The following is a 56,998-nucleotide window of genomic DNA, read 5'->3' as shown; positions in this document are numbered from 1 at the left end:
TGGGCTGCCCATAGGCGGCACCATTCCTGAAATCGATGCCAAAATACAGGAGATAATCGGTCTGGATTATGTCGGCTTCCACAATTCAACTTTCGTCCGCCAGGAGGAGATGAAAGAATTAGGGGCAGAGACCGGCTCACAACGTCTGGAGATATTTCAAAAACTTTTTAGGTTGGAAATTTTCGAAAAAGCTCAGAGCTTGGCGACTGAAGAATTGGGTTTAATCGCATTGGACATTAAGGAGAAGGAAGCCGAACTAAAAGTGAGGAAAGATCAACTGACCAAGTTGCCAGAGATGCAGGAAGAGCTTGATTCGATAAATAAGGATATCAAGACGGATGAAGATGGATTGAGGGGTTTGGATGAAATCATCGCCGAAAGAGAGCTTTTGTGCAAGGAGCTGAGGGGGAAGCATGAGAAATTTTTTGAGATCAAAGCCAGGGAATCCGAAGCATCCAACGACATCCTTGAGCTGAATAAGAAGATAAAAAAAGCCTGTGAGGATCACCAGAATACTCGGGAAATCAGAGAAAAGGTACTCAGACTGGATGAAGAGACCAGGGACTATGAGTCGCTGAGAGCGAGTTGGGACACCCTAAGGGAAAGGGAACAAAAGATCAAAAGCCTAGAGGGTCAAAAGAGCATCTATGAGGGACAGAAGCGCCAAGCAGAAGAAGAGCATAAATCCGATATGGCACGCCTCTCATCCCACCTCAGCATACAGGAAGAAAGACTTGGCAAGATAGTAACGGACGTAGATGGCAAGGAGGCTTTTCTTCTTCTAAAAAGGGAAGGAGCTCTGGAAGAGAGGATCGAGCGAATAAAGCTGGAAATGGAGTGGTTAAGAGATAGAGAGAGCCTGATATCGAGCCTGAAGACAGAGCGTGATGAAGCCCATGGAGAGCTGGACGAGGTTTCAGCAAGGACGAAAAGGATCAGCGCAGAATCCTTCGTACTCTCCGAAATCCAAGAGCAAATGGATCGAATAAAGAGCGACAAGGAAAGGAAACAAGAAGAGTGGTCTCTCAAATCCAAGAAGATCGAAAAGGAGATCGAAGAAATTTTGGCTCAGATGAAGAGCCTTGCATTCAGTGAAACCGAGCTGGGGCAGCTCAGCGAGATGAGGCGTGCGTTGGAAGCCAAGAAGCAGAAAAGGGAAATGTTAGAGCAGAAGCGGAGAGAGCTGGACAGAATGGGTGATGTGTCCAAATTGATCGAGAATCTGAAGGCTCAGAAGGCACAAAAGGAGTTGATACAGAGAGAATTGCAGGCTTCATTAAAAGTGCTCTCGGTGGATAAGACCCGTTATGAAAGTATTGAGCTTGAATTGAAGGAGATGGAAAGAAAGAGAAGTGAATTAAAGGGGGATATTCGCGAAAAAAAAGGCAAGGCAGATCAAATAAAAAGGAATGTCGAGGACCTCTTAAGGCTCAGAGAACAGATCAAAGAGCTGGAGGAGAAACTCAGGGATTTGCAAGAGACGTCAGAGGTGCTCACTCTGCTGAAGGATAAGATATTCCACAAGAGAGGGATAGTCATGTATGCCATCAACCAGCTACTGCCTCAACTTGCTAAGGAATCCTCCGCCAACCTCTCAGATTTAACGGATGCCAGATTCAGCAAGGTACAGCTGACGCCCTACGAAGAGAGCAAGGGCTATGGCATTCGCATCGATGTGGAGGGGCCTGATGGCTTGTTCCATGACGTACAGGAGTTCAGCGGCGGTGAGAGAACGCAGATCAACGCCGCCCTAAGATTCGCGATCGCCAAGGAACTTGCAAGCCTTCCCCAGGTTGGAAGGACATTCGGCAGGATGAAGACCCTTTTCATTGATGAAGGGGATCTTGGGTCTCTGGATACAGAGGTCAGCAGGGAGCTCTTTGTCAAAAAACTCTTTGACATGGGCCAGTTCTTCGACAAAATCATTTTGATCACCCATTTGACTGAAGTGGCAGATAAATTCCCAGGCAAGATAAGGGTGTACATGACGCCAGATGAGAGGTCCAGAATAGAGGTGGCAACGTGAATTTCGCCGATGCATTAGAGGACATCAAAAGGTATAGCCACCTAGCACACGAAAAAGACCAAACGACGTTAAAAGATGTGGCGATAGAGGAGTTCAAACTGGCCGATGAGACCAGGGACTTGGTAGCCATCGATGGGTCGCACTCCTTCATTTTGGATCTTGCCGGGATCAAATTAGCTGTGATTAGGGTCTGTGCACTGGAATACACGTTCGTTGTTGGCACAAAAACAGGCTTCAAGCTCAAGAATTCCTCAATCGTTGAGCGACCAATTGTGATCTCAGCGCATGAGGAGTTCGTTGAGGGTCAATCTGAGCTATATAAGAGCATCTTTGAGCATGCAAGGAGGTCGAAATTAAACACCTACTCGTATATGGCCAACGAGCTCAGGAGATTTGAGGAGTATAAACTCCTGAATCAGGTTTCAGGCAATACTTCCGGGGAGCTGTTGGCACTTGACGGCGCATTGACCATACCGCCACCCTTCCTGAGCGAGTTCTCAGATATGATGGAAGACACCATCCAAAGATGTAAAGATCATGAGAACGTACTGATCGGCGTATCCAAAGACTCTGAGACTCATGCATTCGGCTCGCCTTCGACCGACGAGGAGCTGTTGCTCAAGGTCGAAAAGCAAGGTTACCTATATGTCAAGGCGAATCTGGAGGGGACCTATATCCGTTATGGGGACGTTTACTTCGCTAGGTTGCATCCGATGGCTATGAAGTGGTTCAGGATAGATATAGAAACCAAAGAGCGTCCAGAGCGCGTGTTCCCGCTACTGGCACACTATGCGAGGTCGGAGCTCTGCCCGGGCTATATATATCCACTATTAGAGGCGCACCGACTGGCTGTGATGGTAAGAAGGCTCCATGACATATATGAAAAGAGTATCATAGCACTCGCTCCCAAATATGGCATATCCCTTGGAGAAATCCTCAGGGGAAGAACTGACATCGAAGGGTCAAAGATGAGAATGTTTCATGAGTTTCTGGACAGGGTGAGCAGATGAAGATCGGAGAGGTTATATCAGCATCGGTTTCAGGAGGCATCGATACAAAACTGGAGCTCGATAACCCTGAGGATCTGAGGGTAGGGTATCCCATCATCGTGGAAGGAAAAAGATACGACTTCTACTGCCTGATCCAAGATATTCGCAACCCGCCCGTTGGGATCGTCGAGCAAATCGCGGGATCCGAACTTGGGGAGTCGGTAGTTCCTATGATCTCTCCGGGAATCCACGAAGGGTACGGCGGGCAGATGTTCTTCTCAAAAGCTTTGTTAAAGCCCATTCAGCTGATAGATGATAAGGGTGAATTGCATGAGCCAGAGACGATACCCCCTTACCTCTCACAGGTTCGAATGGCCCTCAAGGAGGATGCCCAGAAAATATATCAGTCCACGGAGACTACCATGCCGATTGGCTCTTTGCGCGGCATACCTGATTTCGAAATTCCGCTGGACTTTGCCATCTTGACCGAAAAGCCTTTTGCCATTTTTGGTCGTACCGGCATGGGAAAGACCATCCTGTGCAAGGTCGTGTGCAACTCCATTCTGGCAAAGGATACGGCGAGCATACTTCTGTTTGACATGCACCAAGAGTACGGCATGTACTCCAAAAGTGACAACTCTCCGGGCTTGAAATTCTTTTTCCCCCATAAGGTGGAGATGTTTTCGCTTGATCCTTCAAACACAGAAGCCAGACCATTCGTGATCAGCCCCAGGGAGATAACCCCCTCGGACATCATCGTCGCTTTTCAGGACCTGTCAGACCCCATGGCAGATGCTTTATATTGCCTGGACAGGACAAAAGGGGACAAGGACCTCATAACTGCCATTCTGAATGCTACACCGGATTCAGACGAAAGGATTCATGCGGGCGCACTTCAGGCGCTCAGGAGGAGGATTGCGCGAATGGACAGGTTTGACTTTGTCAGGGATACATCCCACGACATTTTCAGCCACATAATAACACTGATTCAAGCAAAGAGGTCCATCGTACTCGACTTTGGAAAGTACGGCAGGGATATGACCGCATATCTATTCATCGCAAACATACTAGCGAGACGATTGTATGACCTCTATAGTGAAAAAGAGGGGCTGCCAAGACTCGTATTGTTCATAGAGGAGGCACACAAATTTTTAGATCCTCATATAGCTTCATATACCATCCTCAGCACACTTGCCAGAGAGACGAGGAAGTTTAACCTGGTTCTCTCGTTAATCGACCAGCGTCCCTCCCGTATAGACGATGAGGTTCGGAGCCAATTAGCAAACAGATTGATTCTGTCGTTAAAGGAGCCAAACGACATCACCTCTGCGCTGGCTGGAATTCCAGACAGGAGTGCATGGGAGGGCGTGGTTGGCGCTATCCCAGCAAGGACGGTCCTGGCGGTGGGAGATGCCATCAGAGTGCCGACGGTCATCGAGATAATGGAATATAATACAAAGTCGATGAGGCATTTTGAGAATATGAATATGAATAGCAGCGATATCGATGAGATATCCAAAAATGTGGACAGGATATTTGAATGAGTGAGAACCATCCTTGTTTTGATGAAAATGCGCATTTTCATGTGGGGAGAATACACCTGCCGGTTGCACCAAAGTGCAACATCAAATGCAGATATTGCGAAGCCAACATTTGTTCTGATTTGAGAGGCGTGCCAGGTGCAACCCTAAAAATCATGCCACCATCAGAAGTCCTCTCCGCCGTAAAAAATGCCATCAAGGCAGACCCCAGAAACAGGATAGTAGCAGTGGCAGGACCCGGGGACCCGCTGGCAAATGACCAGACCTTTGAGACGCTTGCTCTGGTTAAAAATCATTTTCCCGAATTGAAGACCTGTTTATGCACCAACGGTCTTCTGCTGCCGGAAAAAATGCATCAGCTGTCTGGTCTGGATTACATAACGGTGACGATCAATGCTGCTACTCCTAAAACAGCCAAAAAGATATATAGATACATAACTCTGGATGGCAAAAAAAGTGCTGACTTGGGCGTACTGCTCAGAAACCAGCGATTGGGGGTTCGTCTCGCGAGAGAAATGGGCATCACCGTGAAGATAAACACGGTTTTAATTCCCAAAATAAACGAACATGAGATCGAGGAAATAGCTCGATGGGCGTCACCCTATGCCTACATCATGAACGTCATGCCTCTCATACCACTGGGCGAGTTCAGAAGGCTAAAGAGACCTAGCTGTGCGCAGATGGACAGAGCAAGAGTGGCAGTGAGAAAGCACATGCGACTTTTCACCTGCTGCAAACAATGCAGAGCTGATGCCATAGGAGTTCCGGGAGAAGTTGAATATCATAAAGAGAAATCGGATTTAAAGTTTCATCAGATTGCCGAAAGATTGTAAATCAGTTAGTTCATAGGATTCGAGAAGATATATCAGAAATAGATTTCAGATGTCACTACTTTTATAATATACTAAATTAATGTTGGATATGGACGACTTATATGCAATCGTTCCACCCACTTGAGAATTTAAAATTTCTGAAAAAAATAAGAGATAAGATAATTATGCAAAATAAAGAATATCCTGAGGCATTTAAAAATCATAGGAAACCGTATCCTAAGTTATTTAGTTCATTCGTTGAATACGGCAAATTCTGCAACAGGAAAGTTATAGACATTGGATGCGGTATAGGCAGATATACCAGTTTGTTCGCTGACCAGCGTTGTGCACTATTATGTGGCTTAGATAAATCGTTAGACATGTTAAAAAAAGCAAAAGAAAAGGATTTATCTGGTCACTATATCCTTGGTGATGCTGAATCTTTACCATTTAAAAATAGTTCGTTTGATACGGCTGTAATGAGTCAAGTAATTCAATGGGTTTATGATAAAAAACTGGCACTATCAGAGATACATAGAATATTGAAAAGAAAAGGAGTTTTTCTTTTGAACACTTTATCTCATGAACAATTGAGTAATCTAGTATTGATGAAACATTTTCCCGAGATTTACCAAATTGAAACAGAGAGATTTCCAAATATAGATGCGTTAATAGAATTACTAAATAACACAAATTTTAAAATAAGCACTATTAAAGAAATTCAAGAATTCCGCAAATATGATATAAGTCAATTAGTGAACTTCGCGGCAGATAAAGCAACATCTGCTCTTAGGTTGTACGCAAAAGATGTAGGGGAAGACAATTTCAAAACTAAAATTGAGGAATACAATGAAACACTTAAAGCAACTTTCTTAAATAACCCTATTTTTGAGGATCACAATTATACTTTAATCGTATGTATCAAATAATATTAAGGAACTAACATGAAGTCAAATAATTTAGAAAGAAATAAATTAATTTTAGGGGATGCCGATATAATCTTTATGTATTCCTTTGATTTTGGACATCCTATTGATGCTAAAAAAATTGTTAATAGTCTAGCAGATTTTGGAATTCTTTTAGATCAATTTAAAGATAATGGGTCAAAAAAATATGCTGATAAATGTTCAAAATTTGTCAGAAATATATCTTATTTAGATAAAATGTATATTTCTGAGGAAGATGTACACTTAAATAAATATTCACGCATAATATTTAAAGAACGTAGTTATACAAATGATAGTTTAGACACCGATCTTATTATTTTTAGTACGTTATATGATATAGGTGTTGGTACTCTTACAGTGTGTGTTCCCTTAAAAGGCAATCATTGTATAGAGGAAGTCATAAATGTTGTTAAATTGGGGCTTCCTGCTTTTCCATATTCAATTGTTAAAAAAATACCAATTACTGCTTATAAAAACAGTAAATATAGAGATGATAAACGCATAGATTATATAGGATACCAATATATTCAAAAAATATTGGAAAAAGGAAAAAAGGTAGGCATAAAAGATAAAGAAGAAGAACTTGTTTATGATAAAATCGATTGTTATCCTTATATCACTATTAGAAGCTTTAAAGAAGAGCTATCAATCGATGAATTTGGAAAAAAATATATAAACGAATTGTGGGGCATACTTTCTGGGGATTCAGCCTTTGAGGATCTAAGAAAAGAGACTATAGCCACATACTTAGATAATATTGCTATCTATAACGATAGATTAGCAATGCCGTCTGAGGATGGGACAATATATGTTTTTGGCAATGAAGCAAAAGAGGTCTACAATAAAACGATTACGACATTAAATCCAAATATAAAAAATTTTCAAGATTTTATAGAATATAGGGTGCTAGCATATTATTTGTTTACAGAATTTTATAGATTTGAGGTGTTTTATTTAAAAGTGCTATCTTGGAAACTATCGCTGTTTTTAGATATCAAATTACCGACTTCATCAATGAATGAAATAATTAAATACTATTATTTATTTTCTAAAAATCTGGAGCATTATTATAACTTTGGTGAATATTTGTTATTATACTTGCCTACTTGGAATCGACAAGTTTGGAAGGGATTAAGGGAAAAAGAAGTATCTGACTCTTATAACAATCTACTAGAAGGATTAAAAATAATCGAGACCACTGTGCAATTATCAAATAACAGAAAAAATCAAGCATATGCTATTATAATCTCATTTTTACTTGTGTTATTGAGCCTAATATCAGTGAGTAACTTAACATATGGAATAAAAGTTGTAGTTACAATAGTTGCTGCTATATTAACCTCTTTAATTGTATGGGTATTTATCAATTGGTATTTTAAAAATCAATTAAAAAAACTCATCATAAAGAAATAACTTAATTAAGAAATGAAAAAGTAACCCCCAAAATAAGAAAATGACAATTAGTACAGAGCAGTTGGATGTATTGACTTACCCAAGGTTTAATGAGGATTTGGAGCATAAAGAAATATCTGATTTAAAGTTTCATCAGATTGCCTAATCAGTTTAGGTTCAAGAAGCTTTATGTCGTAATTAATATAAGTAAAAGATAATTAGGTTCAAGATTATGTATTCGTAAGAAACAGATTTTAGATAGCCTTCTAAAATGAGAGGATATACAAAATTAACCTCTGACATAACGTCAATATGTACGGATATGCGAACTTAAGTTTGGATATAAGTAGTTAGGCGAAATAGTACTCAAAATCAATAGAAAGTAAATTCATTGCCGTACGTCAAGATGGTTTAGGGGTGAAGAAATGGCACGTATTGGGTCAATTTACATTGGTGGTAGTGAGGGAAAGCCAGAGAATGGGGAAGTATTTAATAGCGGGATAGCTTTTTTTCTTGAAACGGATAGCAAAATTACTGAGTTATTGACGTGTGATAATGATTGGGAAGTGGAGGTTTGTCAGAGGAATCAGTGCATTATAGCACGTAGTAAACAAATTTTAACTGTTGAACAACTTTTATCAACAGGATTTGAATTATGTCAAAAGTCACTTGATTTACTATCTGTAAAAGGACAAGGCGAAATGAATATTAAGTCTCCCGGAGACAGACATGCTATTCTGTTCAATAGCGACGGGCAAATAATACTCAGGCATGTCTCTACTACAGATATAGGCATGTCGATTAGTAGTGTTTCCGGAGTTATACTCGATAAGGATGGCAACATAATACCAGAACCCGCAAAACCACCTGTTAATTGGATACCAGCTTTTAGGTATTATAGACTTTCTCAGTCTAGCCGAGATTTATATGAGGCTTACAGGAATCTGTTTTTAGGATTGGAATCTATGTTGAGCATTATTTGCCCTAAAGTCAAGGGCAAAGGCGAGCGGGAATGGTTATTGCAGGCATTATATGAAGTCAATAAGAAATCACCGCTTTCACCTCTAGTACCACAAAATTGTAGCGACCCCGTTGCTTATCTTGTTGCGAGTCAATATGATAATATTCGTTGCAAACTCTTTCATGCTAAAACAGAAACCGTTTTACCGTATGAGACTTTTGATCCTACCGTAGTGTCAACTGCTTATAAAACCCTCCTAATGCTCTGGCGTCAGATAGCTATTGAATACTTTGGCATTAAGGGGGGTGGTGGAGGAATGACATACCAAGGGTTTAAACAGACAACTGATACCGTATTTGAGCGACAGTTTATATATTACGCAACGGGCGACCCATCGGTTCCAACAAAAGAAGATGTTACTATAACTCCTTTAGATTTTCCCGTTTTTTCTTTTGATGAAAATAAATACGAGGGTAACATTGAGTCAGGACGTGCTCTAATGACAGGTGCGTTAACTAAAGCCCTTATGCAAATAGATGTTATTCATAGACTTTATTCCAAATTTTCTTTTTCGTATATTAAGGATGGGATATATCCATTAGGGATCAATAGGTTGGAAAACCATGAGATTTTCAGATTAATAAATAAAAGTAGGCCTAAAACTATTTTTTGATTTTACCAATGAGTACTAAATCGCCTAACAGCGGATAAAAAGGAAGCAAATACTTCCCACAAATTACCTTCGACAACTTCTTTTATCTATGATACGTTATATGAGATCGGTCAAATTAGAGATACTATGACTGACACAAGACGCAAATTGGAAGAAGCAAAATACTTTCTTGACCAAATGGGCGATAAAATAGAGAACCCTAGGACATTTGCTTATAACTTAAGTGCTTTTTTATCAGCAACTCGCAGTGTGACTTTTATTATGCAATATGAATTTAAGACTTTCTCAGAATTCGATAAATGGTATAAAAATAAGCAAAAAGAAATGGAAAACGACGACTTTAAGCTCTTTAATGAGTTGCGGGTTAAAACTATTCATCTGAGACCAATATTACCTATTTGTTTAACTGAGTTTTTTGTTAATGGTGTAAGCATAGGCACGAGTACAATATCTCCCACAATTAAAATTAACGGTGTAACGGAAATTATTCGTTCAAAAAATGTCAGCATAATTATTGATAAAGATAATAATGTGGTTCCCAGGCGGCTATCTAAGTCTCCACACGAATCAAAAGTTAATATCCATCGAGAGTATTACATTGAAGAAGCGAAGGAAGATATTCTTAAATTATGTAGTAAGCATTTAGCGAGAGTAGAGAAACTGGTAGAAGAATGTGAAAAGCAATTCCATGTTTAGTATCAACCGACTTCATATAACAGGCGATTATCTGGCTTCAGCTTACTCCTCCGCCCAAATTCCTCGCCTTGCATACCAACGAGACGTTATATCCAATCCTCCAAAGCCCTTTCCTAAAAAACGAAAAAGAAGTTATATCTACTTAGGAGAGTAAGTTGTAACGATGCCCCTTAATCTTGGAATGTTTCCGATAGCCCTGATGCTTTTAGCTTTACCCATCCCTTTAGTATACTGCCTACAATGGAAAAAAGAAAGCCTAAGAAAAGTAGCGCTAATTTCCATTTGTTGCATTCTGATAGTCATTGGTTATAGAATCACTGAGGATTTAGGTAAGGTCATTGAACCTACTCTTGGCTATTTCGTAGGAAAATTGATCCTATTTACCATTCTTCCTCTGATTACAATTCTCTATCTCGAGAGGTGTAAAATCAAAGCAGCATTAGAACAGGTAGGCGTAAAAAAAGAAAAACTTCTAACGAGCATTTTTTGGGGCCTTGGGGTATTAGTGATAACTGTAATACTTGCGTTAATAATATACGAGTGGGGGCAAGTAGAGCCTACCTCGGCATACTGGTATGTAATTATGTTCTTTGAAGCTTTTAATGAAGAGTTTCTTTTTAGAGGCGTTCTTCTTTTATATCTCTGGAAAATCACAGATCTTAAAATAGCCTATGCAACCTCAGTTCTAGCATTTATACTTGCCCATCCACAACATCTCACATCCCTGTCTTTAATTGGTGTTGCTGCACAAGGAATATTGCTGGGGATCGTTACCTATAAGACGAAAAACCTTATTGGGCCATGGATTTCACACGGCTTAAATCGAGCCATACCTTCATTGATAATAACTGCATTAGGGGTATAGAGGGGGTATAAACAAAACATTCATTATTGAGCTTGGAGGACTTCTTCGGAAGCTTTGCTTCCTTGACCTTTGCCTTGCAGTTCATTAGATGTAACAGAGCGTATCCGCAAAACGCTACATAGCCTCTTCTGCGGTCATTGAAACTATCCTGCTGATCTCAGCCTGGAGCTCCGGGGGCAAACCGGGAATATCCGTATCCAGAAATCCCCTTACTATGAGTGAGGTTGCCTCGCTCTCGCTTAGCCCCCTGGTCATCAGATAGTACAACTGCTCATCAGCGATTTTTCCAACCGCTGCCTCATGGGTCATCTCGGTTTCCTTTGACCTGCCATCCAAGCTCGGATGCGCTCTGGCTATCGCGTTATCGCTCAACAGGAGAGCCCTGCATTCCAGGTGACCATGTGTTTTCGGCTTGTTCCCCCTTAATACGCCCCTCATGTCTAGGATCGACTCATCCATAATGACTGCACGGGAGACTATTTCTCCCTTGGTTCCCTCTGCCGAAAATATGATGCTGCTGCCAACATCGATTTTTGAGTTTTTTCTGCTCAAAATCATGTTCCTGAAACTCGCTTTAGCACCTTGGCCCTTCAGTATAACCGTAGGATACATCTGGATGGACCTAACAGGCGTCAGCAGGATATAGTTCATGTTCAGCACCCCATTTTCCTCGACTATCGCCCCCATCCTCGGTCGAACGTGAAAGTTCTGCCCCCAGGAATGTATCATCGATAAAGTCACATCTGCGCCCTCTTTTACGTAGATCTCGGTCGCAGCAATGTGGGCCGCAGTTTCACATCCCGGATGGACCGTGCAACCGGTTATCAGGTGTATCTTAGAGCCGGGTTCGGCGATGATGATGATGTGTGGTGCCTGTACGGCCTTATCAGTGCCCATGAACAAACAAGCCTGGATTGGATAATCGATCTTAGCCCCTTCTTTAGCCCAAACGAATGCCCCACCAACAGAGTTGGCTGCCACATAAGTTGCATATTTATCCAGTCCCATGGGCAGCTCCCTAAACCAATATCGCTCAATCCAAGGATATGTCCTAATGGCATCATCTATGTTAAGGACGATCAATCCGTCTGGTAGGTTCTCTTTTACCCATTCAGTGTACTTCAGGTAGACCACATCGTTGTCGTACTGGAAGTACGTGCCGCTTCTGTGCTCCTCGTCTTCTCTTGTCCCCACAGCTCTGGAAGCGCCCAGCACTGCATCGCTAAGCTCAGATATCCCCCCCACTTTGTCATGTTGAGGGACTTCCGCATCAAAAACAGCCAGATCGATATCTGGACCATACTTGGCAGGCCTTGCATTTTTAAGCAACTCTTGAGCTCTTTTTCGCTTTTCCACGTACCATTTCGGGAACTCTTTCATGGGATCATTCCTCAGGCAGGAGCTTCATATGCTCCTTTTTCGTCGAGGGGGGGCACACATCCACGTATGCACAATAGCCCTTTTCCTCTATCTTGGATAGAATATTCTCCGGATAGTCACTAACGACGATCTTTCCGTCGCACATCACATGAGCTAAATCCGAATCCATGTATTGTAAAATGTGCCTGTGATGGGTGATCAGGAGCAATGAACCCCCGGTCTCTTTTAAGAAACTATCCACTCGCCCCCCGATCAGCTTGAGAGAGTCTATATCAACGCCGCTATCAGGCTCATCCAAGATCATAAGTTTCGGCTTCATCGCAAAGATCTGAACTAGCTCCGATCTTTTTTTCTCACCGCCTGAAAAGCCCACATTCAAATCCCGGTCTCTGAAACTTGGAGGCAACCCCACATTCCTAAGTGCTTCAGTGGCAAATCTTTCTTCCTTTTCCTTACTCGGGTCCCAGGGCTCCTTTCCGCCGCAAAGGCGGATTATATCTCGCAATTTCACGCCACTTATCGCAGGGGGGAACTGGAATGCAAAGCCTATGCCCTCTCTTGCGCGTTGGTCTATGGATAGATTTATTACATCTTTCCCATCGAAAATTATATCGCCCTTGGAGACCTTGTAGGCAGGCATTCCCAATATAGTCATAACCAAGGTAGTCTTGCCAGATGCATTAGGACCCAAAAGAATATGCACCTCGCCCTTGCCAATCTCCAGGTTAACGCCCTTCAGAATCTCCTTGCCGCCAACCTCTACATGAAGATTCTTGATCTCTAACAAAGCCATGTTCTCACTAGCCAACGTTAAAGGCGTTAACAAAACTTAAATGTTGTCGTATTAAATAACGGGCTTTAAAATATGAGGAAAGATATGGGGTTCTAAAGGTGGTGTAGAACCAAATCAAAATAAACTAGAGTCTCAACGACACTTCTCTCCATTTTTTGAGTTCGGGAAACTTCAGTATTCCTGCCTCGGGATCAATGGCATATGCAACCATTTTTCCGATATCCACTCTACGCAGTATCGGTGATAAAAGCTCCTCACTGCAAGCAAGATTGATCTCCGTTCCGCCTGCAAGGGGGGAAAAGGCAGGCATCACGATCAGGTTCTTCCCATCGATCTTGCCTTGGAGAAAGGTTGGCACTCTCACCCTCGCTCCCACGGTATCTCCCAACACCAGCACGGGATGCTCGTGGCCGATAATTATCGTCCTTTCGCTGGAAGGAACGTAATCCTTGTGACCGTGAACGAAGACGATGTCGCCTAGGTGATGCTCTGCGACGACTTCCACCTTGCTAAAGCGTTTTAGGGGGCCAAGCAGGGTATCGTGATTTCCCCTGACTAAAGTGATCTTCTCCACCTTTTGCAGAGCGAATTCGATAAAAGCTGGAACTTCTGCCCATTCCTGGGGGGTTGACCTGGCGAAAACGTGCTTTAGGTCACCGTTTATGATCAGGTGATCGGCTTCGCATGAATCCATTAAGGACTTAAAAGTTCTCTCCACTTCGCTCAGCTGCGTGGTTGGAAGTGTCATGCCGATCTCCTCCGCCAGTGCCTCCTCGTATCCCAGGTGGAGGTCAGCGATGCAAATAGCTCCCTCTCTAGGAAGGTAGAGTGCAGCATATGGCTCGATGATCTGTATTGCTTCTAAAATTCGCATGTCTTGGCTCCAATGTACTCCAAAACCCTTCTGTGAAGCTCTTGCAGGAACTCCTTGCGAGACTCCATGAGAACCACATCTGCTGCTTGCAAGGTTACCAGATTGTGAGCGAAGGGTGTGGGCACCGGCAACCCCTCTATAAAGTCCACTTTTATCTTACCACCTTCCATGCCTCTTAGCACTTCCTTCGCATGCTTTATGTCCATCACTTCTTCCAAAATTTCCCTATAGGTCTCCTCCATGATTGGAAAGTTAGGCATCTTACTGGCTGCACTCAGCACAACGTCTGAGCTTCTCTGCTGCCTCCCCATCTTGATCTCATAACCCTTGTATTGCCTCAGAATCATCAGTCCTCGTGTGGCACACTGGCGAAATCTCCGCTTGAAGAGCTCCGTTCTTCTCAACGTTTTTCTCAGCACTTCCTCCATCTCCTCACTCTTGAGGATTTTTACTATACTCCTTAGCTCGGCTCTTTTGCGCACAGGAAGCTTGAGTATGAAGCCGTTATCGCTGATCGTAACGGCCACATTGGTGTGATATTCTCTGCCGATCTTGTAGGCATAGGCTCTTGATAGCGCATCCAGTGTACGGCGCCCATAAAGGGCATGGAATATTATGTTTTGCCTGCCAAGAGAGTCGAAATACTCTTCAAATAGAATGAGGTCATGGGAGGGTATTTTTCCAGCATATGAATGCTGTTGTCTGAAGTATTCGTATATTTGCTTTGCCCCCCTCCTGTCGAGGTGGTACTCTCCCCCCAACCAGTTTATGATTCTATCCTTCTCCTGTGAAACGATCTTTTTCCCCATTATAGATCTGAATTTACCTATCTCTACGGCGGAATCAAAACTGAGAGGGAGCATCTCCCCTATCCAGGAAGGTATCGTTGGTGCGGCGCCAGAGGCATCCTCCACAGAGGCTCTGATTCCACTAACATGCCTGAAGACCCATGTTCTCCCACCCAAGACGAATATGTCGCCTTTACTGAGCCTTTCTAGGAACATCTCATCGATTTTCCCGATCCATTTCTTGCCCTGGTAGACCTGCACGGAGGATTCGGATGGAATCGTTCCAACATGGGTCATATAGATTCCTCTCACCATACGACCTCGTCTTCCAAAAAGGCCTTCTTCCGGAGAATACCATATCTTCGGATAGACTTTTCGCCCCTCCAGCTCAGATCCAGAAAGATATCTCAAGACTGAGCGAAAAGCCTCTTCGCTCAGATGGTGGTATGGGTGGGCTCTCCTAACGACCTCATAGGCTTCTTCCACCGTCCACCTCTTCACAAGGGACATCCCTACCAACTGCTGAGCCAGCACATCCAGAGCGGTGCCAACTATCTGCACATCATCCAATTTCCTTTCCAAGGCGCATTTCGCCAGCACCGCACCCTCCACCAGATCGTCCCGGTCCAACACTATCAAGCGACCTTTGGCTTTAGCAAGAAATTCATGTCCTGAACGACCTACGCGCTGTATGAGCCTGGTTACGCTTTTCGGCGATCCCACAAGGATGCAGAGGTCTAACGTCCCGATATCTATGCCCAGCTCCAGTGAGGAGGAGCAGGCGACTGCTTTCATTCTCCCTTCTTTCAATCCTTCCTCCACATCAACCCTCGTTTCCCTGGACAAGGAGCCGTGGTGAGCCCCTATTCCTGCATCCTCCCCCAATTCTGCGTAAAGCCTTGACAAGTGATAAGATACTCTTTCAGCTCCGGAACGCGTGTTGGTGAATATGAGCGTGGATCTGTGCTTGTCAACGAGCTCCTTTATGAGCCCATACATTAAAGCTGTGGCCTCAGCGCTGTCCATGAGGGTTAGATCCTTTACGGGTGAGATGACTTTGATCTCAAAGGGCTTCGCATGTGAAACGTCTGCTACCAAACAACTCCTGAGCTTTTCGTTTTCATAGCCGACCAGAAACTTGGCCACTTCCCTTATGGGAGATGTAGTGGCACTCATCCCTATCCTGACAAATTCTTTATCATGCTGGAGACGCTCCAATGTTAAGCTCAGATGTGCCCCCCTCTTCGAATCAGCTACCTCATGCACCTCATCGATGATCACGTATTCCAGATTCGCCAGGTGAAGGGAAAACTTTGGAGCATTTAGGATGATCGCTGCGGTCTCGGGAGTGGTTATCAGGATATGGGGCGGCTTTCGAAGCATCATCTGCTTCTCCCTTGGAGGGGTGTCTCCGGTCCTGGTAGCCACCCTTATGGCGGGCATCTCTGCCCCCATATCTTTTGCGATCTCGGTGATTTCCGCAAGAGGGAGCTCTAAATTGCGGTGGATATCATTGCCCAGCGCTCTTAGCGGAGAGATGTACAGACAATAGATTTTATCCTCTAGCTTTGCATCCCTAGCCAGTTTGCAGAGATAATTGATGATACCTAGGAAACAGGCAAACGTCTTTCCGGTCCCAGTAGGTGCGCACACAAGTATGTTCCTTCTACGCATGATTTCGATGATTGCATATCTCTGCGGGGGTGTGAACGTCTCAAAAGTGCAGCGGAACCACTCTCCTATGTAAGGCTCCAATCTCCCATAGATCTCTTCATCCTCATACTCGTGCGCAGTTCTAATTGCCATGACTACAGCACCAGCTACGTTTTTCCAATTTAATAGAGTAGTTGCTACCTATAGTATTCTTTTGTCATATTACATTTCTTTTAAGATTTTAAAAAAGAGTGGCGGGGTGATTACTGATTTCATTATTTATTACAGTACAGCATTAGAAAACAAAATCATTCAGCAAACAGCCAATTATCAGGAGTTTAGCATTTAAAGAAAAGCCAGTTCTTTTCTTGCCCCTTCAATTGTATAAGGCAGTATCTACCTTCCAATTTGTTTCCATATATATGGACAACGAGTTTATCTTTCTCTCTTTCTTCAATTTCAAATGTTCCTTTATCCCAAATTTCAACAGATCCCGCTCCATAACTTCCTTCAGGAATGATGCCCTCAAAATTTGCATATTCAATAGAATGATCTTCGGTTTGTACTGCTAATCTTTTTACCCCCTTTTCCGTTGGCGGCTTTTTGGGAATAGCCCAGCTTTTCAAAACACCATTGACTTCTAATCGCATATCATAATGAAGATGTGTTGCATCGTGTTTTTGTATAACATAAATGTTATTCCCTTTCATCTCCTTGCCGCCTCATAGTTAAGCCACTTTCCAGTGGAAAAATCTTCGAGGATAAGATCACTAGTGCAGGATATTTCTTTCTCAGCCCTAGCCACCAAAATTCCCCCATTTCCCATTTCTTTGTATCTACGAGATGAAAATATGGTGAGGCACCTACCCCCATATATGGAAATTCCCAATGTGCTATAATCGTGTCCCCTAATGAATACCCTGGCATTTATCCCATCTAGAAATTTGGTTAAATCCTCTTCGTTAAATGGATCGCCCACTCCTCTAAAAGTTGTTGAGATGATGGGATCGCTCCATACAATCGATTCGATAGATGTTAAATCATTTTTTCCTATTTTCCTCAACTGCTCTAAATTTGCTCCTTTCAGAATTCCTCCATGTGCAGCGAAAACATTTTTTGCGAGAACCATCAACGGCATTGATGAAAATGCCTCAACATATTTTTTATGCAATCTATGAGAACCGTATCTTTGGATTATCTCCTGTTCAAATTCATAAGGGAAGCAGGGGATGGCGTAATTGCATTCATGATTTCCTTTTAAAAGAAAGATTTTTTCTGGATAACGGCATTTTAGGAAGAGCAAATAAGTCACATTGTGTATGGATCCCCATTTCATTGGGTCTCGGTCTATATAATCGCCTAAGAAAACTAAATACCTCCCATCAAAAAATCTCTTCACTATAGACTTCGCCGTCTCGAAATCTCCATGGGTGTCTCCTACGAAGGCTAGGTCGCCATCCAATTCCACCAATGCCTTTTCTTTCTCCAAAATTGGGATTGCCTTTTCAAGCATTTGTCTATTTCCCTTTCATCCAAACTCGCTATGGTATTAGGGTCATTTATTACATCATCTATTACATTATCTGCATCAATCATTTTACATCTTCTTGGTCTTTTAGATATTAACCTACAAAGAGCACTAAAACTTTTTCCTAGTTGATTTTAATGGCCGCAATGCAACATCCAACAAAACAGGACTGAAATAACCATTCATCAAAAAAGATTGAAAAAGATCAAAATCGCATAGTCTAATTACACTATACTATAAATGTCTTGATGATGCGATATTGTTATATCGCATTCACCTATCAAAACTAAGCAAATTCAAAAAATTTCGTTGCAAAGCTCATCTTTCCGCGTCTCCATAACTTAGTTCTGAGCTTCATGTTGGTAACATCCCATGTATTACTTTATGTATTTCATTTATATCATATATACTATCACGGAGGGATTATTTAAAATATAAAACTGAAGTGTGGAATGAAGTAAATAACCGTTTGATGAGTGTCAATAAAACCCTGTGCAGACAGCACGCTTGGATTATACCTCAATTTCATTCTTCGAAAGGTTTCACTGAATATCGTGGTAATGGAAAAAGGTCATTTGGACTCCAAGCCACGTATCGAGTGGCTTTTGAGGATGAAACAGGAAGACGATCATCATGACTTCCCCCAAAACAGCAGAATACAATAAAAAGTTGGAAAAGGGGTTAGTTGCAGTTGCACGTTATATTACTTGCTGATAGGATGTCCCATGAAAGATTCGCTATGCATATTATGCAAAGGAAAGGGCTTGTGTGGTAGGCCTTGCCCGATACTCACCAAGTTCAGAGCAATAGAGAGGATATCACCCCTAGGAGACAGCATCTTTGGTGCTTCCCCGCCTTCAGTTTTTGTGGGGCGTGTCGGATATCCAAATATCCAAGCAGGACCGTTGATTCCCCCTTCAATAACCGCCAAGGAGGCACCGATCTACGACGATCCCAGTAAATGGTTAGGCAAAGATATCCAAGACGTAATTGAACTGCGCTCAAATTTGGTCAGATCCAACATCGGCTTAAATGTCAAAGAGCCTTGCATTTCAACCAACAGAATATTAGCCAATATCCAGGAACTTGCGATGGCATCTATGCCAGTCGACACCGAGGTCCACTTCCATAAAGCCCCTAAAAAGGAATTACGCTTTGATGATGTCCTGAGTCCAATGGGCCCTTCCGGCAGGATTAAAACATTGAAAATAACAGAAAACCCATCGGTTCCCAGAAAAATTGACCATCTTGTCTTCGATACTGATGTCTTAGCCAAGGATGCGATAGGAGAATTATACAAGGGCGACATCTCGACCTACCACATAGGCAGACTGCTCTCGGTCGGACTGCTCGGCAGACACGATGATCGCAAACTTGTTCCGACAAGATGGTCGATCACGGCAACAGACGATATCATAGGCAGGGAACTGATCACCCAAGTCAGAACTAACCCGGAACTCGATGAGATAAGGGTTTTTAGTGACCAAAAATTTGGCAATAGATTTGAGATACTCCTGCTGCCCAGAATTTTTTCATTCGAGTTGATAGAGATCTGGTTACCAAAGTCCACTTGGGCAGGCAATACGACATGGATTGGGGAAGACAGAGAGGGATACGAGGGCAGGACAACTTATTCTCACATAGCAGGAGGGTATTATGCTGCAAGGCTTGGGTGCCTTGAGTATCTGGAGAAAATAAAAAAACAGGCACTGATTTTGATAATACGAGAGATTCTCCCGGCCTATTGGGCACCCCTCGGTAGCTGGGTAATCCGAGAGACCGTAAGGAATGCCATGTCACAAAAACCGAAAAGATTTGATTCCGTAGAAGAGGCAATAGGGGACATAGCCACAAGAATACGAACCCCGTTATCGAAATGGAGACCCAGGGCAAAATTCCTGGAGCTATACAAATTCCAGAAGACCCTGGCAGATTTTTTTAAAGAGAAAGCAAAGGATGGTTTGCTATAATATAAACATCTGTAAAAAAAAATGCGCCGGCCGGGATTTGAACCCGAGTTTATGGCTTGGCAAGCCATAGTGATAACCACTACACTACCGGCGCGATCGATGAAGATTAGAAAGAATGGTCGGAAAGGCTTATGTCGGGAGTGGGATTTGAACCCACGACAACTCGGTCTTCAGCCGAGCGCTCTCCCAGGCTGAGCTATCCCAACAAGGGGATTTCGACCTTTCTTTCCCTTGAACACGGGGCTACAACCATCTGTGGATTTCGCATTTACTGCGAAACATTTCAGGGCCAAGCCCTTCGGATGGGCCCGATGCGATTCGAACGCATGACCGCTCGGTTATGAGCCGAGCGCTCTAACCAAACTAAGCTACGGGCCCATGTACCGAGATATATCCGCTCCATTACTTAACTTTTATTGACTAATTGTTACCGCTATCTTATTTATAGATAAGACACGCCGCCAACAGGGCTCGAACCTGTGGCATTCTGGTTTCTGCTTTTTTTTAGGACAGAAACAACCTGATTAACAGCCAGACACTCTACCAACTGAGTTATGGCGGCCTAAGTACATGGAGTGTTAGAGTACAAGAATAGTTGTCGTTTAACTTAAACTTTGTGAGATTCCGTTTAACCTTTGGATCAGTGCTTTCATGTTTGGTCCGAATTCGGCTTTGAACTTCATCATATTGTTAGTGGTTATAGCACCATGAAGTGACGGCTCTACCAGGCCCTCATGCTCGAGTAACCTTAGCGAATAGCGCACCTTGTGCTTTGGGAGGCTGGTTTCCTCCGCAAGTTTTAATATTCCAATCGGCTCTTCCTTTATCACCGCTTTTAGGACGACCAAGTTGCGTTCTAACAACTCCAGTTCATGTTCCAATTTATCTGTCAGCATGGGAACACCCTAATCATATTAATTATATACTTATATCAATAGGTATTATCTATTTATTTGTCATGAATGTCAAGGTCCGATCTTCAAGGATCAAAGGAGACATATATGCCCCCATGTCCAAGAGTTACACCCATAGGGCAATAGCGATTGCAAGCCTTGGAGAGAGATCTACCATCAAGTGTCATCTTCTCTCTGGCGATACGATGGCCACTATACGAGCGTGTGAAGCCCTTGGATCGACCATAGAGGATCGTGAAAATGCCCTAAATATTACGGGAGTGGGCGGTCGACCGAGGACTCCAGATGATGTGATATATGTGGCAAACTCTGGTACATCTCTTCGATTCATGACCGCCATCGCAAGCCTGATAGGGGGATCGGCAGTTTTAACTGGTGACGCCTCTCTGAGGGAGCGTCCCAATGAACCACTACTCAAAGCGATAAACGATCTTGGTGCAAAGGCATTCTCAACCAAAGGTGACGGAAAGGCACCAATAGTCGTGCAAGGCAAGCTCAAGGGCGGGAAGACCATCGTGGATGGATCAATCAGCTCTCAGTTCATTTCTGGACTGTTGATAGCTTGCCCGTTCGCCGAGCATGAAACGGTAATAAAGGTAAACGGTGAGCTGGTATCCAGGCCATATGTTGAGATGACCCTTGAAATACTGGAAAAAGCAGGTGCTCACATCCAAACCGATTTTAAAGAATTTTCGATTCCCTGCGATCAAGCGTTCGATCTCAGATCATATGTCGTTCCTGGAGATTTCTCCTCTGCGTCATACATGCTTGCTGCTGCGGCGATGACAAACTCTAAGGTGAAAGTGAGAAATCTGTTTCCATCGAAACAAGGCGATGTTGCCATCATTCCGATACTGGAAAAAATGGGCGCGAACATATCATGGGATCAGCCCAGGGGCATCGTGACAGTGGACGGAGCCGATTTAGAGGGAATAGAAATTGACACAGGGGAGATACCTGATTTAGTCCCCACCATTGCAGTTCTGGGCGCCGTAGCAGATGGAACGACCACGATCTGCAATGCAAGACATCTTCGATATAAGGAGACGGATCGACTACATGCAATGACCTCTGAGCTAAGAAAGATGAAGGTAAAAATAGAGGAGAGAACTGACGGGATGACTATCAAAGGAAACCGCTTACATGGTGCAGAACTACATGGCTACTGTGACCATCGAATCGTCATGGCACTAACGATAGCGGGATTAGTGGCAGATGGGGAGACCATAATCGATAATGCCGAATGCGTGGAGGTATCCTATCCCGACTTTTTCGACGATCTTTGTGGCATGGGGGCCAACCTTGAGGTGAAGTAGATGGGTGGAAACTCCTTTGGAGACGTTTTTAGGATTACAACCTGGGGTGAAAGTCATGGAAAAGCTGTGGGCGTGGTATTGGATGGTTGCCCTGCCGGGCTGGAGCTATTCGAAGCCGATATTCAAGCTGAGCTTGACAGAAGACGACCCGGCCAGAGCATTGTGGCCTCCACCAGAGAGGAAACTGACAAAATAGAGATCCTTTCGGGTGTGTTCGATGGTAAGACGACTGGAACTCCGATCTCAATGCTCGTTCAAAACGTGGACGTCGATTCCAGCAAATACGAATCGCTGCGATATGTACCAAGACCAGGCCATGCAGATTTCACATATGAAGCGAAGTATGGTATCCGAGATTGGAGGGGGGGTGGAAGGTCCTCTGCTAGGGAGACGGTTGCAAGAGTGGCAGGAGGGGCAATAGCAAAGAAACTGCTCAAGTCGCAAAAAATCGAGATTTTAGGTCATGTGATCCGGATCGGCGGGATTTCCGTTGGCGGGACTACATTAGACCAAATCCGAGAGAACGTAGAGCAAAACATGGTGAGATGCGCAGATATGGAAACTGCGGAACGCATGCTTCAGCACATCCAAAAAGTGCAGGCAAACAAAGATAGCGTTGGAGGTATCGTCGAAATAATAGCATTGAACGTACCAGCAGGCGTAGGCGAGCCCGTGTTCGATAAGTTAGATGCGGATCTGGCAAAGGCACTGATGAGCATCGGAAGTGTAAAAGGCGTTGAGATAGGCGTTGGATTTGGATGTGCAACGATGCGAGGGAGCGAGATGAACGATCCGTTTGTGCTCAGAAAAGGCATCGTGAGGACGGATACAAACAATGCCGGTGGCATCTTGGGTGGGGTATCCAATGGCATGCCCATAGCGTGCAGAATTGCAGTCAAGCCAACACCATCCATAGAGAGAACCCAGAAAACAGTGGACCTGGCTGAGAAAGAAGAGAGGGATATCCAGATCAAGGGAAGGCACGACCCATGCATATGCCCGAGGATCGTTCCTGTAGCAGAGGCGATGGTAGCTCTCGTACTGGCAGATCAAATGATTAGAGGGGGTTTTATCCGTCCAAGCAAATAGAATCTGGATAGCGATAATCGTCACTTTATTGATATCCACAGCATCTTTGGGATGTGTGGACACCGAGCCGAAAGTAACATTAACACCGTCTCCTGCACCCAGGCCCACACAGTCTACTACACCAATACCTACCCCTACACTTAAACCCACACAGTCTACTACACCAATACCCACACCATCTACTACACCAATACCCACACCGTCTACTACGCCAATACCTACCCCTACACTTAAACCCACACCGTCTACTACGCCAACATCGACAACTAAGCTTCCCCTAGCACCCGATTTCGAGCTAATAGATGCAACAAGTGGCGACTTGATCAGACTCAGCGATTATAGGGGCAAGGTGGTCCTTTTGGACTTTTTTGCGACTTGGTGTGGAGCGTGCAAATTCACGATCGACAATGATTTAGTGCAGCTGTATGAGCAATATGAAGATCAGGTCATATTCCTCTCCATCGACGTTAAGGAGCCTAAAATAGCTCCTAAGGAGCTGCAGACTTTCGCAGAAGAACATGAAATGGGATGGCCAATACTGATGGGCTCCTCCTCGACCGTTGACAGGAGTTATAACGTATGGATTCTACCAACCATATGTCTCATCGATGAGGATGGAGCGATCAGATACTTTCATCTGGGATCTCCTGGGGCCAAAATCCTCAAAAGCGAGATAGACAGCTTGTTATACTAACGTCGGATGGTGATCAAATTAATGACTGATCTATCGCCTTTGATTGCATTTTCTGCTGGAGTTGTAAGCATATCTTCACCATGCGTACTTCCACTAATTCCGGCGATAATGGCCTACTCGACTGGAAAAGGGCGATTTAGACCATTGTCGATCGTCTTGGGAGTGTCTCTGTCATTTACCATCATGGGCGTGGCAGCGTCTGCGTTGGGCATGGCATTCATCGGCTATGTTTACTACATGAAAGTCATTGCTGGAATCGTTATCATTTTTCTGGGATTATACATGCTATCTGAAAAGCTGGAACAGAAAGTCTTAGAGCTTAGAAGCAGGATGCCCATAAGATTCAATTATTCTGCACCATCAGGGAGCGGGGGATTTACCCTTGGACTATCGCTAGGCATCGTGTGGATACCCTGTGTAGGGCCGATACTTGGCGCCATACTATCGATGGTCGCAGTGAGTGGCAGCATTCCCTATGGTGCCTTACTGTTATTCATCTATTCACTTGGATTAGGGGCTCCAATGCTAATCATCGCCTATTCTTCGGCATTTTCGTCTAAACGTCTCAGCATATTAGTGCGGTATAACGCCATCTTGAAACGCATCGCTGGGATTGTATTAATTGTAGTGGGGCTGTATATGATGCCCATATAAATAACTGAGCTGTGAATCTGACTCAAAACTCATATAATCGACTTCACTGAATTTAAGAGGACAAGAATCGACAGACGATAAATGCACCAAAAGGTTTAAAAACCGTGGATAGCGTCCCTTCAAACCTCTCAAGATATTTCAGCAAAAAACTGGGCGTATTGGGCGGAGCAAATAGCGTCGTTTTGCATTCCATATTGCCAAAAAATCGCTTGAGCTCCAAGGTACTATAAAATCTGGCATTGTCAAAGATGGTTTTATTAAATAGCGATTTCATTCGCCTTTCAAAAGCCCACAAGCTCCATTTATTCAATACTCCAAGGATGATTCTACCATCTTTTTTTAAAACCCGTTTCATCTCAACAATTGCCTTTTCTGGATCTAGAAATTCAAATGTGGTCACCAATAAGATCATATCGAACTGATCATCGTTGAACGGCAAGCTCTCGGCAGTACCGAGGACAAACGTTATGTCTAATTCTCCTTTCTCTGCCTTCTCTCTCGCAATCTTCAACATGTTCACTGAGGTATCTATGCCCACAACTTTCAAACACATACGTGCAAGCTCTATCGAATAGTTTCCAGTACCACAGCCAACATCTAAAACTATTTCTCCTGGCTTCTGCTCCGCAAGTTCGAATATTAACTCCTTCTCCAACCTGTTGGCATAAGCCCCCAAGGGTGTTTGGTACCAAGCGTCATACTCGCTTGCTATTTCATCAAAGGTCATCTGATTGCCCCTAACTTTGAGGCTATGCTCATCACCTTATCCCGCCTATCGTCTATCTTTAACGTGGTGATAACTCTTTTCGCCCCCATCCTGAAAACAGCCTCATGAGCCTTCTCCACAGCATCGAATAGCTCGGCCAAATTTTTAGCCTCAATGGTAGTGGACATCGCTCCTGCCTCATATTTCACGTCAGCACTTTTCAACGCTTCCAGCGCAGCCTTTACATATTTGCTTATGCCCACTTCTTTGCCTAAAGGGATTATGCTTAACTCTGCTACAACCATATAATGCCCCATCGTTCTACTTATTCCTTAAAGTGTTAGGATCGATATTATGATATCTGCCCCGGCCCATTCGCGCTATCTCTTTCATCAGGTTGCTATCACCGATACATATCGTAGATATTCTCGTAGCCATCGCAATCTCGCGGGTCATTTGTAGCAATTCCTCCTCTGACCCGATATTTGAGCACCCATCAGAAATCAATATTATGTGCTTGTTGTCACCTTTCAAAGCTTTCCTGGAAGCTTTCAAGCCATCCAGCATGTTGGTCTTTCCAAAGGTGCCAATCCTTATTACCTCATCGACCAACGCACCCTCATCGTGTGTTGGTTCAAGAATTAAGTATCCACGATTACCAAACGCCACGATGCCCAATTGGTGCCGACCCCTCGTCTTGATCAGGTTGAGGGCGATCGCCTTAGCAAGTAGCATTTTTCCAGACATCGAATGGCTGTTGTCCATACATAGTATGATGTCCTTTTTATCCTCGGACCTAGGTCTCACTATAAGATGTTTCTTCTCCATATCCGAGGTCTTCTTTTTTAGGGACGCCAATTTCCGCAACGTGTGTCTAACAGATATCTCCCTAAACGGATTGCCCCTGTAGTTGACAGGATAGCCTCTTTCACCCAACAGATCCGACAGCTTGAACCGAGACGGCAAGAAATTCGATAGATTTAGAAAGAACGATTTTTTTATTATAATCTCGTTCTCGGTTTTGGATACCACACCAACGTCGATCAACCATTCTATGAACTGTCTGGTCTGTATGTCCATATCTGAGTTGAAGCTGAACAACAGAATGTTCTCTCTGTCAACTAAATCCAATAGCTCCAGAAGGAGGTTAGAAGCTCTGACGACTCGCGCTTTCTTTTTCGATCCTTGATGCCAAAAATCAAAATCGACCACCTTTGGTATCGCCATGTTTTTTAGGTCCGCAAGAATGACGCTTTTATCAAACTTTGGCTCTCTACCGCTGATAATCTCTGTCACAATCGAGCTGGGGTCCCTTAAGGCCACCATACGATGTGGCAATGCGATCAATGCGCAATCCAGCAGATCTTCTGATGTCACATCGTTCTTTAGCCTTCCTCTAGCATGTAACAGTAGCCTTAAAGAAGTAGTTCCCCGAACACTCGGGCCAGAGATGACGTGCGGATGTTGTCGTATTTTATATATTAGATGCACTATCACATCATCTAAGAACTCTTTCGATTGTGGCGTCAATATCTTCATCCCCATATCTTGATTTCAACGAGTTCTGGAGTGCAACTCGCATATCGCTTCTATCTATGATATCTTTCCCATGAATCATGGCATGTGCTGCGGCCTGCTCCAAAACCGATATAGTCCCGCGGACGCTGAATTGTCCCCCCTCACGAAGATTTTTTGAAATGTTGGTGATTTTGTTGTATGTATCTATATCTATTGAAAAAGGTGGGTTTGCATACTTTTTTAGTATCCTGATTTCATCTTCTATGGAAGGATAATCAATTTTTACGCACTCGAAACGATCTAGGAGATTGGCAGAAAGCCGCTCCGTGCCAGCATATTCCTCTGGATTAGCCGTGGCAATCAATAGTGTATCTACCTCCAACTCAATGTCGAACCCCGCAATCGTCGTCCTGCCTTCCTCAAGGACTTGCAGGAATGTGTTCTGCACTTTCTCTGGCATTCGATTTATTTCGTCGATGAACAGTATCTTTCGGTGTGCCTTCTGAATCTTTCCTGGACGATAAGTTAGGGGATGATCGATTCCATACTTGAATGCGTTGACAGGATCGATATCTCCGACCAAGTCCTCCGGCAATATCTCTGGTGAGCCTTGTATTCGAACGAACCTATCTGTAATCGTCTCGGACTCGATTTCCGCTAGGTTTTTACAATGGTGGCATGAAGGCTTTTCTGGGGAGCAATTGAACTGACATCCCTTTATCACTTGCATCTCAGGCAATAGCCCAGATATGACTTTTGCCAAGGTAGTCTTACCTGTTCCAGGTGGTCCCTCTAGCAAGAGGTGCCTGCCAGCCACAAGAACCGTTAAAATCTGGTCCTTTATTTCCCTTGAAGCATAAAAACCAGCAAGTGGATCCTTCTCAATCACTTTAAATATCGATGTCCTGAGATCATCTCGTAGGCTCATTTATTTTCCTCTAGAGCCTGTTCAATATGCTGCCTTGGCACAGCTCCAACGATTCTTTTGACCAACGTGCCATTCTTAAAAACTAGGAGTGTCGGGATCGACATAATCTCGTATTTCACCGCTACCTCTCGATTTTCATCGACATTTAACTTTCCAAACACGATCTCTCCCACATAGTCTTTAGCTAGAGCATCGATAACAGGGGCTACCATTCTGCAAGGAGCGCACCATGGCGCCCAACAATCTATTACACTCAAAGGGTATTTTTTGATAGTGGATGCGAAGGTTGCATCTGTCATATTTATCGGTGTATTTGGCCAGCTCAGCTCTTCTTGAGTCGACCTTTCATCAATTTGACTCTTTAACTTCTGCATTCTTCGCTGCCTAATCCTTTCTAGTTCATCCATGGCATCACCCTCTAATTTCCTAAATGGCTCAAGTTTCATAAATGTTTATGCTTAGTTTCAAAAAATTCTACCAATACTTTAGTGATTCTGTCATAATTAGTTCTTGCTATTTTCCTTGCTAATTTCACAGACCTATGAAAAGCCAATTTCAGATAATTTTGCCCGATCGCTGGAAAAACGGCTTCGTAGAATCGATTTAGAGCGATTTGAAATGGGCATCAGATGAATAACCTACCTCTTTTGGAGCAAACTTCCTACAAAGTCAATTCTGAGGTTAGTTATTCCAAGAGTGTCGAGGAGATTAATGAAATGGTGGGGGTTTTCTACCGTCTTTTTGTGCCCGAAAAGACGGATAAAAAGGCCAATATCCAATAAACGAGACTCAGAAATTATGCCTATGTAATTGGCATAAATGGCGTCGGCACTAGAAGGAACGTTGTTGTTACTCCACCTACTTCAACCGTAACATCCCTTTCTACTGGAGCTCCTTCGACCTTTTGTCCCTGAACGACTTGTCCCAGCGATTCAGGACTTACAGTGGTTTTAGTCTGATGTTTGAAAGTTATTTCTTCGGATGCACCTGCTGCAAGAGTAACATCTTCTCTGTCTACTTCTTCACCATCAACATGAAGTACCAGTGTTTGGGTGCTTTGACTTGCCCCACCATTTTTCACAGTGACTATGATCTGCATTCTACTGCCTGCTATAACCCTGTCTGGGTCACAGGTTATGTCAGTGACCACAAAGTCGCCTATAGGTGCTGGTGTTGGAGTAGTTGCTGGTGTTGGAGTAGTTGCTGGTGTTGGTCTGGGTGGCAATGTTGGAGCTGGTGTGGGTGCTGCTGGTGCTGGTGTGGGTGCTGGTGTTGGTGCTGGTGTGGGTGCTGGTGTTGGTGCTGGTGTGGGTGCTGGTGTTGGTGCTGGTGTTGGTGCTGGTGTTGGTGCGGGTGTTGGTGTGGGCGTAGGAGTAGGTGTTGGTGTTGTGGTAGGTGTTGGTGTTGGTCTGGGTGGCAGTGTTGGAGTAATTGAGACATTCGTTGAGACATTCGTCGATATGCACCCTGAAAAAGCACACATAATCAAAATTAACGAAAGTAAGAAGAATGTTGCCTTTTTCATTTGAATTGACCCACCCAATACCCTTCAATGGTTTCTATTATCTCAGTTCCTTAAATATATATGCCACACACTACCCACCCGAAAAGAGAAACGCCAGAGAGCGTAAATGTGATGTTAGTTATTCCAAGATGTTAGATGGGATAGACGGTCAAAATGGATTTATGATTTACTTTTATCCTCTTTTTGTTTTTCCTCTTCCTCAAGTTTGAATATTTGATCTCTGATATTTTTTGCAATATCAAATCTTTCTTTAGATTGTCTATTCAAAGCATTGCGGCTAACAAGACCAAACCAAATTAAAACTCCTAAAAGTATCAATCCAAGGACGATATTAGCCATAACATTCTCTCTATAGAGGTTTAAAATCACAACAAAACCCATAACAAATATTGAAACAATTATCATAGAGTCAGTGTTTATCTTAGTCATCAGCTCTTGGTGTTTAAGCTCCAATACCCTTATCCTCTTCTCCTCTTTTTCGTCCATCATACATAACCAATAACAGATTACTATAAAAATATTGAGGGTTTCATAGAAACTCATAGTATTTAGCAGAGCGGATACTTTAGGAGCAAAGCGGTGATCCTATACGCCGAGGCTGGGATTTGAACCCAGGACGATCGGTTAGTATCGACCCGATTGTCGGTCGGGGCGTTATTGCTCCGTCCTTATTTTTTTATACTTTCTGGGTCTCGGATATCTCGATTGCCCTTTTACCTGTTATCTTCACGTTGACCCTGGTTTTCTCATCCCATCCGAACCCCCTCACGATGTCCATGGGCAGAGTAACCATATAGGAAGATCCAACCTTCAGGATTTTTCTGTCCTTCATGTTTTAATAATTATTTAAATAGATATTAAAGTATTTGGGTTTATTCTTTTTTGAAAATTTTTCACAGCATTTCAAACCTATCACATAACTTCCCAACGACTTCGCTAAGCAATCCATAATCTTCATCGTAAAATAGGTGACTTTCACAAGCGCAATCGCTAGAGCCGAATCCTTTTACACAATCAAAATAATCTGCCAGCCTTTTTGCAATATCACATTCCTTTCTTCCACCCACGTAGACCTCTTTTATCCTCGCTATTGTCAAAAAATGATCAATGTGCCAATGAAGTCTCTTCTCTTTTCTGAGATGTCGGCTTATCCTTGACTCCAACCCTCCCAAGGCAGAGCCAACATATGCATAAAAGCCAGTTTTAAATTTTATTTTTCCCATGTGTCCAACTTGAATCTCCGCACCCTTAGGAAGCCCCATTAGTAAAACGTAAGCGCCTTTCATTTTTTCATTCTAAACTTTCTTTGATAATATTTTGAGTAGATTGCTCCTGCAGGATTATGCGCCAAAATCCTATCTTTCACGATAAACGTCGTCACTGGCGCCTCTGAATTTTTGGAAAACAATATGTCATGCCCGAGACACAAACCACATATTATATTTAAATCTGTATCCTTCTCATTAAGCACCATAGCCTGACCTATTGGATTGCACATCGCCTCATATCGGTCATCCTTTATCTTCTCAAGGCCAAAATTCTCCTTGCCTATCCCGCAGACTTTGCAACAAACCGAATAGACCTCAAAGTCTTTTTCTAATAGTTCATGCAATACTCTGGCTTCTGACTCCAATCCTATGCAGAATGCAATTCCAAGTGTTTGATAGCCCATTTCTTTACAAAACGTTATCAATTCTTCTAATCTCGTGAGTTTCATATAATATCTTGCCTCAAGGTTGGCCGCGATTGTCATTATCTCAGATTTCTTATTTTCGACTTCATATTTTCTCACAACTTTTTCTTTAAGCGCAGTACAATCTTTCCCCAAATAGCATTCTTTATCATCACACAGAGCGCATTTCATCCTCACTCACCACCAAATAGCTTTTATTGCCATGCTTTCTCTCCATGACTCGCTTTTCCCGCTCTAAAACTTCGATATATTTGACTACCTCATTTCGGTGTATTCCCAAAAAGCTTGAGATATCCCCTATCGTGCAAGGCCTTCGCTTCAAAAGAGTCACTATCTCGCCCTCTGTTTCCTTGTCATATGCCTTTTGCATCCTTCGATCATGCGATGTAATTATCTCTGCTTTTTCGCCTAGCATTTTACATATTTCCTTCATTTTGACTGGATCTAATGGCAAAGCAAAGGATTCACACGGAGGTCTCACAACCGTATTCAATTGAATTTTGTCTGGGTTTATTTCGCTGATAATATCTGCCATTCGCTTTACATCGCCCAAGTCATCATTGATACCCTGGACCAGCATGACCTCCAGCCAAATCTCGTTTTCGAACTCTTTTCTGAACTTTTTTAATCCCTCAACCATCCTTTCTATTAATAAGCCCTCATGCGGTCTGTTCACCATTTCGAATATATTCTGCTTAACAGCATCCAATGAGGGGATAACTAGATCGGCACCCCTTAAGTCAACCCTCACCCCCGTATCAAAGAGCAATGAGCCATTTGTCAGAACGGCTATGGGAATATCGGTCATTCGCCTGACATCTCTTATCATTTCGCCAATCTTTGAGTTTAAAGTTGGTTCTCCAGATCCGGAAAACGTGATATAATCTATCTCCTCGCCCTTGGTAAGGCGCTCCTCCAACTCTTCCATAATCAACTTTTTAGGGACGTATTCCCTCCGCTCTGTCGTCCTGTTCGTCGTCCTTCCCAACTGACAATAAACGCAGTCAAAGGAGCAAGTCTTATAGGGTACCAAATCCAGTCCTAGAGAGAAGCCCAACCGTCGAGAGGGCACTGGTCCGAAGATGTGACTTTGTGAATTCATGACTTCAGAACTCCATGCTCCATCCAGCGCCATTGGTTTCACACGTGTCTGGAAAAAGTCGCGAAATTTCTGATTTATGCATCGTGCAGTGGCAGGGGTTTATAAAGCCCTTATCTTTCAGCAGATCGTAATCTTCAAAACCATGAAATCCACCCATTATGCCATACACGTGTCCAATTGATGAGGCTCTATCCAGAATCGCAGATATCCCAGGATGAGCACATCCGGTTATTACGATCAGCCCTTCTTTAGTCTCAAGGAGAAGAGATTGCTCCTTTGTGGTGGTCCCAAGCACGCCCGTAGTATAAATGCGCTCACATATCTTTACCGGCCCATCCACTTCAATCAACTTTGCCTTCGATGATATCTCTTCTTTCAAACGCTTTGAAAAAGACGAAGGCGCGTAAACCTCTGTACCAGGATTTAAATTTAACACCCATGTCAATCCACCGATGTGATCCCAATGGTCATGAGACAACACGATGATTTCAATGTCCTTTGGATCGATGCCCAACGCTTTCATATTGTATAGTAGTATAGAGCCATCCCATCCGGTATCAAATAGAACTTTTCGTTCATCCTCGATAAGACAGGAAAAGCCCCAACCAGATTTTAGTCCCTTACATGCTTCATTGTCATATATTACTTTAAGTTTCATTTTAAACACCCATCAAAATTAATATCAATCCAACCACCAAGCCAAATGCAACGTTAAAGACCTTAACATAAATCGTATCTTTGATAGTGTAGGAAAGTAAAGGTAGCAAGCCATGACCGTCTTGGACTATGGAATTGACAAGCAAGACAGAAAAAGGGATTAATCCTTTAGCAAACAATAAAAAGAAAATCAAGTGTGGACCTGAACTTGGAAGTATTCCTATTAGGGCGGCTAAAAGGATTAAAAAGAGCATATTTTTTGGTAGGATTGCCCCCAAATCAAACCTGAGCATGAGAAGCTCGATCGCCAACATGGTGAAAAATAGCCATAAAAATAGCTTTGGCATGTGTTTTTTGAGGATATGATTACATACATGTTCTTCAAGAAAATGTTTGATATCCTGCCTTTCTTCTTCATGAATTTCGATTTCACAGGGTTGGCTCGTCTTCAATTTGATCTTTTTGGCAATGCCATCAGCCAAAAAACCAGCGATTACGCCCAACAGCAAACAAATGGCAAAGATTAATAACGCCGTTCTGGGCATCATTGCCAACATCACAAATGCTTCGTCTCCTGCGGTCGCTACCATCACCGCTACCAAAGCCCCAAAACTAATCATACCATGAACGTACAGAGAAACTATAAAGAAGGTACCAACACAACCAGGCGTTGCACCAAGAAAAGAAGAGCCCACATATTGACTTAAAGGCTTTTTTGTGAGCACCTCTCTGATCTTATCTTTAAACCTCAACTCCAGGTACTCGACCAGTACCATCAATGCGAAAACCATCAAAAGTATTTTTAGGGTTTCTGAAAGTAATTCTTGGATAATGATTTTCACCTCAAAGAGCGCTCTACTTTATTCCACATTTCCTTTATTTCTCTCGAGACCGGTCCATCAGAGAACTCAACTATGGGCTTTCCGGCAACCATGGCCTTCGTTACGATCGGATCGTACAAAATTTTGCCCACCACATTTACATCATTTATTCGACAAAACTCGAGGATTCTGTTGGTATTTTCCTCATTGATATCATATTTGTTAATACATACGAAGGAAGCTATGCCAAAATGGCGAGCGACCCCCAAAATCCGTTCCAAATCATGTAAGCCTGACATCGTCGGCTCGGTGACTATCAGTGCCCTATCAACCCCACTAAGAGATGCTATCACAGGGCAACCTATGCCAGGAGGCCCATCTATCAAGATTAGATCTCCTGCTATTTTTCTTGCCTCATTTCTGACAAGTGAAACTAGTTTTCCGGAAGCTTCTTCAGCGATATTTAACCTAGCATGAACCATTGGGCCGTACTTGGTCTCAGATATGAAAGCATATCCCGAAATCTTTTCCCTAAGTGTTATTGCGTTCTCAGGACACACGTATGCACAAACACCACAACCCTCGCATAAGATGGGGTCTATCATATGCCCATCTATCGCATCAAATCTGCATACCCCCTCGCATAACCCGCAATCTATGCATTTTTCCTCATCTATTACCGCCTCTTTGGAGCCCCTAAACTCCTGTTTGCTCCTTATAAGTGGATGGAGCAGTAGATGAAGATCGGCTGCATCCACATCACAGTCTGCTATAACAGGGTTATGCGCCAAAGCCGCAAAAGAAGCAGTAATGGTTGTTTTGCCAGTACCACCCTTACCACTAATGATCGTTATCTGCCTCATGTGAACACTTCCTTACTTTATTTAGAGCTTATCTGCCCCATGCATACGAACTTGACCGCACCCTTTAAGCTGCGCGTTCCACCACCTTGGCTGATGATTTCCAATGCCTTTTCTGCATCGTGAACTATTGCTCCGGCTATCACGTCGGCACCATATTCAAACAAAAGGGGTGTTAGAGGAGTAGTAGGTCCAATCACGAAAGTGTAGCCATTGCTGATCTCCAGTAACCTTTGTAAAGTTTTATTTACGAATGCGCTCCCTGATATAACAACCAAGTCGCACTTTGGTAGTAATGTTTCTGCAGCCGTATCTGGCAGTGCCCCATGTATGGGTCGTCTCTCAAATACAAAAGCGTCTTTACCAAGTGAATCGATGAAGGGGAAACGACCAACGATCCCTATCTTGTCATAACTTTGAGCGATCGCCAGAATGTGATTGGATACATTCATAACTTTATAGTTCTCTGGATTCAGAAGTGCGTTTATGCTTGCGGTACCAATCGATGCTTCAGTAAGGTTCCACGATTTTGCCAAGGGGAGGGTATTCGTCCCTATGAGATTCCCAACATTCTTTGGAGGTGAGCTGAACTCTGGAAAAGTGTATGCTAAACCCACCCTATCCCTAATCCGGACTGCAGTATATTTCAGTCCCACTCTAATGTCATCCGCTGGTTCTTCTTCTATGGAGCTTAGTATGTCATCCATTAGGTTCATATACCTCCATCCCTCAGCTGCGCATGGACTTGCACCGCATCAAATAGCCCTGAGAATTTGTTTTTCCAGTCGGGCATCTCCAAGACGAATGGCGTACCACGTGAGTAGAGCTCTGCAATTCTTCTATCCATGGGAATTTTTAGTAGGAGAGGTATGCCTTCCTTTTTGCAGTATTCCTGAACTTTTTGGTCCCCAATTCCCTCGCAGTTTATTATGACTCCAAACGGAATTTTCATCTCCCTAATCGTTTCCACAGCCAACCTAAGATCGTGCAAACCAAAGGGTGTTGGCTCGGTTACAAGTATGCAATAATCGCTTCCATGCACAGCCGCTATCATAGGACAAGATGTGCCAGGGGATGCATCGATGATCACAGTCTTATTTCCATCTATCTCTTCTTTGACTTTCCTTATTACCGGGACTGCCATGGGCTCACCAATGTTTAGTTCCCCGTATACGAATTCGATATCTCTGGCAACTCCTTTTTTGACTACACCGATATTTCTACATTCCTCTGCTATTGCATTTTTGGGGCAAACGAGGAGACAACCACCACAACCATGACACAATTCTGGAAATATCAGGATCTGTTTATTAAAAACAGCGATCGCATTGAACTCACAGAACTCAGCACATTTCCCACAGTAGTCACACTTGGTTTCATCGACCTTTGGCACTGGTATGCAAACTGGTATCCGCTTTTTTATTTCTGGTTTTAGAAAGATGTGAGCATTTGGCTCCTCGACATCGCAGTCCAAGAGTTGAACGTTTTCAAGAGACAATGCCATATTAGTGGCTATTGTAGTTTTTCCAGTTCCACCCTTCCCACTTGCAACTGCAATCTTCATTTCAACCCATCACTTAACTTTAAGATTGTATCTCCAATGGCCACTCCGAGGTCTTTTGCTATCACAGGGCATTTTGCCGTGAGAAGAAAAAATATTTTCCCATGACCACTAAGTGCCTCATAGTTTCCCTGCCCTTTGCCAATGACCATATCGCTCTGCGCAAGGATTTTCCAAAACTCTTTGCTCGAATAGTTCATTCCTTTTCCAGGTACACCAACTCCAACTTTAAGAAATTCAATACATTGTATCTCATCAATTCCCACATAAATAGCGTCTTCTTCTGTAGCATCGTTGATTATCGGCTCATCTTTAATCACAAACAAAATTTTATCTAGATCATGCTCCCCTAATATTGTTTCAATTAAGATCTTATCAAATACTATCTCCCCCGCATTATCCGCCAGATAGGCAAGATTTTTGGCAGTTTTCAAGATTAGCATAAACTCCGATAAGTCATAGATTTTAAACTCCTTTTCTAAAACACCTAAAATAGCCTTATCCAGATCAAAATTCGATCCTACACCATAGTCAATTATGTTTCCAGCAATAGCTAATCTTAATGCTGTCAACAAAGGCGTAGGGGATCGATCTACCATCCCTTTTAAATTTGGATACATTTTCAATGCGATGTCGTTGTATTGTCTTTTAACAACGTTATAAGGATCGTCGACTCCACTTTCTTTTCTGACAATTCTGTGAACAACATGCGCTATCTCAAGAGGGCTAGTATCCCAATTTATGCCATCAAGCTCAATAAGCACTTTTTTCAATATTTTCTTCTGCGCTTTTTCATCATTGGTAACGAATCTCGCCGCTTCAAGCGCCTGTCTCATGAGACAAGGGATACAGTCTAAATAAAGTTTCATATGATTTAGTCCTGGGATTTCAGAAGGATCCTTCCATTAACCTTGTTCAATGGTGGTGGCTCTCACACCCAGACCCTGATCCTTCACCTCTAAACGCATGTCTTCCACAAGCATTCGCATCAGTAGCTGGCTGTAGTTTTCCCTCTTGCCACATCTGGACAACGTCTTTCACAGTTCCATAGGCACCTATATAGACCATGATACCGAACTCCTCAAACATTCCAATTGCCCTTCTTCCCAATCCAGAGCATAACATCACATCTACATTCACGGTTGATAGAAGTTCTGGAGCGTATCCCCCACCACCCATATGCATACTTGTATTGGGTAAGATTTCGATCTCATCCGTTTCTGTGTCAACTATGGTGTATGTTGGCACTCTACCGAAATGTTCTCCGACTTGTTCGTTTAAACCTCGATTGCCCATCGTTGGTACGCATACTTTCACATTTTCACCTCCTTCTTACTTTCTTCACTATTTCCGTTCATCATTTCCATTAGAGAGTGCATTATGGTGGCTGCCACTTTGGGCGTCAATCCAACAATAAGACGGTCATCTGTTATACCACCATATTCTCTAGAATCATTGCAACCAAAGGACACGCAAACTTTATTGGTCAAGTAGGGCCTAACGGTACAATTTCCGCAGACCGACATGACGCCAGATAAATCCAATTTTAACTCTTCCCCCGTAACTCTCTGATATGCCTGGACGATCTTCATGAACTCCCGAGGTAGCAAATAAAAGATATAAACATCTGGCATCATTTCGTTGGTGGATAGACTCATAGAGTGGGGTTTCCTTGTCGGTCTTGGAATACTCATCAACGCCTTGATAGCGCGCTCTTCATTTGCAAACATACCCTTTTCCACCAACTCTTTAACACACTCCCCCATTTTGCATTGATTGCATTCCATAAAGCCAAGTATCTCCTTTGCTGCTGGACAGGAAATATGGTCACAGTCAAGGAGCATGCTCTTAGAGGTTTTCATTACCCTGCTAACAGCTTCACAATATTTCAAAGGCTTGCTCGGGATATCTGCACTTTTATTCTTCTCGCTGAAATTGAATTTGACTGCCACTGGCCCAACATTCAAATATCTTCTTGCCAATTCAATGACATTTTCTTCTTCCAATCAATCACTCACCCATAATGAATATTTTATTGAATCCTTTGAGATTCAATTCACCCAATCGAGCCCATTTTGCTACCACATGTTGGACATTTGCATTCGATGTGTTTTCCTGTTTCAACATAATACTCGAAATGTTTCAACCAAGTTGGATGGTGAGCCATTTCGTGAACAAAATCCACAAATTTCGCCAGGCGTTCCATGGTAGTTGTATGAACATTATGCTCAATTCTGCAAGCGTCCTTTTCAGCTATTTCTTCATCTATCCCAAGAATCTCCAAAAATTTCGCAAGCGCCATATGACGCTGTTTTATGGATTTTGCCCATTTCTCCCCCTTTGGCGTTAGTGTAACCCCTTTGTATTTCTTATAGATTAAAAACCCATTTTCAGCGAGTTTTTGTATCATCTCGGTGACACTTGGTGGCTGAACACCAAGAGAGGAGGAGATATCAGTGGTCCTAACATAGCCCCCATCTTTTTTCAGTTCATATATGGTTTCCAGATAGTCCTCAACGCTTTGACTTGCCATTCAGCTACCACCATCCCTTTTGAGATTATTCGATAATCTGCAGTTATCTGCTTTCTCGCTATTTAGCCATCCATGGAACTTGCATTGATGTATATATTCATAAGACCGTTCAAAAACGGCCCCCTCTGCGTCCCATGCCCATCCCACTGCGACCCATGCCCATTCCGAAATGTTCACCGACCGTTGCACCAGAAGTTTCTTTTAGCTGTCCACTCTTGTACATCTCAATAACATCCCTAACTGTGCCAAAAGCCCCGGTTATTATCTTGATTCCCGCTGAAGACAAGGTTTGGAAGGCATTAGGACCGACGTTTCCGGTGATAACCACCTCAACGCCCTTGTTTGCTACTGCCTGCGCTGCCTGGATACCAGCACCACCCATCGTGTCGGCACTCATGTTTGGCACCGCTTCAAAATCCATTGTATCCGAGTCTACGATCAAAAAATACTGACACCTTCCAAATCTAGGATCTAACTGGGCTTCTAAACTTCCAGAGGATGCTGTTACACATATTTTCATTGTTTATCACCTTATTTTTCATTAAACACTAAAGTTATTACCTACATATCACCCCATAAGCAAAAAAGGATGAAAATTCTGAATTTTATTCTAATTTGCCTTTCACAAATTCCTCCACTTTGTCTATTATCAATTCAAAGTGTTTTGTATCATTTGGGTTATTTTCTAAAACGAACGGCACTCCAGAATCGCCTGACTCGCAAATCTTTGGGTCGATTGGTATCCTCCCAAGGAAAGGCACACCCAATTCCAAGGCCGCATTCTCTCCACCACCTACTTTGAACAGATCAATTTGGGTACCACATTCTGGGCAGACCAAACCGGCCATATTTTCAACTATTCCGATCACTGGGACCTTTACCTGCTTTGCGAAATTCACGGCCTTTCTGGAATCCAATAACGATACCTCCTGGGGCGTCGTTACAATTATGGCTCCATCTACATTTGGAATAAGTTGTGCAACGCTTAATGGCTCGTCTCCCGTGCCTGGTGGCAAATCAATCACCAGATAATCCAACTCCCCCCAGGCAATATCCGAAGTGAACTGTTTGATTATATTCATTTTCACCGGACCCCTCCAGATTACTGGTGTGTCTCTATCCGATAGTAAAAATCCTATTGACATTACTTTTAACCCTGGTAACGCCGTGACCGGTAACATGCCTACAGGAGAGGATCTGATGCGTTCATCTTCGATGTCAAGCATCTTTGGAACGTTTGGTCCATGTATATCCACATCCATCAGACCCACCTTATATCCCCTGTTGGCGAGTGATACTGCCAGATTTACTGCAACTGTTGTCTTTCCAACACCGCCCTTTCCACTCATGACCATGAGCTTGTGCTTCACCCGGTTTATTCCAGCTTCTCCGGCTTCTACAAAGTTCGTTTTTATAGTTTCCCTTTTACCATCTTTTGTCTCTTTCTTTTGATCAGCCATAGCCAGTCCTAGCCCCCTGATATAACTGCATCTGCATCTATTACTCCTAGTATTTAAGTTAGGAAGTCACTGCAAAGATCACACTTTTACTTCATAAGCTCTTCAAGACGTTTCTTGATCTGTTCCAACTGTTGCTCTAACATCTTTGCCTGGCCCTCTAGCATTGCAACTTCTTGCTCCTTTGGCATTTGGGGCATCGGCATGCCCGCAGGCATCATCGGTGCTGCAGCAGCTTGGTCCATATAAGACGTGAATTGCGGCATCTGTCCCGTCTCCATTAGATACTGTGCTGCTGGCGGTAACCCCGTAGGACTTCTTCCGATCCATCCCGGGCTAAAGCCAAATCTCATCCATCCTGGCAAACCAGTCATGTAATATATATACCTATGTCTATATCCTGCCATCTATTCTTCCTCCTCTCAGTCATTTTTTATTTACAAATTTACAAAATATAGGAACCGTATGGGACTCCATATCCAGTCCTGTATCCATATGGTCCTGGCGCATAGGGTGTTATCGGCCCATACATGCCAGTCCACCACCATCTGGGCAACCATGGGAACCATCTGCAGAACCCTAAACCAGACCTCATTCCGAAACCTGGTCCCCAGAATCCTCTTCCACGTCCATATCTAGGCATTTTTTATTCATCTCCTTTTTATTTATCTCCTTTTCAACTATTGAGTAGCTACCCCCTTTTATTTCGATAGCTTTTCCATTTATGAGGGCGTCAACAACCTTTTTCCTCCCGGACTTCAAATCCCTCCATAGCGTTTTTCTCGAGGTCCCCATCTCCCGTGCTGCGTCTTCTTGTTCAAGTCCTTCCAAGTCCACAAGTCGCATGGCCTCTATCTCCTCAATTTTTATGTTTACCGTTTCTAGAGGTCGCATCACTGGTCGCCATGGAACACTACTCGGATTAAAGTAATTAGTGACAGGTACCTGTGAAATCCATCTTTGGAACCGAGGTCTACCTCTTCTACACCTAGCCCCGCCTCTTCCCACCATATATGCACATATGCGCTATAATACTATATAAGCTTTTGCTCAAATGCGCCAAAACAAAAATGCCTGGCCATATATAGTTAGTTTAGGGGGAACATGTTAAAATAAAGTAAAGGCGAAAGGCACGGACGAGTAAATAAATTAAAATGGATTAGAGGGATACGTTGCCTTTTCCTTGAGTATTAACCGAATTTATCTTCTAATCGAGCGATAGGGCTTCTGATGGACAAACTTCGACACACAGACCGCATTCAACGCACAGATCGTCGTCTACTACTGCTATGTCGTCTTCCAGAGAGAGGGCGTCGTTAGGACATTCCTCTACGCACGTTCCGCACCCTACACATTTTTCTACATTGATTTTTACTGACATAGGTATCAAATCTCCTTTCTGCCATGTTCATTCATTCATGATATTTATAGATTTGCTAAAAACTTCAGATTACCTAGCAAATCTAAACTTTAATTTAGTGTATAAGGACAATTAATGTTTAGTAGGCAAACTATATGTCAAGAAAAGTAGCATTAATAAACGGAGGATCATCCGGTGTGCCTGAAGACTACAAGGAAGGCGAGAAAATACCAGCATTAGAAGGAAAAGATATGTTATATAGAGAGGTTCCTAAAACAGGAGATAAATTGTCTATTCTTGGGTTCGGTTGTATGAGGCTGCCAGGAAGTCTATTCAATGTTGATGAAGAAAGGGCAATTAAACTTTAGGAAGTACTATGGAAGAGCCGAGAAATGATGACGTAAATAATAACAATTCAGAAGCGACAAAAGTGCTACTGGCCTATACAATACTCATTATCGTGACAAGTATCTTCGCCCTACTTGCCATCTGGACACTCGTGCCCCAGGCAACGGCGGGCAGGATAAGCGTTCTGGGCTACAAAACGCACTGCCCCTTCGCGCCGTGGAGCACGCTCATCTGCCTTGCATGTTCAGCCATCACCTTCACGATTATGTATCTTATATGGAAATACTGGACCTTTATTATAGGCGCAGGATATGAAACAACACCGGACCCAATCATCCGGAAAATGCTTGAGTTGGCTGAAGTCACTGAGAAGGACATCTTCTATGATCTAGGAAGCGGAAAAGGTAATGTTGTCTGCCTGGCCGCCGAGGAGTACAACGTCCGTTGTGTGGGCATTGAGGCTGATCCTTTACGATACATGATCTCCCGGATCAAGGTGGCTGTCAAAGGCTTATCGTGCAGGGTTCAGCTCAGGTTCGGCAATTTCTTTACAGAGCCCCTGGAGGAGGCCACTGTGGTGACTCTATTTCTTTTCCAGTCTGCAAATAACAGGCTGAAGGATAAATTGGTCAAGGAACTCAAACCCGGAACCCGGATCGTCTCCTATACATGGACATTCGACGGCTGGACACCGGACCACAGCCTGCCTTTAGAAAGGATCTACCTGTACACGATAAAACAATCCGGCAATGATTACAAATAATTTTCCGATTGCTCCGCCCGGGAGAGCCAAGAGTTTGAGACGAATCCCTTCAGGATCGCTCAACTGCCAGATTTTTACGGGGAGTGTTCGGCCTTGGAAATTGTACATCGAGTGTCTCAAGAGCAGCCTGCGTTGGTATCCGAAGTGATGCATAAAGTGACGAGGGGCAAGCCATGAAGTTGTTAGCAATAATGGGCAGCCATCGCAGAAACGGCGCAACCCGAGAGCTTTTCAGCCAAGGCATTATCGGTAATAACTTTTGGTACTCGCTCATCGGATCGTTGGTGGTCGTGATCATCTTCGCCCCCCTGACCATGGTTGCTTACTTGAGCAAAGTAAAGTAGGCATGGGTGATGAACCAGCGTCCGAAGCGACATCTCCATCCGCCAAAGTACATGGGTGTACTTTGGCGCATTTTTGTTTATTTCCGTCTTCTATTAAAGCATAGTCAGAATTCTATGTCTATCACTTTTTTGCACTAATTCTAAACAATATCATACAATCTATCATGTTTTCGTGACATGTTCTTGATGGTATCCTTCATAGGGGCTGGTTATGTTTTTGATCTCACCCAATTTAATACTTTTTCACAATCTTCTTTATTAGGATGACTATACCTGATAAGTCCCTTTCCCCCATAACAAGTCATGTAGTCGTTTTCTAATCTCATTTTCTTCTCTTTGAGTATCTTCTCCAATCCTTTTATTGCATTTTTATCTGATTGCCCTCTGCCAAACCAATTCAAAAACACATAAATCTTTGCATTTTCATGTATTGATGCTCTTTCTATTTGATTTAGCCATCTCAGTAAATCTTTATGTACTTCACCTCCATATACCCCAGAACATAAAATTATAGACGTATACTTCTTCAAATCATTTACTTGGCTTTGATTAAGTACTAAGAATTCTGCATCACTATTATTTGCAACATAACTGCATATATTAAATGTATTTCCTTTACTCTTTGGACATACAAGTAAAACACTCATTTGTATCCTCCTTGTCGTTTGGCAAGCTCAAGTTTCTTCTCAAAGGATTCTATTTCGCAATCAGCTTTAAAAGTGTTATTTCGTTTCTTGAACCAAGTCTCATGTACGGGCCCCATGTACCAGTGCCGGGGGAAACATAGAGGAACATGCCTTCAAAGTCATAAAGCCCTTTAATGTGCTTGAAAAACATCCTAAGAAAGAAATTAAATGGAAATATCTGGCCAGAATGTGTATGCCCTGCAAGCTGAAGATCTATTCCTGCTCTTTTTGCATCCTCAGTCCCGGCAGGGGAATGGTACATAAGCACAGCAGGCTTTGACTTATCTATCTTCAGTTTTTCAAGCTCTTTCCCGAGATGGCCTTTGTCCTCTGAAAATTCAACTCCGATTATCTGGATTCCATCAAAATCAACAGCCTCATTCCTCAATACCCTTATCTTTGTATCATTAAAAAGCGCATATACCTTATCTGTTTCTTCATAGACCTCATGGTTCCCGGTAACGAAATAAATCGGAGCCTTCAATCTGTTGAAATCACTGAACATACTTCCATGGAGCCTGGCACTGGCGTCAACCATATCACCGGTTATCATAACTATATTTGGATCAAGTTTGTTTGCTTTTTCAATTATCTTTTTCAAAAAGCCCGAATTCCTTATCGTGCCTGCATGGATATCTGAAAGCTGAACAAGAGTGACATCCTCTTCCAAATTCTTAATAGGGACTTCTACTTCTTTCACCACAATCCCAACAGCATTTATTACTGAGATAATGCTTAGCACACTGACTACGATAACAATTATCATTCCTGCATAAGGTATGGTATAGAAAGGTCTTATCACTTCATATATCAAGAGTGAACATAATGTGAAGAGAAGGATTCCCATCCACAATGCTGATACCGTATAAAATATCCTAGATAAGATATTAGGAAATATCCTCTCAAAATACACAGCAACCGGCAGGGATAATGTAGCTAATGCTATCCACAAATACAGGATGTTTCTTCCTATTCCTAGAAGTCCGCCAAGCCTGAGGACAACATACGAGTTGAGACTTATATAAATCAGCAAAAATAATAAAAAGTATATAACGAATTGGATTCTCTTATTCATAGTTAGTATAAATAATCTAAATTTTAATAACCTTTCTTAAAACTTCTACCAACTACTATACCAATTGCCGAACCTATTATGGCGCCGGCTATAAATTCGGAAAACCAATGAATATTGGATGATACGCCGAGTCCAATATATAAAGCGACAGCCAAAGCGCCCCACTTTAGTTTCTTATTTTCTGGGAACATCATGATAAGAGTGAGTGCTATGGCGAATGCGACGGTAGTATGAGATGATGGCCAACCCCAAAATATACCATGCTCTAAAAATCCAAAATTGAACTGATGACTGATGTCAGTGCCGATTTCTTGAAGGTTTGGCTGAATCCTGCCGGTAAATGCTTTGTATATAGAAGAGATTAGCCAACCAAGTAATGCTGCCTGTCCAACTGCCCAAGCGGTTAACTTTGTTTTTGCATGATTGCGTTTTTTACCGATCCAGAAGAGTACAAAGAGCATAATAATCACGCCAAGGCCACCCAAAATGATTGCTGGAAATGAAATTACATTCAGAATAAAACTTCTCGTATGCAAAAAATACCACCAATCAAATCCAGAGATTACAAGGATGTATGTCAGAGCAATGGCAATGATATGCCAAATAAAAAACTTACCCGAAAAGGATTTCAGGAAATTCGATAGCAGTGTTTTTAAAAACTTTTTCATTTATAATTATTAGTTTGTTAATTGACTTAAAAATTTTTCTATCAGCGACTATCGTTTGGCAAGCTCAAGTTTCTTCTCAACGTCGAAGCGTTTCATTTGGTCTTGGTCGAAAGGGTAAGGTGAATTTTTGTCAGCGAGCAATCTTTGTTCAAGTATAAAGAAATTGAGGAACATGAAAACAGCCGCCCACACTACTGCAAGCAACCAATCCCCCAGGTTCACCATGTTATTTGCTAGAATGTAATATATGTAAATCACACCAATCGGGATCCAACCAAAAACATTGGTGACAGCGCCAGGACTATAGAAAGATCTTAGCTTAATGTTCACATAAATGACGTGGCCGACGAATTGAGCAGTTAAGCCGAGAAGGACAGGTGCTAAACCTAGCCAAATCACGTTGGGAAAAAAGACTGGAAACAGGTAGAACCCGTATGCAAAAATAAGGTTAGCCACCATGGACGAATTCTGGTTCAGCGGATAGCGGTCTGGCTTTGCACTTCGCATCAAAACCATATTCGCGACCGCTGGAAATCCACCTGGCCAACTGTACTCTTCAAATTGATGTAGAAGAACAACAATAAAGTTGAGAATAAGAAGCTTTTGTAAAAAGACAAGCTCATTCCAAGCAAATATTAGGTAGGCCCCCGCGACCATTGCTGAAAAAAGACCAATGGCGCTCCAATATCGCCTTAGAAATTTTAAAGGAGTCATTTTCTTCTCCTTGTTGTTGATATGCTTGTTTTCCACAGTATAATAATTTTATTATGAGCGTATATTTAAGTCTTTTTTGCCCATCAGCCTATCCTGTAGATGAGAACAAAAAAATATTTTTTGAACTCACTCCGCTTCGCTCCGTGCCACGCTGCGCTCTCGCCTATCGGCTCGGGGCAATTAAAAATAGGGGATTTCGCCAATTGCACCTAACATCGGCATTTAATGAAGTTTGCGAAGCAAATTTGAGTGGTGAAAGGAGAAAAAACCTTTAGAGTTTTTTCGAGTACAGCAACCGGTTAATTCCTGTTATCCTAACCTTTATCTTGGTGTTCTCGCTCCATCCAAAGCCCCTCACGATGTCCATGGGCAAAGTAATCATATAACTCGATCCAACTTTCAGGATTTTTCTATCTTTCATATTTTAATAATTGTTTAAATAAGTATTAAGGATTTGGTTGGATAGGACGCTAAAAATAGTAAATACTATTTATGATTTCTGTGTTTATGGTCTGACATCTTAATCGGAATGCCTCGCTGGCTCAGCTCAGACTCAATCTCCTCGAAGAACACTCCTTTACCCACCACATGCTCATGCTCACACCGTTTGATTTTGCCGCCCAGATAACCCCTAGTAGTAAGCTCTGTTGCACAGGATGGGCTTTTTGCCACGCCTATTATTTCGATGTGTATACCTTTTTCGGCCAACTGCTGGATTAAATCTGCATACGGTCTGAATAGTCGGCGGCAAAATCTTCTATATTTTGGAAAATCTAGTTGATTCTTCGTCGTCTCCCATCTGTTCAGTCCAAAGTAGATAGTCTCAGGACATGGAAGTTGTATTACTGGTGTGTTGGATATGAATTCTATTTTCTTTCCTATTTTCACCGTAGGATTGAGCAAACAGTGGGCAACCACCTGTATTCTTGGCTCAGCGTTCATATTATACAATACCTAGGGATTTATTCGTCTTGATTATCGATTTCTGTCCATCTTCTTCCGATTCGACCATCGCCCGGATTGCATCAATGTTCTCTGGAATGACGATGGACTCCTGGTGAATCGCCTGAAAGAAGTATAATTCCTCTTTGATGCTAATGGATTCTTCCCATATGCAATTCTCCCAAATGTCATATCTTGGCCTGATCAAGTCTCTCCCCAATTCGATGATGGATGCGGTTGACGTTATGCCATCTGCTGCACTCACGAATCGTATGCGGGGGGCTTTTTTCAAGACTGCTTTTACGTGATCGATCTCTGGGGTCTTGGTAAATACGACGTTCAACACGTGAAGATGCATTAGGGTAGTGGGAATCTTGATTGCAAGAGTTGTGATATTTAAATGAGGAAGTACGGTCTGAACATCTAGTCCATGATGCGATGGCAGCGTAACGGGATCTGGCACTATTGAGTTGATCGGCCCTTTCTTGGCATCGTTAGGGTCGGCAGCTCGACGTACAAGCAAAGCCCTTACCTTTTCCACGCCAAATTCTTCGTCCAAAGGTTTCAGGGCTCTGCAAAGCCCAGTAGTATTACAAGAGACCACTCGAAGAAAATCACGTCCTAATGCTTCTTCGTAATTACAGGCTGCATTAAATGAGAGCCCTGCCACCCCGTGTTTCTCACCGCCTTGGAATATCGCTTTTATTCCTGCTTTCTCATACATTGACTTATTTTGAGCTCCTATACCTCCAGGAGTGCAGTCGACGACTATATCTGCTTCACCCAGCAGGTCTTGAATCGTTCCAGCGATGTCAATTCCTGCCCTTTCAAAGTCATCATGCTTCTCTGGAATGGCCGCATACACATCGTATCCCCTTTCAATAGCTAGCCTAGCTTCAAAATTGGGCCGTGTCTTTGCGACGCCTACGATCTCCATATCGTCTTGAGCTCTTACTGCATCTGCTACTCTCTTGCCGATGGTCCCATAACCATTTATTGCTACTTTAACCATCTTGTTCACCTTTGATCATGATTTCATGTTTGTTCATGTCGATATCGACGATGCGACCCCTTATATTTTTTCTCTCGCCAAATATTCCGATAAGCTCAATGTTGTCACCTTTGATCAAAATATGGATAACCTCTTCCATCAAGGTCTCCACCTTGCCTTTTACATCAAGAACTACGCTGGATTCACACATTAGGATCACAATATACAGTTGTCATCCTTTTCCATAAAGCTTTTTCATAAAAGGTTACTGATATTTGTCGTTTTAACTGAATTGAGCTTTCTATCAGAAATATAAACTTTATAATTGGAACAGAAAAATGCCCAAAAGATGCCGAATAGATATATAGAAGCTTTACTTTTAAAGAGTGCATTCAATATTTACGAATCCCTAGTAGATATCCCAATCTTAGATGCACCATTCATTAACATTCCCTTAGCTTCGAATGCCCGGTTTAAGAGGGGATTATAGACAGAATATCTACTCCTAACCCATCAAAATATCAATTACCCTATCTCACTTTCGTACCCGCCCGGATTTCTCTCTCTGGTTTTAATAGCACTGCACCATCTTGATCTGCAGCTAAAAGCATTCCATTTGACTCGACACCAAAGAGTTTAATCGGCTTCAGGTTTGCTAAGATGACCACTTGCGTACCAACTAGCTTCTCTGGGTTATGTGTTCTCGCAATGCCTGCAACGATTTGTCTTGGCTTTGGCTCGCCGATTTCTATTCTTAATCGAAGCAATTTATCCGACCCTTCTATGCGATCTGCTAACACTATTTTACCTATCCTTATATCGAGTTTTTGAAATTCTTCGAAAGTAATAGTGCTTGACATCCTATTTCCACTCTTTTCAATTTTATTGGATGTTTATTTTATTGGAGGTTTAACTCTTAATTGTATCTAAACAACTTGTATGAGGATTTAAGAGGCATATAACAGGCTCGGGCTTTGTATTTAGCCGTCACCAAAAAAATTATCTTTTATTAAGAGTGAATAACTGACCATGAAACTCAAAAGTTGATCTGGAGAGCAGTATGAAAAATATTAGACCGCTTGCCTGAGTTGGCAGAAAAAACAACTAATAGAGCTTAAGAGAGATTATAGCTAATCACTAAAGCTAATCGCTAATCCATGAAGTTGGACAGAAACATATCGTGAGCATTGCATGATATCTGATCTGATAATAGCCATAATGATGGCCATCAATTTCAGATTATGGCTGCCAATAAATATCGCTAGAGGATTCCATCATAAACAGAGCTTCGCTACATTCCACCCCTTCTTCACACCCAAAGACTTTGCTATGGGCTCGCATTTAGCTCGGAGAAGATAGGCTATCGGCTTGAAGTCATATTCTGACAGTGATTCATAGTTTGCCATACCCTTGCTGATTATCAATGAAGACGAATGCAAAGCTTCAACCAGATCATGTGGGGCTTCATCCATGTTAACGCCAACCGCATTTGAGCCAGTCGTCAAGACTCTATCCGCTTTCCAGCTAACTCCCGTATCATTTGCATCTTCCAGCGTAGCATCTGTAAGTATGGGTGCACCTTTTACCACCAAGGTGGTATGACCGCCCAACCTCTTGATCTGGTCCAACACCAACCCATCAAAGACTATCTCACCACAATTATCCGCAAGATACAGGACTTCGTCTAGTAGGCAGACCATGTTATCGATATCGTCTACATCCAACCCTTTTTCGAATACTTGCCTAAAATAATCCTCAAATCGCTCTTCAGGCTCAAATCCGAGCACGCCAAAATCAAACGAATTGCCGATGACTGAGGCGATAATGCTTCTTCTGAATGCACCCTCAGAATCGGACTCTACGATTTTCCGGATAGCTGGAAGAAATTTTAGCGCGATCTCATTGCTCATTTTCTTTTTTGCGATATATGGATCATCTCCCAGAACACCATATGCCCTACGATGAACTCCAGTTGAGATATAAGTGAGTGGGGCATTATGGCGATATTCCCCATATAGCCATTGAACTCCGGCTTGGATGGCTTTGTGTTGGAGTTCCATATCGTCAGTGGACAGTTCAGCCTCATAGTGGACTCTAGCAAGCAAACAAGGTATGCATTCGGGATATATCTTCAAAATAATCACCATGCTTTTAATGTAAGAATCCCCATAAATCATTTTTGGATTGGAGTGATAAATGAAAAAAAACCCAAAGCAATTATTGGAATTAAAGGATCGCCTTAAAAACATATGAGTAATTAAAGAAACCGCTCAAGGTATTCGATCGTAGTAAGTAACATACAGAATTTGCTCAGGAAGTTCAAAAGCCTTGCGATTTCATTGGTGGCATTGCACATTGATAATAACATATCATCAAATTCCCTATTGGAGAGAAATGTATGATATACATAAAGCTCAGGGACGAAAACACCAGGATAAAGGTAAGGATAACGGGGCGAAAGACGTTAGAGGTAGGGGAGGGTTGAAAACTTTATATTCTATGTTGGACGATATAAGATAGGAACTATGAATATTGGAAGACGCAAGTTTCTCAAATATATAGCATTTGCAGGAGCTATAGCTACCATGAGTATTTCAGGATGTGTATCACCTGAAGAGTCAACCCCGGTTCCCGCACCTACACCTACGCCAACTCCCAGGCCTACATCAACACCCACTCCAATCCCCACCCCAACACCCGCTCCAACACCTAAACCTACACCCGTACCTACACCTACGCCTACGCCCACTCCAACGCCAACTCCAACTCAACCTCAAGAAGTAACTCAGCCGAAGCCAACAGAAGCCCCTCAGCCGGAAGTCACAGAGGAGTGGAAGCCTGATGCTTTAGTTGGAGAAAATGAGTATGCTAAAACCATGACCTTATATGGGCCAAACACCCAGGGCTATTCGGGAGGAAAGCTCGAAATCTCCTGGAAGAATGATGAAGATTCGCTCTACATGGCCCTGAAGGGAGATACCAGCGGATGGGTCGCCATCGGCTTTGAGCCCACTGAGTGGATGAAGGACGCAGATATAATTATGGGTGCAGTTGATAGTTATAATGTCACTGTCCTTGATAAGTACTCTACAAATGACTACGGGCCTCACGTTCCGGATGAGGAACTGGGCGGGACCAACGATATCCTTGATTATGGCGGAAGGGAAGAAGGTGGCTACACCATCATTGAGTTCAAGAGAAAGATGGACACTGGCGACAAGTATGACAAAGCCTTCAAAGTCGGCCAAAGAGTGTCTATCATCTGGAGTATGGCAGACGAGGATTCCATAAAGGTCATGCATAATGTGGCGCGCGGAGAGGGGATTTTAGAGCTGGAATCCAAAGCTGTGCAGCCGCTCCGTGGGCAGGCAGGGCAGGTGCAAGCGCCTCTTACCACCACCGAAATTGAGGGCATCTTCTTAATCAGAGAAGAAGAGAAGATGGCAAGGGACTTATACCTCGATCTATATGATAAAGAGAAACTACCAATCTTTCTGAAAATAGCCAAATCGGAGCAGAACCATATGGATGCGATTAAGATCCTGATAGATAGATATGATCTACAAGATCCTGTCCAGGAAGAGCATGGATTGTTCACAAATCCGACTATCCTGGCACTTTATGACGAACTGACTGAGATCGGAAAAAGGTCTCTGGAAGATGCCATGGGTGCCGGGGCCAATGTAGAGGAGATCAGTATCATGCATCTGGAGGAACAGATAGACAATACGGATAGAAAAGACATGATAGTAGCCTATGGAGGATTGCTGGCAGGCTCAAGAAAGCATCTAAGATCCTATATAAGTTCTATGGGTACGTATGGTTACAAATATACACCCCGTTTCCTGAGCCAGGAAAAATATGACCAGATAGTAAGTTTCTCTTGATGCAGGCTTTCTATCCCCTAGAGATATTGCAGCAATATATGTGACAATTGAGATAGATTCCAATCGGTCTGGGCAGCGCAAAAGTACAGACATATGAAAATTTGAGGCTGCAACTAGTGAAACAGTTAGAATATCTTGTAAAGAAGTTAAAAAAGAATGATATGGATCCACATCATATAACTATCATTATAGCACTAACCCTTACAGGATGTATCCTGATCTCATCAAATGCATCAGCCATCGATGTATTCGTCAATCCGGTTCATAGCCCACATGGTGCCGTCCTACTGATCGTCGATGGCATGGGATCATCCTACATCTATCCAGAATTCGCTCCATACGATCTAGATGGAAATGAATTAGGAAAAGCGAACCTAAGTAATATCATAGCGATCTCAGAAAGTGGAACACGTGTTTTAGATGTCAGGGCACCACAGCCTAGCACTACTCCAGGCCATTCCGTCATTACAACGGGATATTCCAAAGCAAACGAGGATACGGTAGGAGAAATGATAACGATTTTCGATGTCGTTAGAGAACACGATTATATTTGCATGGCGGTGATGCAAAAAGGTGACTTTGAGGAGATGCGCGCTGAACAGGATGCAATCCTTTTCGATGCATCTCATTCGATTAGAGAGCCTTCTATAACCCTAGAGCATAGTATTTCCTGCCCGAACGATGTGGTAGAGCTGATGCAGGAATGGCAAAATAATTTGCCTCTTGAGGGGAAAGAGGGTGTTGAGCGATACATCGCCTATAATGAATGGGCCATAGATGCATCGGAAGCAATTGCAAGTTTCATGTGCAAAAATCATCCAGACCAGAAGTTCTTGCTGACCGTGAACGTGGGTGCAGTGGACTTGGCTGGCCATTACCTTGGGTCAGAAGGGTATTTGTATGTGATTGAAGGGTTAGATAAGGATATTTACGACCTGTATAAAACTTGCTCGGAAAATGATCTGATATTCATCATCACAGCAGACCATGGGATGACCTTTGATCTTACAGAAATGGGCAGAGAAGTTGGAGGACACGCCTCTGAGAAATATGCAAGAACCCTCGAATCTCAGCGAGTTCCTCTGATTATAAATGGACCGAACATACGAAAAGACGTGATAAGCGGAACCTATGGGCAGGAGGATTTAGCGCCGACACTGCTCAGCGGACTGGACGTAGTGGAGGTACTGCCATGCTCTGAGGGGGGTATCATTCCTGTCAAGGAGTACGCGAATTTACGGGTCATAGTGGATTCGCCAACAGAGGCGGTATTACAAAAAGGAGATATCACCTTGGCATCCGCATCTGATGAAGATATTACGTTCTTGGGGTTATTGCCTGGCAATTACACCATTCTAGTCTCATCCCACGAGAAATGTATAAACCTGGACTCGGACCAAATTATAGAGCTACATACTTCTAGAGCAAACCGCAGAATGATCATTGCAACTATGATGATATCAGTTGTCATGGTTGTGGGCTTGTTAGCCATATGGAAAATTATGAGGGAATGAGTTCTGTCCTATCCACTAAGTTCAATTTTTTTATAAAAGCGATATTTATTTCAGATACTTGCCAGTCTCTTATTTGTAGATGTCTCTAGCACCGAAGGGAGCAGTAAATTAGGGTTGTTCAATGATTATCGACCACTGGCCTTCTGCTTTTACGTCTAAAATGTAATCCCCAGACTCAAATATCTCAACGGTTTTTACTCCATCAAAAGGACCAATTGTATCAACGGGAACAGCAGTTATGTATTGGTAACAGCACCCGCAGAACTCGATGGCCCGAACGTCTACGAGCAAAACTGTAAAATTAGAGGGGGCATCATTCTTCATCCTAAATATGAATGTGCCGCTTTCTAGTTGAAATACTGGCGTAATTCCTGACTCACATCCTGAGAATTTTATTTGTTTCAGCTGAGATACTTCTTGAGTTTGGGTCTGAGTTGGTACAGGAGTTGCAATTGGAATTGGTGTTGGCTTTGGAGTTGGTGTCGGAGCAGCTTCAGCCCTTGGTGCTATGGGCTGGGAGGGCATGACTAGCTCTTCTCCGACGCATCCTGAAAAAGTTACTGTCAGCACGCTCAATACTAAAACCAAAACCAAGCCAATTCTGAATTTCATGATTTGGATACCTATCTGCTATATAATGATGTAAACATACATAATAAGCTTTTTACGATCGCTGGGTCCTATTTATTATAAGCGTTGGATTCTATTATGGGGGATTTAACTGAATTTGGGTGTGTCTTGGTTTTTCTTATTTTATTATTTTATTTATATAGATTATAGTCATATTTAATATTTGACACCATGTTTATTTTCGACATATTTATTTAATTTGAAATGGAACTATTCCACGAATTTTCATGACACATTGAGGCATATCAATTACCGCATCTACGGAGTCAATGATATTTCCGTCACTTGTAGCTACTATTGCATTACACGTCTTCAGCTTGTGGTCAACGCTACTTAGCGTTTCTGTGTCACCCCCTAGTCCGAACTGGGTTAGCTTATCTCTAACATATCTGGCCAGCTCCCCACTCTTGCTAACCTTTGAATCAAAGAGGAATAAAACAAAAGATGGAGAGATTTCAGACAGCAGGGTTAAGATCTCGGTGAGAGCAACATCAGTAGCATCAGTCTTTTTATATTTCCCAAAAACACCTTTTATATCTCTGATAAAACCATCATCACATAAAACGATCTCTTGATCTAGCACGCTTTCCATAGTGATCAAGACATTGTATCCGTCTATGAGAAGTTCTAAGCCTTTCATTTCATTGCATGTTACCAGCTTATCTCTCCGTTTTTGTGCAATACTAGAGGGCAACACTGCCCTGGTTATCAAATGCCTATCTGACAGCGAAAGTTTATAGTGGTTACCTACAAACCGAATGACACTGGTGGAAGTATACCCCCGATCCAAGAGGAATTTTACGTCTCTGGCTGGATTTTCAAGATTTTTGAGCGTTATCATTGAATAACCCTTTTTCTATTGTATTGAGATATAAAAACTGGCACTATTGAGATGAAAACTATTTCATATATACCAATCTAATATAAGATGTACCACGTTAGCAATTTATCGCTTTTCGATACGATACATACGAATTCAGGGGAGGTGATAAAATGAAAACATGCGGATATCAATTTCGTAATGGTAAGAGTTGTGATGAGAAGCTTTGGCAGAATTCTGAGTTCTGCATACTCCATATCGATCTCCCAGAAGACGAATCAAGTGAAGAATTCAAAGAAATAAACGATGCAAAAAATCAGAAAGTCAAAGAAAAGGTAAGCAAAGAGGATTTTAATTTTGAAGGAGCAAGATTAGTTGAAATCGATTTTTCAGGGATGAAGATTAGAGATTCCCTAGATTTTAATCATGCCGTTATTAGAAAAGATGCTTTGTTTGATGGAGTTGAAATAGGTAGACATGCTTGGTTCAGAGGGGCTGAGATAGGTGGGAGTGCCTTGTTCAGAGGGGCTGAGATAGGTGGAGGTGCTTTATTTGGGGAGGGCAAGATAGGTGGAAATGCTTGGTTTGGAGGAACTAAAATAGGTGGAAATGCTTGGTTTGGAGGAACTAAAATAGGTGGAAATGCTTGGTTCAGAGGGGCCGAGATAGGTGGAAATGCTTGGTTCAGAGGGGCCGAGATAGGTGGAAATGCTTGTTTTGAGGCAGCTAGAATAAGTAGAAATGTTTGGTTTAGGAGTGTTAAGATAGGTGGAAATGCTTGGTTCAGAGGGGCCGAGATAGGTGGAAATGCTTTGTTAGAAGGGGCTAAGATAGGTGGAAATTCTGTGTTTGATCTTACTGAAAAAAGGAATATTTAACATAGTTAAATAAATAGTGTGATAAACATAATATAGTACTCTCTAATGCGGCTGTGGTTTAGTGGTTATGACATGAGCTTCCCAAGCTCAGAACCCGGGTTCAAATCCCGGCAGCCGCATTCATGCGCAATGAGAATTACGGTTTACGGGGGCAAATACAAGTTTTATAACTGAAAAGATGTGAAGATATGCCGCCAGCAGTTGTAAAAACAATAAAGGATGAAATTTTTTGGCAATATGCTAAAATTATTTCCAAGTCTGTGGGATTTGGGATAAAACAAAGAGCTTTTCAGATGGATCGTTTTATTGCTTTGAGAGATGGCAAAATAACTTGGTCGACTGCTATCAGGGAGTGGGTTAAGGAGCATGAAAGGCCAAATGAATGTATTTACTGTAGTTCAAAGGAAAATTTGACGGTTGAGCATATTTTGCCCAGATCTTGTGGTGGGCCAGACATTTCGGACAATGCAATAAGAATATGTAAAAGATGCAATTCATCCAAGGGCGGTAAAAGGCTCTATGAATGGATTGGACTGAAAAACAAGGATGGAGTACCGAGAATTGCAGAAGGCAAATATCTCAAGCTCTTATACGAGTTACATTATAAACAAGGAACCCTTGAGGTGAATAAAAATAAGCTAACAGATAAGCTGTGTCCTATATGCAATATGCCACCTATTTGTGAAAGAGACAAAAGTGAAGGCAAATTGACTGTTTACTGCTTAGAGGGAATTTTTCCATTAAAACAACACTAAGCTATTTTGCAAGGAAATTTGTGATCTTGAGTTTAGCTTCAAAAAGCTTTGTGAATAACCCTTCTCAGTTGGGCTTTGATTTCAAGCTCGATTTTCGGTATGATATCATCTCCAAATCATAAAGTTGATAAAAACCTACAATAATACTATTTAATCAGGTTGTTAATCAGGTTATGATAATGGATAGTAAAACCAAAGAGAAGATAAATAAGTTTGTTGAAAACTATGAAAAATCAAGAACAAAGTACACCGATTTTGCCAAGTCTGTATCTGCCATTCTTGAACAAATCCTAAAATCGAAACACTTCAAATATCAACAAATTCAGTCTAGAAGCAAAGACATAGATTCATTACGGAAAAAACTTGAAAACAACCCAAATTTAATTAACAATATTCACGACTTAGCTGGTTGTCGGGTGATTTTTTATTTAGAAGAGGATATCTACAAATTTAGTGAATTTATCAAACAAGAATTGAAAATAGAAGATATCAAGGATAAACGTAGCCCCGATAATTATAATGCTCTTCACATTATTGTAAAATTAGATAATGCAAGGGAAAAACTTGTTGAATACACCAATTTCAAAGATTTAATTTGTGAAATACAACTTACAACTCCTCTTTTCCATGCTTGGTCGGAGATAAATCGTGATATAATATATAAACCAGATCAAGAACTGATGAATTTCTCTCCAAAAGATTTTGAT

At 42.6% G+C, this 56,998-nt stretch carries 67 protein-coding genes and 5 tRNA genes (2 of these 72 running past the window's edge); 23 read left to right on the top strand and 49 right to left on the bottom strand.

All coding sequences use genetic code 11. The features are described from left to right. The 9 genes from PHI74_00680 to PHI74_00640 form a co-directional block, all read left to right on the top strand. On the top strand, positions 1-2,026 hold the 3' portion of the coding sequence (locus PHI74_00680; protein MDD5484536.1) for an SMC family ATPase. The gene continues 371 nt to the left of window position 1, outside the view; the window shows 2,026 of its 2,397 coding nt (coding positions 372-2,397); the start codon falls outside the window, past its left edge; the stop codon is at positions 2,024-2,026. Next, positions 2,023-3,036 (top strand): DNA double-strand break repair nuclease NurA, encoded by a 1,014-nt coding sequence (locus PHI74_00675; GenBank protein MDD5484535.1) that lies wholly within the window; start codon positions 2,023-2,025, stop codon positions 3,034-3,036. The genes PHI74_00680 and PHI74_00675 overlap by 4 nt, the downstream gene beginning before the upstream one ends. Further along, a complete protein-coding gene (locus PHI74_00670) occupies positions 3,033-4,559 on the top strand; it encodes an ATP-binding protein (protein ID MDD5484534.1) in 1,527 nt (508 codons plus the stop codon). Before PHI74_00675 ends, PHI74_00670 begins: the two co-directional genes overlap by 4 nt. Then, positions 4,556-5,389, top strand: coding sequence for a radical SAM protein (locus PHI74_00665; protein ID MDD5484533.1), 834 nt, complete (start codon positions 4,556-4,558; stop codon positions 5,387-5,389). Before PHI74_00670 ends, PHI74_00665 begins: the two co-directional genes overlap by 4 nt. Positions 5,390-5,553: 164 nt before the next feature. Next, positions 5,554-6,297, top strand: a complete 744-nt coding sequence (locus PHI74_00660) for a class I SAM-dependent methyltransferase (protein MDD5484532.1) — start codon at positions 5,554-5,556, stop codon at positions 6,295-6,297. 15 nt (positions 6,298-6,312) lie between these two features. Continuing rightward, entirely contained in the window at positions 6,313-7,728 is a 1,416-nt protein-coding gene (locus PHI74_00655; GenBank protein ID MDD5484531.1) for a hypothetical protein, read from the top strand. Positions 7,729-8,132: 404 nt separating this feature from the next. Then, on the top strand, positions 8,133-9,341 hold the full coding sequence (locus PHI74_00650; protein ID MDD5484530.1) for a hypothetical protein: 1,209 nt from the start codon (positions 8,133-8,135) through the stop codon (positions 9,339-9,341). A gap of 126 nt (positions 9,342-9,467) precedes the next feature. Then, entirely contained in the window at positions 9,468-10,037 is a 570-nt protein-coding gene (locus PHI74_00645) for a hypothetical protein (protein MDD5484529.1), read from the top strand. Positions 10,038-10,200: 163 nt separating this feature from the next. Next, positions 10,201-10,902 carry a CPBP family intramembrane metalloprotease gene (locus PHI74_00640; protein ID MDD5484528.1) on the top strand — a complete coding sequence of 234 codons (702 nt, stop codon included), beginning with the start codon at positions 10,201-10,203 and terminating at the stop codon, positions 10,900-10,902. A gap of 114 nt (positions 10,903-11,016) precedes the next feature. Here the strand turns inward: PHI74_00640 and PHI74_00635 are convergent, their stop codons facing one another. The 6 genes from PHI74_00635 to PHI74_00610 form a co-directional block, all read right to left on the bottom strand. Then, complete coding sequence (locus PHI74_00635) at positions 11,017-12,282, bottom strand: SufD family Fe-S cluster assembly protein (GenBank protein MDD5484527.1); 1,266 nt, start codon at positions 12,280-12,282, stop codon at positions 11,017-11,019. Between the two features lie 4 nt (positions 12,283-12,286). After that, positions 12,287-13,075, bottom strand: a complete 789-nt coding sequence (sufC, locus tag PHI74_00630; GenBank protein ID MDD5484526.1) for a Fe-S cluster assembly ATPase SufC — start codon at positions 13,073-13,075, stop codon at positions 12,287-12,289. 124 nt (positions 13,076-13,199) lie between these two features. Further along, a complete protein-coding gene (locus PHI74_00625) occupies positions 13,200-13,949 on the bottom strand; it encodes a metallophosphoesterase (GenBank protein MDD5484525.1) in 750 nt (249 codons plus the stop codon). Then, positions 13,937-16,543 carry an ATP-dependent helicase gene (locus tag PHI74_00620; protein MDD5484524.1) on the bottom strand — a complete coding sequence of 869 codons (2,607 nt, stop codon included), beginning with the start codon at positions 16,541-16,543 and terminating at the stop codon, positions 13,937-13,939. Before PHI74_00620 ends, PHI74_00625 begins: the two co-directional genes overlap by 13 nt. Positions 16,544-16,728: 185 nt before the next feature. Continuing rightward, positions 16,729-17,100: a DNA polymerase ligase N-terminal domain-containing protein gene (locus PHI74_00615; GenBank protein MDD5484523.1), complete on the bottom strand. Its 372-nt coding sequence runs from the start codon at positions 17,098-17,100 to the stop codon at positions 16,729-16,731. Then, entirely contained in the window at positions 17,097-17,903 is an 807-nt protein-coding gene (locus tag PHI74_00610) for a metallophosphoesterase family protein (GenBank protein MDD5484522.1), read from the bottom strand. The genes PHI74_00615 and PHI74_00610 overlap by 4 nt, the downstream gene beginning before the upstream one ends. Before the next feature lie 491 nt (positions 17,904-18,394). Here PHI74_00610 and PHI74_00605 point away from each other — a divergent pair, with 491 nt between their 5' ends. Both PHI74_00605 and PHI74_00600 read left to right on the top strand, forming a co-directional pair. After that, a complete protein-coding gene (locus PHI74_00605; GenBank protein MDD5484521.1) occupies positions 18,395-18,583 on the top strand; it encodes a hypothetical protein in 189 nt (62 codons plus the stop codon). A 60-nt stretch (positions 18,584-18,643) separates the two neighbouring features. Further along, entirely contained in the window at positions 18,644-19,888 is a 1,245-nt protein-coding gene (locus PHI74_00600; protein ID MDD5484520.1) for an Nre family DNA repair protein, read from the top strand. Between the two features lie 22 nt (positions 19,889-19,910). Here the strand turns inward: PHI74_00600 and PHI74_00595 are convergent. The 5 genes from PHI74_00595 to PHI74_00575 all read right to left on the bottom strand — a co-directional run bounded on the left by PHI74_00595 (position 19,911) and on the right by PHI74_00575 (position 20,784). Continuing rightward, positions 19,911-19,982, bottom strand: a tRNA-Gly gene (locus PHI74_00595). A gap of 38 nt (positions 19,983-20,020) precedes the next feature. Continuing rightward, a tRNA-Phe gene (locus PHI74_00590) sits at positions 20,021-20,094 on the bottom strand. Positions 20,095-20,191: 97 nt separating this feature from the next. Then, positions 20,192-20,266: transfer RNA gene (locus PHI74_00585), tRNA-Ile, on the bottom strand. Between the two features lie 78 nt (positions 20,267-20,344). Continuing rightward, a tRNA-Asn gene (locus tag PHI74_00580) sits at positions 20,345-20,450 on the bottom strand. 40 nt (positions 20,451-20,490) lie between these two features. Beyond that, positions 20,491-20,784 carry a hypothetical protein gene (locus tag PHI74_00575; GenBank protein MDD5484519.1) on the bottom strand — a complete coding sequence of 98 codons (294 nt, stop codon included), beginning with the start codon at positions 20,782-20,784 and terminating at the stop codon, positions 20,491-20,493. A gap of 62 nt (positions 20,785-20,846) precedes the next feature. Here PHI74_00575 and aroA point away from each other — a divergent pair, with 62 nt between their 5' ends. From aroA to PHI74_00555, 4 genes are read left to right on the top strand one after another with little or no spacing between them, the layout of a single operon-like run. After that, the gene (aroA, locus tag PHI74_00570) at positions 20,847-22,118 is read left to right on the top strand and encodes a 3-phosphoshikimate 1-carboxyvinyltransferase (GenBank protein ID MDD5484518.1); all 1,272 of its coding nucleotides are present in this window, start codon (positions 20,847-20,849) and stop codon (positions 22,116-22,118) included. Beyond that, positions 22,119-23,207 (top strand): chorismate synthase, encoded by a 1,089-nt coding sequence (aroC, locus tag PHI74_00565; protein ID MDD5484517.1) that lies wholly within the window; start codon positions 22,119-22,121, stop codon positions 23,205-23,207. 28 nt (positions 23,208-23,235) lie between these two features. Continuing rightward, a complete protein-coding gene (locus tag PHI74_00560; protein ID MDD5484516.1) occupies positions 23,236-23,901 on the top strand; it encodes a TlpA disulfide reductase family protein in 666 nt (221 codons plus the stop codon). Positions 23,902-23,922: 21 nt separating this feature from the next. Next, positions 23,923-24,555, top strand: a complete 633-nt coding sequence (locus tag PHI74_00555) for a cytochrome c biogenesis CcdA family protein (protein ID MDD5484515.1) — start codon at positions 23,923-23,925, stop codon at positions 24,553-24,555. 52 nt (positions 24,556-24,607) lie between these two features. Here PHI74_00555 and PHI74_00550 read toward each other — a convergent pair whose 3' ends face one another. From PHI74_00550 to PHI74_00430, 25 genes are all read right to left on the bottom strand, one after another. Continuing rightward, positions 24,608-25,282 (bottom strand): class I SAM-dependent methyltransferase, encoded by a 675-nt coding sequence (locus PHI74_00550; protein ID MDD5484514.1) that lies wholly within the window; start codon positions 25,280-25,282, stop codon positions 24,608-24,610. After that, the gene (locus tag PHI74_00545) at positions 25,279-25,578 is read right to left on the bottom strand and encodes an MTH1187 family thiamine-binding protein (protein ID MDD5484513.1); all 300 of its coding nucleotides are present in this window, start codon (positions 25,576-25,578) and stop codon (positions 25,279-25,281) included. Before PHI74_00545 ends, PHI74_00550 begins: the two co-directional genes overlap by 4 nt. Before the next feature lie 4 nt (positions 25,579-25,582). Next, positions 25,583-26,800 carry a VWA domain-containing protein gene (locus PHI74_00540; GenBank protein MDD5484512.1) on the bottom strand — a complete coding sequence of 406 codons (1,218 nt, stop codon included), beginning with the start codon at positions 26,798-26,800 and terminating at the stop codon, positions 25,583-25,585. Continuing rightward, complete coding sequence (locus PHI74_00535) at positions 26,760-27,707, bottom strand: AAA family ATPase (GenBank protein ID MDD5484511.1); 948 nt, start codon at positions 27,705-27,707, stop codon at positions 26,760-26,762. Before PHI74_00535 ends, PHI74_00540 begins: the two co-directional genes overlap by 41 nt. Then, positions 27,704-28,153, bottom strand: coding sequence for a thioredoxin (gene trxA, locus PHI74_00530; GenBank protein MDD5484510.1), 450 nt, complete (start codon positions 28,151-28,153; stop codon positions 27,704-27,706). Before trxA ends, PHI74_00535 begins: the two co-directional genes overlap by 4 nt. Positions 28,154-28,509: 356 nt before the next feature. Beyond that, a complete protein-coding gene (locus PHI74_00525) occupies positions 28,510-29,232 on the bottom strand; it encodes a CARDB domain-containing protein (protein ID MDD5484509.1) in 723 nt (240 codons plus the stop codon). A gap of 159 nt (positions 29,233-29,391) precedes the next feature. Beyond that, the gene (locus tag PHI74_00520; GenBank protein ID MDD5484508.1) at positions 29,392-29,718 is read right to left on the bottom strand and encodes a hypothetical protein; all 327 of its coding nucleotides are present in this window, start codon (positions 29,716-29,718) and stop codon (positions 29,392-29,394) included. Positions 29,719-29,908: 190 nt separating this feature from the next. Then, complete coding sequence (locus PHI74_00515; GenBank protein MDD5484507.1) at positions 29,909-30,064, bottom strand: AbrB/MazE/SpoVT family DNA-binding domain-containing protein; 156 nt, start codon at positions 30,062-30,064, stop codon at positions 29,909-29,911. Positions 30,065-30,125: 61 nt separating this feature from the next. Beyond that, positions 30,126-30,494 (bottom strand): GIY-YIG nuclease family protein, encoded by a 369-nt coding sequence (locus PHI74_00510; protein MDD5484506.1) that lies wholly within the window; start codon positions 30,492-30,494, stop codon positions 30,126-30,128. A 20-nt stretch (positions 30,495-30,514) separates the two neighbouring features. Further along, positions 30,515-31,096 (bottom strand): DUF1847 domain-containing protein, encoded by a 582-nt coding sequence (locus tag PHI74_00505; protein MDD5484505.1) that lies wholly within the window; start codon positions 31,094-31,096, stop codon positions 30,515-30,517. Next, positions 31,077-32,060 carry a radical SAM protein gene (locus PHI74_00500; protein ID MDD5484504.1) on the bottom strand — a complete coding sequence of 328 codons (984 nt, stop codon included), beginning with the start codon at positions 32,058-32,060 and terminating at the stop codon, positions 31,077-31,079. The genes PHI74_00505 and PHI74_00500 overlap by 20 nt, the downstream gene beginning before the upstream one ends. Then, positions 32,032-32,685 carry an MBL fold metallo-hydrolase gene (locus PHI74_00495; protein ID MDD5484503.1) on the bottom strand — a complete coding sequence of 218 codons (654 nt, stop codon included), beginning with the start codon at positions 32,683-32,685 and terminating at the stop codon, positions 32,032-32,034. The genes PHI74_00500 and PHI74_00495 overlap by 29 nt, the downstream gene beginning before the upstream one ends. 1 nt (position 32,686) lies before the next feature. After that, positions 32,687-33,526 (bottom strand): putative manganese transporter, encoded by an 840-nt coding sequence (locus PHI74_00490; protein ID MDD5484502.1) that lies wholly within the window; start codon positions 33,524-33,526, stop codon positions 32,687-32,689. Next, positions 33,523-34,368: an ATP-binding protein gene (locus PHI74_00485; GenBank protein ID MDD5484501.1), complete on the bottom strand. Its 846-nt coding sequence runs from the start codon at positions 34,366-34,368 to the stop codon at positions 33,523-33,525. The genes PHI74_00490 and PHI74_00485 overlap by 4 nt, the downstream gene beginning before the upstream one ends. 17 nt (positions 34,369-34,385) lie before the next feature. After that, positions 34,386-35,072 (bottom strand): DUF364 domain-containing protein, encoded by a 687-nt coding sequence (locus PHI74_00480; protein ID MDD5484500.1) that lies wholly within the window; start codon positions 35,070-35,072, stop codon positions 34,386-34,388. Between the two features lie 5 nt (positions 35,073-35,077). Next, a complete protein-coding gene (locus tag PHI74_00475) occupies positions 35,078-35,929 on the bottom strand; it encodes an ATP-binding protein (GenBank protein MDD5484499.1) in 852 nt (283 codons plus the stop codon). Beyond that, the gene (locus PHI74_00470) at positions 35,926-36,795 is read right to left on the bottom strand and encodes an ARMT1-like domain-containing protein (GenBank protein ID MDD5484498.1); all 870 of its coding nucleotides are present in this window, start codon (positions 36,793-36,795) and stop codon (positions 35,926-35,928) included. Before PHI74_00470 ends, PHI74_00475 begins: the two co-directional genes overlap by 4 nt. A gap of 46 nt (positions 36,796-36,841) precedes the next feature. Beyond that, on the bottom strand, positions 36,842-37,243 hold the full coding sequence (locus PHI74_00465) for a NifB/NifX family molybdenum-iron cluster-binding protein (protein MDD5484497.1): 402 nt from the start codon (positions 37,241-37,243) through the stop codon (positions 36,842-36,844). Further along, positions 37,240-37,932, bottom strand: coding sequence for a DUF169 domain-containing protein (locus PHI74_00460; GenBank protein ID MDD5484496.1), 693 nt, complete (start codon positions 37,930-37,932; stop codon positions 37,240-37,242). Before PHI74_00460 ends, PHI74_00465 begins: the two co-directional genes overlap by 4 nt. Before the next feature lie 50 nt (positions 37,933-37,982). Next, a complete protein-coding gene (locus PHI74_00455) occupies positions 37,983-38,459 on the bottom strand; it encodes a metal-dependent transcriptional regulator (protein ID MDD5484495.1) in 477 nt (158 codons plus the stop codon). A 109-nt stretch (positions 38,460-38,568) separates the two neighbouring features. After that, positions 38,569-38,979 (bottom strand): NifB/NifX family molybdenum-iron cluster-binding protein, encoded by a 411-nt coding sequence (locus PHI74_00450; protein MDD5484494.1) that lies wholly within the window; start codon positions 38,977-38,979, stop codon positions 38,569-38,571. 85 nt (positions 38,980-39,064) lie between these two features. Next, positions 39,065-39,919 carry an Mrp/NBP35 family ATP-binding protein gene (locus PHI74_00445; GenBank protein MDD5484493.1) on the bottom strand — a complete coding sequence of 285 codons (855 nt, stop codon included), beginning with the start codon at positions 39,917-39,919 and terminating at the stop codon, positions 39,065-39,067. Between the two features lie 86 nt (positions 39,920-40,005). After that, positions 40,006-40,323, bottom strand: a complete 318-nt coding sequence (locus PHI74_00440; GenBank protein ID MDD5484492.1) for a DUF5320 domain-containing protein — start codon at positions 40,321-40,323, stop codon at positions 40,006-40,008. 184 nt (positions 40,324-40,507) lie between these two features. Further along, positions 40,508-40,927, bottom strand: a complete 420-nt coding sequence (locus PHI74_00435) for a DUF134 domain-containing protein (GenBank protein ID MDD5484491.1) — start codon at positions 40,925-40,927, stop codon at positions 40,508-40,510. A 196-nt stretch (positions 40,928-41,123) separates the two neighbouring features. After that, the gene (locus PHI74_00430) at positions 41,124-41,297 is read right to left on the bottom strand and encodes a 4Fe-4S binding protein (protein MDD5484490.1); all 174 of its coding nucleotides are present in this window, start codon (positions 41,295-41,297) and stop codon (positions 41,124-41,126) included. A 134-nt stretch (positions 41,298-41,431) separates the two neighbouring features. Here PHI74_00430 and PHI74_00425 point away from each other — a divergent pair, with 134 nt between their 5' ends. Beyond that, positions 41,432-41,644, top strand: a complete 213-nt coding sequence (locus tag PHI74_00425; GenBank protein MDD5484489.1) for a hypothetical protein — start codon at positions 41,432-41,434, stop codon at positions 41,642-41,644. A gap of 8 nt (positions 41,645-41,652) precedes the next feature. Then, a complete protein-coding gene (locus tag PHI74_00420; protein MDD5484488.1) occupies positions 41,653-42,387 on the top strand; it encodes a hypothetical protein in 735 nt (244 codons plus the stop codon). A 49-nt stretch (positions 42,388-42,436) separates the two neighbouring features. Here PHI74_00420 and PHI74_00415 read toward each other — a convergent pair whose 3' ends face one another. The 11 genes from PHI74_00415 to PHI74_00365 form a co-directional block, all read right to left on the bottom strand. Next, positions 42,437-42,685, bottom strand: a complete 249-nt coding sequence (locus PHI74_00415; protein ID MDD5484487.1) for a hypothetical protein — start codon at positions 42,683-42,685, stop codon at positions 42,437-42,439. 255 nt (positions 42,686-42,940) lie between these two features. Next, complete coding sequence (locus PHI74_00410; GenBank protein MDD5484486.1) at positions 42,941-43,378, bottom strand: flavodoxin domain-containing protein; 438 nt, start codon at positions 43,376-43,378, stop codon at positions 42,941-42,943. A 49-nt stretch (positions 43,379-43,427) separates the two neighbouring features. Beyond that, positions 43,428-44,492 (bottom strand): metallophosphoesterase, encoded by a 1,065-nt coding sequence (locus tag PHI74_00405; protein MDD5484485.1) that lies wholly within the window; start codon positions 44,490-44,492, stop codon positions 43,428-43,430. A gap of 23 nt (positions 44,493-44,515) precedes the next feature. After that, positions 44,516-45,160, bottom strand: a complete 645-nt coding sequence (locus tag PHI74_00400) for a phosphatase PAP2 family protein (GenBank protein ID MDD5484484.1) — start codon at positions 45,158-45,160, stop codon at positions 44,516-44,518. A 48-nt stretch (positions 45,161-45,208) separates the two neighbouring features. Continuing rightward, a complete protein-coding gene (locus tag PHI74_00395; GenBank protein ID MDD5484483.1) occupies positions 45,209-45,910 on the bottom strand; it encodes an HXXEE domain-containing protein in 702 nt (233 codons plus the stop codon). A 235-nt stretch (positions 45,911-46,145) separates the two neighbouring features. Next, positions 46,146-46,295 carry an AbrB/MazE/SpoVT family DNA-binding domain-containing protein gene (locus tag PHI74_00390; GenBank protein MDD5484482.1) on the bottom strand — a complete coding sequence of 50 codons (150 nt, stop codon included), beginning with the start codon at positions 46,293-46,295 and terminating at the stop codon, positions 46,146-46,148. A 65-nt stretch (positions 46,296-46,360) separates the two neighbouring features. After that, complete coding sequence (locus tag PHI74_00385) at positions 46,361-46,816, bottom strand: hypothetical protein (GenBank protein MDD5484481.1); 456 nt, start codon at positions 46,814-46,816, stop codon at positions 46,361-46,363. A 1-nt stretch (position 46,817) separates the two neighbouring features. Continuing rightward, complete coding sequence (locus tag PHI74_00380) at positions 46,818-47,828, bottom strand: type II glyceraldehyde-3-phosphate dehydrogenase (GenBank protein MDD5484480.1); 1,011 nt, start codon at positions 47,826-47,828, stop codon at positions 46,818-46,820. Beyond that, entirely contained in the window at positions 47,821-48,018 is a 198-nt protein-coding gene (locus tag PHI74_00375; protein MDD5484479.1) for a CooT family nickel-binding protein, read from the bottom strand. Before PHI74_00375 ends, PHI74_00380 begins: the two co-directional genes overlap by 8 nt. Positions 48,019-48,337: 319 nt before the next feature. Next, positions 48,338-48,688, bottom strand: a complete 351-nt coding sequence (gene metG, locus PHI74_00370; GenBank protein MDD5484478.1) for a methionine--tRNA ligase subunit beta — start codon at positions 48,686-48,688, stop codon at positions 48,338-48,340. Positions 48,689-49,081: 393 nt separating this feature from the next. Next, a complete protein-coding gene (locus tag PHI74_00365) occupies positions 49,082-49,954 on the bottom strand; it encodes an ARMT1-like domain-containing protein (GenBank protein ID MDD5484477.1) in 873 nt (290 codons plus the stop codon). 378 nt (positions 49,955-50,332) lie between these two features. Between PHI74_00365 and PHI74_00360 the strand changes: the two genes are divergently transcribed. Then, positions 50,333-51,694, top strand: a complete 1,362-nt coding sequence (locus tag PHI74_00360; GenBank protein MDD5484476.1) for a DUF2202 domain-containing protein — start codon at positions 50,333-50,335, stop codon at positions 51,692-51,694. A gap of 116 nt (positions 51,695-51,810) precedes the next feature. Beyond that, entirely contained in the window at positions 51,811-53,208 is a 1,398-nt protein-coding gene (locus tag PHI74_00355; protein ID MDD5484475.1) for an alkaline phosphatase family protein, read from the top strand. Positions 53,209-53,316: 108 nt separating this feature from the next. On the opposite strand, the gene PHI74_00350 is transcribed toward PHI74_00355, so the two are convergent. Next, the gene (locus PHI74_00350; protein ID MDD5484474.1) at positions 53,317-53,820 is read right to left on the bottom strand and encodes a hypothetical protein; all 504 of its coding nucleotides are present in this window, start codon (positions 53,818-53,820) and stop codon (positions 53,317-53,319) included. 208 nt (positions 53,821-54,028) lie between these two features. Beyond that, positions 54,029-54,679: a DUF434 domain-containing protein gene (locus PHI74_00345; protein ID MDD5484473.1), complete on the bottom strand. Its 651-nt coding sequence runs from the start codon at positions 54,677-54,679 to the stop codon at positions 54,029-54,031. A gap of 152 nt (positions 54,680-54,831) precedes the next feature. On the opposite strand from PHI74_00345, the gene PHI74_00340 reads away from it, so the two are divergent. The 4 genes from PHI74_00340 to PHI74_00325 all read left to right on the top strand — a co-directional run. Continuing rightward, positions 54,832-55,536 (top strand): pentapeptide repeat-containing protein, encoded by a 705-nt coding sequence (locus tag PHI74_00340; protein MDD5484472.1) that lies wholly within the window; start codon positions 54,832-54,834, stop codon positions 55,534-55,536. A 47-nt stretch (positions 55,537-55,583) separates the two neighbouring features. Then, positions 55,584-55,655 (top strand) — tRNA-Gly (locus PHI74_00335). A gap of 69 nt (positions 55,656-55,724) precedes the next feature. After that, positions 55,725-56,291 (top strand): HNH endonuclease, encoded by a 567-nt coding sequence (locus PHI74_00330; protein MDD5484471.1) that lies wholly within the window; start codon positions 55,725-55,727, stop codon positions 56,289-56,291. A 179-nt stretch (positions 56,292-56,470) separates the two neighbouring features. Further along, on the top strand, positions 56,471-56,998 hold the 5' end (the start) of the coding sequence (locus PHI74_00325; GenBank protein MDD5484470.1) for a RelA/SpoT domain-containing protein. The gene runs 2,334 nt beyond the window's last position; the window shows 528 of its 2,862 coding nt (coding positions 1-528); it begins with the start codon at positions 56,471-56,473; the stop codon falls past the right edge of the window.

This window comes from Methanocellales archaeon (assembly GCA_028715985.1).
In the GTDB taxonomy this organism is placed as follows: domain Archaea; phylum Halobacteriota; class UBA148; order UBA148; family UBA148; genus UBA148.
This window is presented reverse-complemented; position numbering and strand designations above follow the sequence as displayed.

Bases quoted from the DNA above. Each gene is read 5' to 3' on its own strand.
- PHI74_00670 (MDD5484534.1), top strand. From the start codon at position 3,033: ATGAAGATCGGAGAGGTTATATCAGCATCGGTTTCAGGAGGCATCGAT.
- PHI74_00665 (MDD5484533.1), top strand. From the start codon at position 4,556: ATGAGTGAGAACCATCCTTGTTTTGATGAAAATGCGCATTTTCATGTG.
- PHI74_00660 (MDD5484532.1), top strand. From the start codon at position 5,554: ATGCAAAATAAAGAATATCCTGAGGCATTTAAAAATCATAGGAAACCG.
- PHI74_00655 (MDD5484531.1), top strand. From the start codon at position 6,313: ATGAAGTCAAATAATTTAGAAAGAAATAAATTAATTTTAGGGGATGCC.
- PHI74_00650 (MDD5484530.1), top strand. From the start codon at position 8,133: ATGGCACGTATTGGGTCAATTTACATTGGTGGTAGTGAGGGAAAGCCA.
- PHI74_00645 (MDD5484529.1), top strand. From the start codon at position 9,468: ATGACTGACACAAGACGCAAATTGGAAGAAGCAAAATACTTTCTTGAC.
- PHI74_00640 (MDD5484528.1), top strand. From the start codon at position 10,201: ATGCCCCTTAATCTTGGAATGTTTCCGATAGCCCTGATGCTTTTAGCT.
- PHI74_00635 (MDD5484527.1), bottom strand. From the start codon at position 12,282: ATGAAAGAGTTCCCGAAATGGTACGTGGAAAAGCGAAAAAGAGCTCAA.
- sufC (MDD5484526.1), bottom strand. From the start codon at position 13,075: ATGGCTTTGTTAGAGATCAAGAATCTTCATGTAGAGGTTGGCGGCAAG.
- PHI74_00625 (MDD5484525.1), bottom strand. From the start codon at position 13,949: ATGCGAATTTTAGAAGCAATACAGATCATCGAGCCATATGCTGCACTC.
- PHI74_00620 (MDD5484524.1), bottom strand. From the start codon at position 16,543: ATGGCAATTAGAACTGCGCACGAGTATGAGGATGAAGAGATCTATGGG.
- PHI74_00615 (MDD5484523.1), bottom strand. From the start codon at position 17,100: ATGAAAGGGAATAACATTTATGTTATACAAAAACACGATGCAACACAT.
- PHI74_00610 (MDD5484522.1), bottom strand. From the start codon at position 17,903: ATGCTTGAAAAGGCAATCCCAATTTTGGAGAAAGAAAAGGCATTGGTG.
- PHI74_00600 (MDD5484520.1), top strand. From the start codon at position 18,644: ATGAAAGATTCGCTATGCATATTATGCAAAGGAAAGGGCTTGTGTGGT.
- PHI74_00575 (MDD5484519.1), bottom strand. From the start codon at position 20,784: ATGCTGACAGATAAATTGGAACATGAACTGGAGTTGTTAGAACGCAAC.
- aroA (MDD5484518.1), top strand. From the start codon at position 20,847: ATGAATGTCAAGGTCCGATCTTCAAGGATCAAAGGAGACATATATGCC.
- aroC (MDD5484517.1), top strand. From the start codon at position 22,119: ATGGGTGGAAACTCCTTTGGAGACGTTTTTAGGATTACAACCTGGGGT.
- PHI74_00555 (MDD5484515.1), top strand. From the start codon at position 23,923: ATGACTGATCTATCGCCTTTGATTGCATTTTCTGCTGGAGTTGTAAGC.
- PHI74_00550 (MDD5484514.1), bottom strand. From the start codon at position 25,282: ATGACCTTTGATGAAATAGCAAGCGAGTATGACGCTTGGTACCAAACA.
- PHI74_00545 (MDD5484513.1), bottom strand. From the start codon at position 25,578: ATGGGGCATTATATGGTTGTAGCAGAGTTAAGCATAATCCCTTTAGGC.
- PHI74_00540 (MDD5484512.1), bottom strand. From the start codon at position 26,800: ATGAAGATATTGACGCCACAATCGAAAGAGTTCTTAGATGATGTGATA.
- PHI74_00535 (MDD5484511.1), bottom strand. From the start codon at position 27,707: ATGAGCCTACGAGATGATCTCAGGACATCGATATTTAAAGTGATTGAG.
- trxA (MDD5484510.1), bottom strand. From the start codon at position 28,153: ATGAAACTTGAGCCATTTAGGAAATTAGAGGGTGATGCCATGGATGAA.
- PHI74_00525 (MDD5484509.1), bottom strand. From the start codon at position 29,232: ATGAAAAAGGCAACATTCTTCTTACTTTCGTTAATTTTGATTATGTGT.
- PHI74_00520 (MDD5484508.1), bottom strand. From the start codon at position 29,718: ATGGACGAAAAAGAGGAGAAGAGGATAAGGGTATTGGAGCTTAAACAC.
- PHI74_00515 (MDD5484507.1), bottom strand. From the start codon at position 30,064: ATGAAGGACAGAAAAATCCTGAAGGTTGGATCTTCCTATATGGTTACT.
- PHI74_00510 (MDD5484506.1), bottom strand. From the start codon at position 30,494: ATGGGGCTTCCTAAGGGTGCGGAGATTCAAGTTGGACACATGGGAAAA.
- PHI74_00505 (MDD5484505.1), bottom strand. From the start codon at position 31,096: ATGAAATGCGCTCTGTGTGATGATAAAGAATGCTATTTGGGGAAAGAT.
- PHI74_00500 (MDD5484504.1), bottom strand. From the start codon at position 32,060: ATGGCGCTGGATGGAGCATGGAGTTCTGAAGTCATGAATTCACAAAGT.
- PHI74_00495 (MDD5484503.1), bottom strand. From the start codon at position 32,685: ATGAAACTTAAAGTAATATATGACAATGAAGCATGTAAGGGACTAAAA.
- PHI74_00485 (MDD5484501.1), bottom strand. From the start codon at position 34,368: ATGAGGCAGATAACGATCATTAGTGGTAAGGGTGGTACTGGCAAAACA.
- PHI74_00480 (MDD5484500.1), bottom strand. From the start codon at position 35,072: ATGGATGACATACTAAGCTCCATAGAAGAAGAACCAGCGGATGACATT.
- PHI74_00475 (MDD5484499.1), bottom strand. From the start codon at position 35,929: ATGAAGATTGCAGTTGCAAGTGGGAAGGGTGGAACTGGAAAAACTACA.
- PHI74_00470 (MDD5484498.1), bottom strand. From the start codon at position 36,795: ATGAAACTTTATTTAGACTGTATCCCTTGTCTCATGAGACAGGCGCTT.
- PHI74_00455 (MDD5484495.1), bottom strand. From the start codon at position 38,459: ATGGCAAGTCAAAGCGTTGAGGACTATCTGGAAACCATATATGAACTG.
- PHI74_00450 (MDD5484494.1), bottom strand. From the start codon at position 38,979: ATGAAAATATGTGTAACAGCATCCTCTGGAAGTTTAGAAGCCCAGTTA.
- PHI74_00445 (MDD5484493.1), bottom strand. From the start codon at position 39,919: ATGGCTGATCAAAAGAAAGAGACAAAAGATGGTAAAAGGGAAACTATA.
- PHI74_00440 (MDD5484492.1), bottom strand. From the start codon at position 40,323: ATGGCAGGATATAGACATAGGTATATATATTACATGACTGGTTTGCCA.
- PHI74_00435 (MDD5484491.1), bottom strand. From the start codon at position 40,927: ATGGTGGGAAGAGGCGGGGCTAGGTGTAGAAGAGGTAGACCTCGGTTC.
- PHI74_00430 (MDD5484490.1), bottom strand. From the start codon at position 41,297: ATGTCAGTAAAAATCAATGTAGAAAAATGTGTAGGGTGCGGAACGTGC.
- PHI74_00425 (MDD5484489.1), top strand. From the start codon at position 41,432: ATGTCAAGAAAAGTAGCATTAATAAACGGAGGATCATCCGGTGTGCCT.
- PHI74_00420 (MDD5484488.1), top strand. From the start codon at position 41,653: ATGGAAGAGCCGAGAAATGATGACGTAAATAATAACAATTCAGAAGCG.
- PHI74_00415 (MDD5484487.1), bottom strand. From the start codon at position 42,685: ATGATCACGACCACCAACGATCCGATGAGCGAGTACCAAAAGTTATTA.
- PHI74_00410 (MDD5484486.1), bottom strand. From the start codon at position 43,378: ATGAGTGTTTTACTTGTATGTCCAAAGAGTAAAGGAAATACATTTAAT.
- PHI74_00405 (MDD5484485.1), bottom strand. From the start codon at position 44,492: ATGAATAAGAGAATCCAATTCGTTATATACTTTTTATTATTTTTGCTG.
- PHI74_00400 (MDD5484484.1), bottom strand. From the start codon at position 45,160: ATGAAAAAGTTTTTAAAAACACTGCTATCGAATTTCCTGAAATCCTTT.
- PHI74_00390 (MDD5484482.1), bottom strand. From the start codon at position 46,295: ATGAAAGATAGAAAAATCCTGAAAGTTGGATCGAGTTATATGATTACT.
- PHI74_00385 (MDD5484481.1), bottom strand. From the start codon at position 46,816: ATGAACGCTGAGCCAAGAATACAGGTGGTTGCCCACTGTTTGCTCAAT.
- PHI74_00380 (MDD5484480.1), bottom strand. From the start codon at position 47,828: ATGGTTAAAGTAGCAATAAATGGTTATGGGACCATCGGCAAGAGAGTA.
- PHI74_00375 (MDD5484479.1), bottom strand. From the start codon at position 48,018: ATGTGTGAATCCAGCGTAGTTCTTGATGTAAAAGGCAAGGTGGAGACC.
- PHI74_00365 (MDD5484477.1), bottom strand. From the start codon at position 49,954: ATGGTGATTATTTTGAAGATATATCCCGAATGCATACCTTGTTTGCTT.
- PHI74_00360 (MDD5484476.1), top strand. From the start codon at position 50,333: ATGAATATTGGAAGACGCAAGTTTCTCAAATATATAGCATTTGCAGGA.
- PHI74_00350 (MDD5484474.1), bottom strand. From the start codon at position 53,820: ATGAAATTCAGAATTGGCTTGGTTTTGGTTTTAGTATTGAGCGTGCTG.
- PHI74_00345 (MDD5484473.1), bottom strand. From the start codon at position 54,679: ATGATAACGCTCAAAAATCTTGAAAATCCAGCCAGAGACGTAAAATTC.
- PHI74_00340 (MDD5484472.1), top strand. From the start codon at position 54,832: ATGAAAACATGCGGATATCAATTTCGTAATGGTAAGAGTTGTGATGAG.
- PHI74_00330 (MDD5484471.1), top strand. From the start codon at position 55,725: ATGCCGCCAGCAGTTGTAAAAACAATAAAGGATGAAATTTTTTGGCAA.